The organism is Streptomyces sp. NPDC097981 (genome assembly GCF_040302565.1).
Classification (GTDB): domain Bacteria; phylum Actinomycetota; class Actinomycetes; order Streptomycetales; family Streptomycetaceae; genus Streptomyces.
Genome location: NZ_JBEORW010000032.1, coordinates 57,672 through 99,649, shown reverse-complemented (window position 1 = coordinate 99,649; position 41,978 = coordinate 57,672). Strand labels below are relative to the sequence as shown.

The window sequence follows — 41,978 nt, the reverse complement described above, 5'->3', positions numbered from 1 at the left end:
GGTAGGCTGCACGCAGAAAGTGCCTTCCTGCTGTGATGACAGAGACCTTCGACAAGCCTCATCTTCCCAGCTCAGAAGGCACTTTCGCTTTTCCGATCACGACTCGGACACCGCCGCAAGTGAAACGCGCAGGTTAGGCCGTAGGGCTACACTGCGGCTTCGCCGACGAGGGTGCCTGCCGTGATGGCGCCACGGAGGACGTGGGCGATTTCCTCGGGCTTGAGGTCGATGCGGTCGAGCCCCTCCGCAGTCAGCGGGATCTCTTCCAGCGCGTATTCGCCGCGGCCCTCTGCGCTGAACTCGGGTCCGGTGCGATCCTCGAAGAACCAGGTCGCGATGCGGGCGAGGTAGAAGAGCTGGCGCTCGTCATCGGACTCCATGGTGTGGAGGAGGCGCACGATGTCGGCCTTCCCGGCGATCTCCTCGTGGATCTCACGGTGGAGAGCGGCCTCCCGGGACTCGTCACTGGGTTCGACACCACCGCCGGGGAGTACCCAGTACTCGGGGATGTCGGGCTTGGTACGGCGGATGACCAGCATCGTGTCGTCAGTGGTGACGAGGACGGCGCGGACTCGTTCCTTCATTTCGGTCTGTCTCCTTGCTTGTTGGCGGTCTCAGTGCAGCAGCCAGCCGCCGTCGACGTGGACGGATTGCCCAGTGATGAACGAGGCGGAGGGGCCCACGAGGAACGCCACCAGGGCCGCGAGGTCTTCGGGCCGTCCACGGCGAGGGACGCACTGGCGCTTGATCTGGTCTTCCGGGCGGGCACGGTGCTGGGTGGGGATGGTGTTCTCGGCCTCGACCTGGATGGCGCCGGGCATGACCGTGTTGACGCAGATTCCGTAGCGCCCCAGTTCGCGGGCGAGGGAGCGGGTCAGGCCCAGCAGCCCGGCCTTCGCGGTGCTGTACGCGACGAGGTTCGCGCGGCCGGCGCGGGCGTTGACGCTGCCGATGTTCACGATCCGTCCCCAGCGGCGTTCGATCATGCCGGGCGTCACCGCGTGGCAGGTGCGGTAGTGGGCGGTGAGGTTCACATCGAGGGAGTAGGTCCAGGCGGCCTCGTCGGTTTCCTGCCAGGCGACTCGGGGGTAGGAGCCGGCGTTGTTGACCAGGATGTCGATGGGGCCGATCTCGGCGCGGACGAGGTCGACCATGGTCTGGACGGCGCCGGGGTCGGTGAGGTCGGCGTTCGCCGCGATGCCGGGACCGCCGTCGCGCTCGAAGGCGGCGAGGAGCGCGTGGGCGTCGTGGTCCTGGCCGAGGTGGTTGACCGCGACGGTCGCGCCGGCGGCGGCGAGCGCGCGTCCGATCTCGGCGCCAATGCCGGTGGCCCCGCCGGTGACGAGGGCGGTGCGGCCTTGGAGCGGGCGTGCTTGGAGAGGGGTCTCAAGCAGGGGCAGGGACATGGCTGCTCCGTTCGCCAGGGTGAGGGTGAGGGACCGGTGTGGTGGTGAAGAAGGTGTCGATCGACGTGAGCGGGTCCTGGCTCTCGGCGAGCTTGATCAGTACGAGCAGGAAGCCGTGCCCGGTCAGCCGGGCAGCCGGGATGACTCCCAGGATCCGCAAGGCGAGGAAGGCGTGCACCTCTTCCAGGCCCCTCCCGTCATCGCCACGAAGGCCCTCCAGGGCCCGGGTGATGGCCGCACTACGACCGACGCCGGAGTCCCAGGAGTAGCGGACGTCGATGTGCCGGCTGCTCTCGTGCAGCTCCAGGTGCTCGATACGCGGGCGGGTCAGTGGAGGCAGGGCGAGGCGGAGGGTGCGGGCGTAGACGTCGGGCTGGTACCGGGGGACGAGCCAGCCTCCCAGGGCCATCAGGTACCAGAGCAGGTTGGCAGCCTCGCCCACGGCGGTGTTGCGGCCGGCGAACTCGAAGTCGAGCCAGCAGAGCGGGTCGGCGATGTTGGGTTCCGTGGGGTCGCCTTGCGTCAGGCCGGCCAGCCAGCGTCGGTCGGGGGCCAGGGCGTTGCGGAGGCTGTCGATGATGTCGGCGACGTTCGCCGTCAGTTGCCTGCCGTTGGCCGTGAGGGTGAAGTCGGCCAGCTCCCGGAGAGTGAGGGTCGTACTGATGTGGGGCAGGGTGATCGGCAGGTCGCGGCGGAGGTACCAGCGGTCAAGCCGGCCGCCGGGGCGGATCCGGTCGAGGTAGAGGTCGGGGACGCACTCGGCCAGCGGCACGTGCTTGCCGGTCTCCTCGGCCGCCGCCCGCAGGTCGACGCAGACGCTGTCCACGAGGCGGTCCAGGCGGGGCTGCACGGCCAGGTCGCGGTCGGCGAGGGCGATCACGTCACCCAGCAGCAGCCCGCACCGACCGGTTGCGAAGACGTCCTCGTAGGCGAGGAGCTGCCCGTCCAGTAACGCGATCTGCTCGCGAAGGCACGGGACCGTGATGCGGGAGGCGAGTTGGGTCCAACCCTTCACCTCGGCCTCGGCCTGCTTTCGGGTCGCCACCGGCTTGTGGAACGTGCTCGCTGTCCCCGGGGTCCGCTGCGTGCTCGCGGTCATCGCCTCTCCCCTGGAAGAGTATCCAGCCAGCTTCGGAGAACGAGGGTCGCGAGCGTCTCGGCGACGGGCCGCTCGGTGCGGGCGGTGGTGACCGCACTGGTGTCCTGCCGCTTCGCGTCGAGGAGGACGGTGAGGGCGTCTCCGTCGGAGGGGCACTCGATCCCCCTGAACCGGAGCTGGATCTTCGCGAGTAGCGCGGTGACCTTGTAGAGACCGCGGAGGTCGGGTGCCCCCTTGAGGAGCTGCCGACGGATCTCGATGGCGGCCTGGATGCCATCGTGCAGGCTCACCTCGATGTCCGTGGCGACGTCCGGGGCCGGCAAGGACAGGCCGGGGGCCGACCAAAGCGGGACCAGCGCCCCGCTGCCGATGAGGGCGAGGACGTGGAGGAGCCGGGAGGTCACAGCCCCTGCCCGGCACTCTGCTCGAGTCAGCACGGTGATGCCGAGTTTGACCCCGCCGAGTTCGGCCTCCAGTTCCGCGAGGACCTGGCGGATCCCGTCGAGGGAGGAGACTTCGGCGACGACGAACACGTCGAGGTCGCTCCAGCCGTGCTGGTACTTGCCGCGGGCGCCGCTGCCGGTTACGGCCAGCAGGTCGATCAGCGGGTTCGGGCCGGTGGTGCGGTCGAGGAACTCGGCCAGGTAGGACTCCAGGTGAACCGGGAGTCCGAGCGCGTTGACCGGCATGGTGCTGGGCTGGTGCCCCGGCCAGCGTCGGTCGAGGGCGAGGCGATCTCGACATACCGCCCGGCGCGGTGACGTGTACTCCTGCCAAGGCCCTGCTGGGCACGCTCGGGTGCAGGGGCGCCAGGAGTCGGCGGACCTCGTCCTGAATGGTGACGGTCGGGCGGTCGCCGATGCGGATCGACATCGGGAAGCGGCCGTCGGCGACGAGCCGGTTGATCTGTTCGTGGAGGTGGCGCTGGTACGCCGCGTAGGTGTCGGTGACGGTTACCTCGTGGGCCAGACCCCGGCGGGTGCCTTCCTCGGGGTCGTCGCAGTGCAGGAGGACGAGGGCGTATTCGTCCTCCTCGGCGGCCCGCAGGTTGGTCTCGTACGGGGACAGGAGGACCCGGGCCCGCTCTGCGGCCTGGGTGGTGCCCAGGTTCTCCCGTACGGCGACCGTCGCGGCGACGGACGCTTCCAGCATGGGGATGCCCCGGTCCAGCAGGCGCACCGGCGCGGAGAAGGGGTGACGGGAGCGTTCGAGGTAGGAGGTGGCGAGGACATCGGCGACCTCCTCGACCGAGCCGGTCTCGAACCACCAGCGGGCCATACCGTCGGCCTTGATGGCGGCCCAGCGCGGGTCGTAGTGGTCGAGCGGGCCCGCGGAGGTCGCGGCCGGGCCTATACGCCGGGCGAGGATTCCGATCTGCTTGGTCTTCCCGGTGTTGTCGGAACCGCTGAACGCGACCGACATGGGGAGCGGGTACATGTCGCTGCGGTGATGGCTGGACATCGGCTTCCCTTCACTGGTGATGCGGAGCGTGCACTCCGGGGCAGCGCTGTGGAGGATCCCTGCGGCAAGCGGGGATGTGGGCTGCGGCCCCGCCCCGGACAAGGAGTCCGTGAGCGGCCTGGATCAGGGGCTGAGCAAACGCCCGAGGGTGCCGGCTTCGTCGGCATAGCTGATCGGCCGAGCAACGATCTCGGCCTGGGCCATGGTGTACGGGGCGTGGGCGTCGAAGTGCAGGACCCGGCTGCTGCCATGGCCCGGCACCATCTGCTTGACGGGGTGCCAGGCGGCGTCGAACTGGAAGAGGTCGCCGACCTTGACCTCGTGAGGGAGCCAGCACACTTCCGATCTCATTGCCACCGTGCGTCACATCGATGAGCTCTGGCTCGAGTGGCGCCGACAGCTGCAGACCGGCGCCGAGATGCGGCAGAAGAAGTCTCTACCGGTCTACGCCAAGACACAGCTCTTCCGGATCTGGCAGCCCAACGCCATATGGGGGACGTTCCAAACCGCCGACCACGCTGCGGCGATCTTTCAGCAGGCTGTGCGCTTCTATGAAATGCCCAACGACACCGAGGCCGCAGTCGCGAAGCGGATGGAACGGCAGAGGTACCTCTACGAAGGAAGCCGGAGATACCACGTCATCCTCGGCGAACAGGCGCTCTACTCCAACGTCGGCGGTCCGGACGTGATGAAGTCGCAGCTCGACCGCCTGGTGGCGCTCATGGGCCTGGCGCGGGTCAGCGTGGGAATCGTCCCCATGGCAGCCCGGACCGACATCTGGCTCGGGCATTCCTTCTCGATGTTCGACAACAGAATCGTACTCATCGAGACGTTTTCGGCGGAAATGACAGTCAGCCAGCCCAGGGAGATCGAGCTCTACGCCAAGGCATTCGCCCTTCTCAAGCAGTCAGCCGTCTACGGCGAACCCGCGATGTCGCTCATCAGAGCAGCAATCAATCATTTCAGCCATCAGGAGAGGTAATGCTTGAAGGCGGCCCCAACTGGCGGACCAGCTCGTACACCGGAACCGAAACGTGCGTCGAGGTCGCAAGCCACGGGCCTGGTTGCATCATGGTGCGCGACACCAAGCGCCGACACGGCGGCACCATCACGGTGGGGCCCTCGCGTGGTGTTCATTCGTGGAGTACAGCAAGGCCTGCCCAGCGCCAGGCCCATGCCTGACGAGCCAGCAGTCGACCGGCGGCGCCGGCTGAGGACTTGCCCACGCCAGAAGACTCCAAGCCGATGTCCTCCATGCTCGCAAGTCGCTCGTCAATGCCCCCGACTGCGGCCGCTGGAAACCACTGATTAACAGCGCTACTCGTAAGTCTTCTTGCGCAGGGCCCGGTGGCGGCGGTCGCCCTGGCCGGCTCCGTTCACCGCTGTGAGGGACGGAAGCGCCGCTCCGTTGTTCCACAGACCGAGGTGATCACGATGGACGGCTACGACACCGTTCTGCACGGCGCAGCGTTCGGCAGGGCCGCTGAAGTACGAAGTGGTGACGAAGAGGGCTACCTCGGCTTTGAAGTGCACCTGCGAGCCAAGAAGGTTACGGACCTCACCGTTGGAGATCTTCCGCTTCGGGTTGTAGCGCTTGCACTGGATCACCATGATGCGGCCGTCGGGCAGCCGTCCGCGTACGTCAGCACCGTCGTCACCAGTGCGGCCGACGCGGCGCACCTCCGTACATCCGTCCCGCCTGCACAGGTCGGCCACGAAGTCCTCGAACTGCGTGCCGTCCATCAGGTCCACCTCGGCAAGGGTTCGATGGCCGACGCTGAACGCGTTCTCGTGACGCCACTGCCGGTCGCTGCCCCGAATGAGACGGTCAGTCCTCCACAGCCACCAAACGCCAACGCCGACGACACCGAGGAGCAAGAGTCCGACCAAGTAAGGCCACAAGGCCGACCAGAACAGGCCCGCCAGGACATGTGGTCGGCGAGGATCGCGGTCAAGGGTGCGAAGACGGTCGAGGCGAGTCCGCCGGCGAGGGTGACGATCGTGAGTGCGCGGACATGGTCGGGGGCCCACCAACGAGTGAGGGCGGCGAAGGCGGGCTGGTAGAAGACGGCTGCCATCGCGGCTCCGGCGAGCAGCCATCCTGCGAAGAAGACGGCCAGGCTGGGGGCCGCAGCGATCACCAGCAGGCTCAGGGCGCCGACGACGGAGCCTGCGGTCATGACCAGACGCGGACCGCGGTGATCCAGGACGCGGCCGACGTAGATCCCCGCAATGGCGGAGACGACGAGAGCGGCGGAGAACGCGGCCGTGGTCGCGCCTGGGCTCCAGCCGGTGTCCGCGGTGATGGCGGGGTTGAGGACGGGGAAGGCGTAGTAGACGATGCCCCAGCTGGTGATCTGGGTGAGGCAGAGGGCGGGCAGGACGGCGCGTGGCCGCGACCGGTCCCCTGTTCCGGTCGCGGCCACGCCGGCCTTGGTGTCAGGCACGATTCAGCAGCCGCCAGAGGAGGCGGGCGCCGCGCCGACGGTGAGGGTGGCCGGGGCTGCGCAGCAGCCGCCACCGCTCTGCTCGGCGGCCTCCGGCTCGTCGAAGAGGCCCGCTCCGCCGCACACACCGGTTTCGGGGAGGGTGAGTTCGACGCGCTCGGCGGCATCGCGGTCCCCGGCGAGGGCGGCGGCGATGGAGCGGACCTGCTCGTAACCGGTCATGGCGAGGAAGGTGGGGGCACGGCCGTAGGACTTCATGCCGACGAGGTAGACGTCCTTCTCCGGGTGGGAGAGCTCGTTCACGCCGTGCGGGTAGACGGTGCCGCAGGAGTGCTGGTTGGGGTCGATCAGCGAGGCGAGCTCGGTGGGGGCCTGGAGGCTTTCGTCGAGGCCGAGACGGAGCTCGTTCAGGAAGGTGAGGTCGGGGCGGAGGCCGGTCAGGACGATGACCTCGTCCACCGGGTCCAGGCGGCGGCCGTCCTCGCCGGCGAGCACAACCCGGCCCGCGTCGTCCTTCTCGATGGTGTCGGTACGGAATCCGGTGACCGCGTCGGCGTATCCGTCGTCGACGGCGGCCTTCGCGGCGAGGCCGAGGGCTCCGCGGGCGGGCAGCTGGTCGGCTTCGCCGCCGCCGAAGGTGGAGCCGGAGATGCCGCGGCGCAGGATCCATGTGGTGTGGGTGCCTTCGCCGTCCCCGGACTTGGCGAGGTCGGCGAGGTAGGCGAGGGCGGTGAAGGCGGAGGCGCCGGAGCCGATCACCGCGATCCGCTTGCCCGCGTACCTGGCGCGGACGGCGGGGTCCTTCAGGTCCGGGACCCGGTAGGTGATCCGGTCGGCGGCGGCCTTCTCGCCGAGCGCGGCAAGGCCGCTGCCGCCTGCCGGGCTCGGGGTGGTCCAGGTTCCGGAGGCGTCGATGACGGCGCGGGCCAGGACCCGCTGCTCACGGCCGTCGGCACTCTGGAAGTGGACGACGAAGGGCTGGGCCTCGCGCTCGGCGTCGACGACGCGGTCGCGGCCGGTGCGTGAGACCCCGGTAACGGTCGCGTCGTAGCGGACCTGCTCGCCGAGGACATCGGCGAGGGGCTGGAGGTAGAGGTCGGCCCAGTCGCCGCCGGAGGGGTAGGTGTCCGCGGCGGGCTTGGTCCAGCCGGTCGGGGCCAGGAGCTTCTCGGCGGCCGGGTCGACGACCTCGCCCCATCGGGAGAACAGCCGCACGTGTGCCCACTCGCGCACCGCGGCTCCGGCGACCGGGCCGGCTTCCAGAACCAGGGGTTCCAGGCCGCGGTCGACGAGGTGTGCGGCGGCCGCGAGACCGGCAGGGCCAGCCCCGATGACGACGACGGGCAGATCGGTGGTGGCTGGCGCGTTCACTGTCGACTCCCTGACTGTTTCGATGTCTGTCGATGTCCTACGCCGCCAGCATGGCACCTGCTTCGATGGCCGTCAACATAGACATTCATCGAAACCGTGGTGCGTGGATCATGCGGGGATGCCGCCCCGCCGCCCACCCGACCCCCCGAACCTTGGTTCGACATGTGTCAACATAGACGTATGTCGAATGTGAAGGTGCTGCCGCTGCTGGAGCCGGACGTCGTCGCGGCCTGCTGCCCCCCACTGAATGAGCGCCCGATGTCGGCCGAGGAGGCCGAGGTCGCGGCGAAGATGTTCAAGGCCCTCGGTGACCCCGTGCGCCTGCGCCTGTTCTCCGCAGTGGCCTCCCACGAGGGCGGGGAAGCGTGCGTGTGCGACATCTCCGATGTCGGCGTTTCCCAGCCCACGGTCTCCCACCACCTCAAGAAGCTGAAGGAGGCCGGGCTGCTGTCTTCGGAGCGTCGCGGCACGTGGGTGTACTACCGGGTCGAGCCGTCCGTACTCGCCGCCATGGGTGCACTGCTGGCCGGCGCCGCGAAGACGGCGTGACCGGCATGCGGATCGATTCCATGCTGCCCGAGCACGCCGAGCAGGTGTTGGGCATCTACCAGGCCGGGATCGACGAGGGCAACGCCACCTTCGAGACGCAGGCGCCCGAGTGGGCAGCGTTCGACAAGGCCAAGCTGCCCGGCCACCGCTTCGTCGCCCTCGACAACGGGCGGGTGCTGGGCTGGGTAGCGGCGAGCGCGGTCTCCGACCGGTGCGCGTACGCGGGCGTGGTCGAGCATTCCGTCTACGTTCACCCCGACGCCCGCGGCCGAGGCGCCGCTCGCGCCCTCCTGGACGCCCTGATCACCTCTGCGGAGGCGGTCGGGATCTGGACGATCCAGTCCGGGATCTTTCCCGAGAACACCGCGAGCCTCGCCCTCCACCAGCGGGCCGGGTTCCGGATCATCGGCACCCGGGAGCGCATCGGCCGGCACCACGGAGCATGGCGGGATGTCATCCTGCTGGAGCGTCGCAGCACCGCGGTGTCGTAAGACCCCGGTGCCAGCGACCTGGGCAGCTGAATGCGGTCTCGGAGGTCCCGACAAGCCCTGACCCGGCCTGCGGTGGCATTCCCCGAAGGTGAGGCTGGAATGTGGCGGCTCGGGTCTGTGACCAGCGACGATGCCGGTCGTGAGTACTGACCAGAACCTCGTCCCCCTCCGTTCGGCACGATCGTTGCCCGTGGTGTCCTACTGCTCGGCGTGTTTCCGGACGTGGTCCTCATCCCCGCACTGGCCGTGATCCTGCTGGTCTCCGCAGCCAGACTCGCCCGTCACGACTGACGCCGTACGCCGTGCACTTGCTGCCTGGCCGAGAGGGTCAACGGAGCAGGTATCGGATGTCGCGGGCTGCTTCGCGAGCCGTGCGGCCCACTCCGATCAGGGTGGCGGAGGCGGGGCCGGTCCAGTCGCCGTAGCCGAGCAGGTGCAGGCGCGGATCGTCGGCGGCACGAGTGCCTTCCATGGCGATCCGGCCTCGGGTGCCGCGCAGCCGCAGGGCTGCGAAGGGGGCCAGTGCGGGGCGAAAGCCCGTGCACCAGATGACCGCGTCCGCTGCGGCCCGGGTGCCGTCGGCCCATTCGGCCCCGGTCGGGGTGAGGCCGGTGAACATCGGCGTGGGGGTGAGGAGTCCGGCGTCGCGGGCGGCGCGTACGGGTGGGACGGCGACGATGTCGCCGAGGGAGGCAACGCCTCCGGTATCGGCGCGGCCGGCGTCGAGGGCGTGACGGCGAGCGGTCGCCGCGTCGAAGAGGGCGCGGCCGTCGATGTCGTCGGCGAGGTAGCGCGGCGGACGTTGGGTGACCCAGGTCAGGTCGATCCCGGCGACGGCGAGGTCGGCCGCGATCTGAGCGCCGGAGTTGCCGCCCCCGACCACGATCACGCGCTGCCCGGCGAACTGGGACGGGCTGCGGTACTGGACGGTGTGGAGCTGGCGCCCCTGGTAGCCGTGGCGGCCGGGGACGGCGGGCAGGAACGAACGGGTCCAGGTCCCGGTGGCGCTGACGACGGCACGGGTCCGCCAGTCGCCGGAGTCGGTCGCGACCCGGAGGAAGACGCCGTCGCGGTGGACCGCGGAGACCCGCACACCGTGCTGGACGGGTAGTTCGTAGCGCTTCTCGTAGTCGGCCAGGTAGGCGACGACGTGGGCGGCGTCGGGGTAGAGATCGCCCTCCTGGACGGGCATGAGGCGCCCGGGGAGGGAGGAGTACTGGGCCGGGGAGAACAGGCGCAGGGAGTCCCAAGTGTGCAGCCAAGCCCCGCCGGGTGCCGTCTGGGCGTCGAGGATGACGTGCTCGATGCCCAGACGACGCAGGTGGTAGCCGGCGGCGAGCCCGGCCTGGCCGCCGCCGATCACCACCACATCCGTGCGCCGCGTCATGCGGAAGTCGACCCGCTGTCCGTCTTGCCGCGCATGAAGATGACCGCCACCAGGGCCAGGCCCACCACGGCGCCGACGAGCTGCATGCCGACGAAGCCCGGCACCGAGCCGGGGGCGATGCCCGCGAACGTGTCGGTGAAGGCGCGGCCGATGGTGACCGCCGGGTTGGCGAAGGAGGTGGAGGAGGTGAACCAGTACGCGGCGCCGATGTACGAGGCCACCGCGACGGGGGCGAAGCGGAGACGGTCGGTGCGGGCCAGGCCGAAGATCAACAGGATCAGGCCCGCGGTGGCCACGACCTCGCCCAGGAGGAGGTTCCCGGCGGAGCGGTCGTGGGTGGACCACTTCACCAGGGGCTCGCCGAACATCGCGTCCGCCAGGATCGCGCCCGCGATGGCGCCGATGATCTGCGAGGGCACGTACACGGCCAGCTCGCGCGCTTTGACGCCGACGCCGCCGCGGCGGGCGGTCCACCACTCGGCCAGCGTGACGGCGGGGTTGAAGTGCGCCCCGGACACCGGGCCGAGGAGGGCGATGAGGACGCCGAGGCCGAAGACCGTGGCGGTGGAGTTGGCCAGCAGCTGCAGGGCCACGTCCTGGGTGAGCTTCGTGGCCTGGATGCCCGACCCGACGACGATGGCGACCAGTGCTGCGGTGCCGGTCAGTTCGGCGGCGGCGCGGGCGATCAGCGGGGTGCGGGGCGGGGTCGCGCCGGGGCCGGACTGCGGCACGTCGGCAGGTATGGGGGTGCCGACGGGCTGGGTGGCGGTCAAGGCTGGTTCTCCTCGGGCAGGTGAGGCAAAGCGCGGAAGGCTAGGGGCAGGACCGCTTGAGGTTCGCTTCCGAGGTGGCCCGCGCGGTCTGGGCGAGGTCGGCGAACTGCCCGGCGAGGGCTTCGATGACTTCCGGGCGCAGGCGGTAGTAGGTGTACCTCCCGCATGGCTCGGTCTCCACGACCCCGGCCTCCCGCAGCACCTTCATGTGGTTGGAGAGGTTGGTCTGCTTCGCGCCCGTCTCCTCCACGAGGTGGGTGGTGCAGAGCGTCTCGCGGGCGAGGAGGGTCACGATCTGGAGCCTGAGAGGGTCGGCCAGAACCCGGATCAGATCAGTGTCGACTGACGTCATCATGGGCTGATACTTTCACATCGGCGGTTGCTGACACCAGCCTGTATTGATGCGACAGTCGCCGCCCTGCACTCCTCCCTGCCCGAGAAGAGGGTCCCCATGACCGCCGTCAAGACGTCCGTGCTGTTCGTCTGCATCCACAACGCGGGCCGCTCCCAGATGGCGGCCGGGTTCCTGCGCCACCTCGCCGGCGACCGCATCGAGGTCCGTTCCGCCGGCTCCGTGCCCGGCAAGCAGATCAATCCCTCCGCGGTGGCTGCCATGGCCGAGCTGGGCATCGACATCTCCGACCAGAAGCCCAAGGTCCTCACTCCCAAGGCCGCCCAGGCGTCCGACTACATCATCACGATGGGCTGCGGCGACGCCTGCCCGTACTTCCCCGGCAAGACCTATCTCGACTGGCAGCTCGAGGACCCGGCCGGCCAGGGCGTCGAGGCCGTCCGTCCCATCCGCGACGAGATCAAGGGTCTGATCGAGGGCCTCATCGCCGAGATCGACGCCAAGTCGAAGGCCTGACGCCTACAGCGTGGCCGAGACGACCGCCAAGCCATCCCCGCAGCCGGCTCGGGCCACCCAGCGGCCCCGGACGCCGAGCGCTACCTCAACGCCTTGAGAGACAGCAGCGCGGACGCCGACACGACGCAGGTCAACGGCTGACTGGCCGACCCCTACCTCGGGTGGGGGCCGACGCTGACGATGTGCGCGCTTACGCCCTTCATGCGCCCCTGCTCCCCCACGTAACTTGCGACGTCGGCCTGTAACACCCGTACGAACGTAGGGGGAAGCAGCTTGAAGCGAGCAGACGGAGCAGACGTGCTGAGCGATCTCGCGCAGCCGTGGAACGTCGCCGTTCACTCGACATCGGACCTCGCGGGCAGCGTCGCCAAGGCTGCGACCGCGGACGACAAGGCCAAGCGGGAGAAGAACCAAGCTGCTCTGCGCCGCAAACCAGAGCTTCGACCGCTCCCTCTGAAGTTACTCGGTCTGTCGCTCCAGCTGACCCCCTGGGAGGTACTCCACTCTCTGGGCCGGGCCAACGTCCTGGCGCGCCAAGGCGTGGGGCGAGGGCTTGCCGAGCACTGGGCCAGCCTGAAGTACTGCCAGGCCCTCACCTGCAACGACGGTCACTACATGGCTCTGTCCACCGAGGGCCGTAACCCCAGGCGCCATTACGCGGCCACACAGTCGGGCGAACTCGGCATCGGCTTCGCCCTGGCCCTCGCCCGGCGCGTACTCGCCGCCCAGTACCCGGACCACTCCGTCTCGGTCATCGACGCCGAGATGGCCATGCGGGCCGGCTGGGAGCTGACCGGCAGGGAAGCGGGACGCAGCAGCGCCCCGCGCCGGCCGGGCTTCTTCCTGGAGGTGTGGAAGCCGGGCGAGCCGTCCCGGTCACCTGCAAGGGCACTCGACCTGCTCCACCGGGCGACCCCGGCACCGGCCGCGGCCCCCGTACGCACGGAGACGGCCCCCGCCCCTCAGCCGGTGACGCATCCGGCCGCGGCCGCCCGGCCCGGGACGCCGGTCGCGCCCACGGTGCTCGCGGCCGACCGGCTCCTGGGCCGCAACGGAGAACTGGCCCTGCTCGCCGCCGCGGCGGACCGGGCGCACACCGGCCGGGCCCAGGTGGTCCTGGTCTCCGGTGAGGCCGGCATCGGCAAGTCCAGCCTCCTGGACGCCGCCCTGCGCCAACTGCCCGGACAGGGCTGGCTGGTCGGCTCGGGGCAGTGCCCGGAGTCCGAGGGCGCCCCGCCCGGCCGGGCCTGGTTCGACATGCTCCCGGATCTCGCACGCACCGCCCCACCGGGAACGTACGCCGACGAGCTCGCCCCGCTCCTGGCCCCCGGCACGACGGACGCCCCGGGACGGACGGACGGCAGCCCGGCACAGCGCTTCCGCCTGCACAGGGCCCTGCTCGGCTGGCTCCGGAACACAGCCCTGCGGCAGCCGCTGGCGATCGTCCTGGACGACCTGCACCGGGGCGACCGGGAAAGCATCGAGCTGTTCCTGCTCTGCGCCGAGCAGCTGCGCGACGTACCGCTGCTGCTGGTCGGCTCGTACCGCACAGGCGAGGGGGATCTGACCGAGGCACTGGCACGCCTGGCCGCCTGCTCTCCGGTGCGACTGGCCCTCGGCGGGCTCTCGGACGCCCAGGCGAAGGCACTGCTGCGCCGCGTCGCGGCCGGCATGACCGACCGGGCGGCGACGGTCCTGGCCGAACGGGCCGGGGGCAACCCCTTCTACCTGCGTGAGAGTTCCCTGCTCCTGGCCGGCGAGGGCGAACAGCAGGCGCTGGCCCGCATCCCGCAAGGGGTCCAGGACGTCCTGCGGCGACGGCTGGCCCTGCTCGCGCCGACCGTGACGGCCGGACTGCGCCTGGCCGCCGTGGCGGGCCGCGAGGCACCGGTCGCGCTCCTGGTCCATGCCGCGGACAGCGATGCCGATCAGCTCCTCGACGCCCTGGAGGCCGGTGTCACCGCCGGACTGCTCACCGAGCCGCGTCCCGGCACGGTCCGCTTCAGCCACGCCCTCGTACGGGACGCCCTGGAAGCCGACCTCACGCGGCTGCGGCTGGCCCGGATGCATTCCCGGCTCGGCAGGAGCCTGATCGCCCTCGGCTCCGACGACGTCGCCGCCACCGCTCACCACCTGCTGCGGGCGGCCGCGGTCGTGTCCGCCGACGCGGCGCCCGCCGTCCACCACGCCCGGCTCGCATGCGAACAGGCCGTACGCCGCTACGCGCCGCAGAACGCCGAGGACCTCCTGAACGCGGCCCTCGGACTCCTGGCCGACCATCCGGCGGCCTTCGCGGACCAGGACGCCGCTCTGCTGCGCGTGACGCTGCTGGGCCAGCTGGTGGACTGCCGGATCCGGATGGGCGCCGTGGTACCCGCCCGCGAGGCACAGGAGCAGGCCGTGGCAGTGGCCCGCGAGGAGGGCCGGGCCGACCTGCTGACCGCCGCCTACACGACCTGGACCGAGCCGACGCCCTGGCGCGTGCGCCCCTACGCGGCGTCCGACCCGGAGGCCGTCGCCGAACTGGAGGTCCTGCTGGAGGACCGGGAACTGACCGACCGGCAGCGGTGTCTGCTCCTCGACCAGCTGGCCGACGCGCTCGACGACACCGATCCGCGTGCCGTGGCCGAGGCGCGCCGGGCCGTGGAGCTCGCCCGGGCCGCCGGCGAGCCCCGGCTGCGCGGACTGACCCTCACGTCCCTGCTGCGCAAGGTCGACGGCGAACTCGAACCGGCCGCCTACGGGGAGCTCCACCGCGAGCTCACCGAGGTGGCCGAGGCCCAGGACGGCCCCGAGTACGCGTGGATGAGCGCCTACGTCGCCGCCGGATCGCCGCCGCCCGCAACGACCCTGCGGAGATGGAGCGGTGTCTCGCACGATCGGACGAGATCGCCCGCACGTACGGGCTCCAGGGCGCGTTCGCCGTGGCCCGGCTGCGCCGTCCCATGCTCGCCATGGCCCAGGGCCGTTTCGAGGAGGCGGAGCACGCCATGGGGACGGCGGTCGCGGAGCTGCGGGCCCGCGGAGCGGTGGACCTCAGCGGGCTCGCCGCCCTGGGTATCGGATGCATGCGGGTGCAGCAGGGCCGGCTCGCCGAGATGCTGCCCGTGCTCCTCGCGGTGTGGGAGCAGTACAAGCCCCACAACGAAGCCCTCGCCGCACTCGCGCTGCAGGCCGCGGGACGCCCCGAGGAGGCCCGGGAGGTCTTCGGCCTGCGCGTGCCGCTCCGGCGCGACTTCGCCTACTCCATCCTGGCCGGGCTGCGCGGCGCCGCCGCCATCGCCTTCGGCGACCGGACGGCGGCCGACGAGGTCTACCGGGACCTGCTGCCGCTGCACGCACTGGCGGGCGGCGCGAGCAGCCTCAGCCTCGTCTTCCGCCCCGTCGCGCAGACCCTGGGAGACCTCGCCCGGTTCCTCGGGCGCCCCGAAGACGCCCGGCGGCACTACCTCGAAGCCGCGGAGGTGGCGGCCGCCTGGGAGTCCCCCCTCTGGGCGGAGGCCGCCCACAGCGCCCTCGACGGGCTGGGGCCTGTCGTCAAACTCCCGTCGTAGTTCTGAGGGCGGCCCCGCGGAGCAGACGGGAGTTTGACGGCAGGCCTTAGGGCCGGGGCGAGCCGGAAGGCCGTGACGGAGCGGGCTCGCCCAGCTCGGCGAGGAACTGCGCGGCCAGGTCGAGGAAGTGCTCGGGCGAGTCGGTCGTCAGCTGGAGGTCCACGAGCACCTCGTCGGTCTCCGCCCCGCACATCACCCTGAGGTGGTCGCAGATCTGGCGCACCGTCCCGCGCTGATGGGCCTCCCCGGGCGCGGCCTCCGTCGCGGTGACCTCGGGGTTCACGCGGAACACCCGGCGCAGTGCCGCCGGGTCGCGTCCCGCCCGCTCGGCGGCCTCGACGGCCACCGCCCACAGACCGTGGAAGAAGGGCAGTGGCATGGACGCCCCGAGCCAGCCGTCCGCACGCCGGCCGACCCGCTCCAGAGCGGCCGCGGTGAAGCCGCCCAGCAGGATGGGCGGCCTCGGCCTCTGACACGGTTTGGGCAGCACGGTCGATTCGGTGATCCTCCACAGGGCGCCGGAGTGCACGACCGTCCCGGGCCTCCACACGGCCTCCAGGACGTCGAGGGTCTCCTCCAGCCGGGCGCCGCGCCCCCGCCACGGCACCCCGGCGGCCTCGTACTCCTCCTGCATCCAGCCCAGGCCGAGACCCACGTCCAGACGGCCACGGCTGATCAGATCGAGGGTCGTCAGGGCCCGGGCGAGCACGGGGGGAGGCTGCCACAGGGCATTGAGCGTGCTACTGCCCAGGCGTACCCGCCCGGTCGCCGAAGCCGCCACGCCCAGCGCGAGCAGCGGGTCGAGATGGGTGCCGTACCGCACGGGCATCGGCTTCCCTCCCGCGTACCCGTCGGGCGGGACGACCGGGGCCAAGAGCCGGTCGGCCACCCAGAGGCTGTCGCAGCCGAGCGCTTCCATGGCCGCACACATTCCGGCCGAGCGATGGGGGTCTGCGAACGGGCCGAACTGAGGGACGGAGAATCCGATGCGCATCGGTGAGAACTCCTCGATCGGTACGGGAGGGGCGAGGCGGCCGGGGCGCCCGCCCGGGCGGACGGGCCGCACCTCATTCGCCGGCGCGCCGGCCACGGATCCGCCGGGTCTCACGGCGGTACTGGCGCTGCCCGAGCAGCTTCCACAGCACCCGCGCCGGTACCGGCAGCCGGGTGAGGAACTCCCGGCGCTCCTCCGGCGAACTGTCCTCCAGGATGGCGCCCAGGGCGATCATCAGCCGGTCGCGGGGCGTCTCGGCGAGCCCCCGCTCCCCGACCGCGCGCCACTGCTCCTCGGTCACGTGGAGCGAGACCAGCGGCATGACCTCCCGCTCCTCCTCGTCGAGATGGGCGCACAGCTGCCGGTGGTGCCTGCGCAAGGCCTCGGCCAGCTCGTCCCGGTCCTCGGCCAGAGCCCGTGCCTGCCACCGGTCCATCAGCACCCGGACCTCACCGATCCCGTCGGTGAGCTCGCGATGCTGCGCCTCCATCGCCAGCACGTGCTCGGCATCGAGATCCAGGTGGGGCAGGACCGCGGGCCAGAGCATCTTGTCCTCACCGGTGTGGTGGGTGTGCAGCCCGATGGTGTAGAGCCGCCAGTGCTCGGCGAGGATCCGGGCGCGCGCCGTGTCGGCGGGCTGGACCTCCTGGACGAGTTCGGCCAGCAGCCGCGACTCGCGGCGGAACACCTGGTGGATCATCGCCATCTCGCGGGTGTAAGCGTGGGCAGGGGAGTCTGAAACATTGTTCGTGGTCATGTGTCCCAGTCTTCGGAGGCCGATTGCAGGGCACTTGCACCTGACTTGCCGCTTTCCGGCCCCCGTGGCCCCGAAGGTGGCCTGAGACGAGTACGTACGCCCGAGGCGCGCCGGCGGCTCCGCGTCGACGACGACGTCACGGTGCTGCTCCGCTTCCAGGGCAGAAACCCCCAGGTCAGCCCGATATGGGTCGAGTCGACATAGCTGACGGCCGGAGTGTGTGCGCACCGCCCACCACGGCACCCGGCGGGTGGGCCGGCGGTCCTCAGCGGTATCTGCGGTCCGCGCCCCCGGTCACGGACCGCCACGACCGGTACGTCGTCACCGACCGCCCCGCGGGCGTCGACGGGGACAGCCGTCAACGGGGGTTCGCAGTCGTCACTTGAACAGGGGAACCGTGAGGGCCTGTCGTTGACCGTCGTTGCACGGCTCTCGGCCGGTGTCGCGACGGGCGCCTGCCCTGTCGCACCCCTCCGGCCGGCGCGTCCGGTCCCTCGCGATCCGGCCGATGACGAGAGCACATGTCCGGACCGGACCCTGCGCCGATGGGCCCAAGGCGTGGACGCCCCGCAGAAAGAGGCGGCGGATGTCGGGGGCGGGGAGCCGTAGCCGCCAGGCTGCCAGACGTGGTCGATTCCATGCGTTTGCAGTGTGCATCACGACAAGAATCAATCAATTGCGGGTCCATGTCGGTCAACGGGGAGGCTCCCGTTCCTCCAAGGTCACATGGTGTACCCGAACTGACTATTCTCCCCTGCGTGTTGCGCTGCACTCACAGCGAGTAACCGAATGCTGTGTCCGTGCGCGGATGGAGACCTGGCCGCAGGGAGACGTGACCACCGATGCGATCTCGAACCGACCTGTCGGGAGCACCCATGACATCACTCGCGCTCGGCCGGGCGACGTCCCGACCGCTCCCGCCGCCGCACCGCACCACCCCCAGTCCACTCATTCCAGACTGTTTAGGGACCCCTCGATGGTTCGTACCGGTTCAACCCCTGGAGGCCTGCCACGTGCAATGCCTCCGGCATGGCTCATCCCTCCCGGCCTTCTGGCCGGGGCCTGCGGCATAGCGCTGATCTTCGGCCCCGCGCAGATACGTACGCCGGTTGCCTGGTGCGGTCTCGTCGCGGTCGTCCTGACGGCCGTCACCTCGGCCGAGACGGCGCGCCGGGCGCGCGCGGCGGAGCAGGCCCGGCACGCGCAGGTGACTGCCGACGTACAGCAGTACTACGCGCAACGCGAAGCAGCACTGTTCGGGCGCCTGTCCGATCAGCGGGCCACCACCGTATGGCTCGCCGAAGAGCTGCTCCCCGCGGCCGTCGCCCGTATGAAGAAGGGTGACCCCGCAGCGGAGATCCTGCAGGCCGTCACGTTCGGGGAACATCTCGACAGCGACTTCGCCGAAGCCCTCCGGGCGGCTCTGCGGACGCTCCTGGAAGCGGTGGAGGCCGAGGAGCAGACGCGGGACTCCTCCCAGCGGGCCCTGGTGGCGATCGCGCGCCGGGTCCAGGCGATCGTGCATCAGCTCGCCAAGGACCTCCGTGACATGCAGATCCTGCACGGTACGGATCTCGTCGTCTCCCACGGACTGCAGGCAATCGACCATCGCAACGCCCTGATCGGGCGCCTTGCGGCCAGCGTCGCGGTCCTGGGCGACGCCCGGCCCGGCCGTCAGTGGTCGAAGGCGATCCCGCTCTATGACGTCGTACGGGGCGCCATGTCACGCATCGTGGACTATCCCCGCGTGAAGCTGCAGTCGGTGACGGAGGTTGCCGTCATCGGTCCGGGAGCCGAGCCATTGATCCACCTGCTCGCCGAATTGCTCGACAACGCCACGACCTTCTCGCCGCCGCACACCCCGGTCGAGGTGAGCGCGAGCGAGGTGCCGTCCGGCATCGCCATCGAGATCGAGGACCGCGGGGTCGGGCTCACCGAAGAGGTCCGGCAGCGCATTGACCGCGTCATGGCACAGGGGTCCTCCAGCCTGGACCTGGCAGACCTGGGCGAGGCGACGCAGCTCGGCCTGCCCGTCGTCAGCAGGCTGGCCCGCGAGAACGGCCTTGAGGTCGATCTGCGCCCCTCCGCCTACGGAGGAGTACGGGCCGTGGTGCTCGTCCCGCGGCGCCTGATCACCACGGTCGAGCAACAGCCCCGGAAAGTCCAGCCGTTCGCGCCGAAGCGAACGGGCACTCCGATCGTGCCGAAGCCGACGATGACGCGCGATTCCGTCGAGGTCAGGCAGACCGCGAACGGGCTGCCCCAGCGGCGACGGGAGTCACCCGTCCCGACACCGGTCGTCCGCACGACCCCCCCTCCCCCCGCTGCCCCGAAAGCCTCTCCCCGATCGGCCGGCGCGGCTCGGCAACCGGGCCTGATGTGGGAGGCGTTCAGTGGTGAGAAGAGATCGGGTGCCGACCCTTCCAGTCAGTCCAGCGAGCCATCAGATGAGGATATGTAACCGTGACGCCACTGCCCAACATGGACTGGATGCTCAAGGAGCTCGCGTCCAGCGTCCCTTACGTGCGACACGTGGTAGTGCTCTCGTCGGACGGTCTGTGTATCGGTCAAGCGAACACGGAGACCGACACCGCTGACGCGATCGCCGCCGCCTGCTCGGGGATGCAGAGCCTGGCGAAGGCCATCGCGCAGAAGTTCCCGCACGGAGACGGCTCGACGCGCATGGTCGGGATCGAGGTCGACGGCGGGTACTTCTCCCTGATGGCGGCCGGACCCGGGGCCTACCTCGCGGTACTGGCCGATGAGGAGGTGGACGCGGGGCTGCTGGGCGACCGCATGCGTACGCTCGTGCTCAGGATCGGCCAGCACATGACAAGCCCCCCTCGTGATGACGTCGGGCAGGCGATGTGACGTCAGAGCACCACGGCGCATGGGACGAAGGCAGTCCCGTACCGCTTTATGTCATCTCCGGTGGCCCCGGTTCCCCGGCCAAGGCCTTCAATCTGGTCACCCTCATCACATCGAGGTCCGCACCCCAGCCCGCGATGCAGCCCGAGCAGGCGGCGATCCTCGCCATGTGCCAGTACCCGCTGTCGGTGGCCGAGATATCCGCGTATCTCAGTCTGCCGTTCAGCGTCCTCACGGCACTGCTCTCCCAGCTCGTCGAGGACGAGCGGGTCGAGGCGATCGCCCCGGTTCCTGTCGCTGCGGTCCCCGAACTCGGCCTTCTGGAGGCGGTGATCCATGGACTACGCAATCTCTGACGTACCCGCCGTCGGCCCCCGCAGCACCGACGTGCTGCTGCCGCACGGCGCCAGGGGAGTCAAGGTCGTGATTGTCGGCGGTTTCGGGGTCGGCAAGACGACGATGGTCGGGGCGGTGAGCGAGATATCGCCCCTGACCACCGAAGAGACCATGACGCAGGCCGGCGTCGGGATCGACCACAATCCCGGTGCCGAGGGAAAGAACACCACCACCGTCGCCATGGACTTCGGCCGCATCAGCATCAACGAGGAGCTGATCCTCTATCTCTTCGGGACGCCGGGACAGGAGCGCTTCTGGTTCCTGTGGAACGGCATCTTCGAAGGCGCGCTCGGCGCCGTGGTCCTCGTCGACACCCGCATGATCGAAGTCTGCTTCGAGATCATCACCCGCCTGGAAGACCGCCGCGTCCCCTTCGTCGTGGCCGTCAACTCCTTCCCCGAGGCCCCGCAGCACCCGATAGCAGCTCTGCGGACTGCTCTGGACCTCAACGAATCCGTGCCCATCGTCACCTGTGACGCGCGCGACCGGTCGTCCTGCCGTGACGCCCTGCTCTCGCTGATGGGGTACCTGTGCACCCTCGCCGCCGCCCAGGAGTCCGAATGACTGTCCCGCCCGCCGACCGCGCCACGACCGAACCGGGGCTCGTCCCGCCCCCGGGTTGCCCGGCCCACTCCGCCACGGGCGCCGGGGGAGTGACCCGGCTCCATGGCGCCGCTGCCGAGACGGATCCCATGGGCCTGTACGAGAAGCTGAGGGCCGACCACGGTCCGGTGGCGCCCGTCCTGCTCGAAGGGGACGTACGAGCCTGGCTCGTTCTGGGGTACCTGGAGAACCGTGATGTGGCCACCCGCTCCACCCAGTTCTCCCGTGACCCCCGCACCTGGCACGGCTGGAGGAGTGGCGAGATCGACCCGGAGACCTCGCCGCTCGTGCCGATGATCGGCTGGCGTCCCGACTGCGTTTGCGCGGACGGCGAGGAGCACCAGCGCCTGCGTGGCGCCGTCACTGCCGCACTCAACCAGTTCGACCAGCGCGGGATCCGCCGCCACATCACCCGGTTCGCACACCAGTTGATCGACGAGTTCAGCGAGAGCGGCAGGATGGAGCTGGTCGGCGAGTTCGCCGAGCCTCTTCCGATGCTCGTCCTCACCCACCTGCTCGGCATGTCGGACGAGGACGGTCCCAAGCTCGTCCATGCCGCCCGGGACCTTTTCAAGGCCACGGAGACGTCGCTCGCCAGCAACGCCTATGTGCTGGAGACCCTCAAGGAGCTCGTCGCCGCCAAGCGTGTCCTGCCCGGGCAGGACATCGCATCCGTGCTGATGGCCCACCCGGCCGGTCTCAGCGACGAGGAGGTGCAGCACCACCTGCGCCTCATCCTGCTCGCCGGCTATGAGACCACCGCCAATCTCATGGCCAACGTGCTACGGATGTCGGTCACCGACCCGCGGTTCCGCGGATCGTTGGCCGGTGGCCAGATGACCCTGCCCGAAGCGGTGGAGCAGGTGCTGTGGGACGAACCGCCGTTGATGGTGTGCCCGGGCCGCTGGGCCACCGGTGACACCACGCTCGGAGGGCAGGAGATCAAGGCGGGGGACATGCTGCTGCTCGGCCTGGCCGCCGGCAATGTCGATCAGGCGGTCCGCCAGGATCCCTCGACCCGCGTGCACCACAACCGCGCGCACCTGTCCTTCAGTGCGGGCGCCCACGAGTGCCCCGGCCAGGACATCGGCCGTGTCATCGCCGACACCGGCATCGACATCCTGCTCACCCGGCTGCCCGACATCAGCCTGGCCGTCCCCGAGTCCCAGCTCACCTGGCGTTCCTCGACCTGGGCCCGGCACCTGACGGCGCTGCCCGTGAAGTTCGCCGCCCGTCCTCGTGAAACCCGTGAGCTGCTGGTGACGCCCCTGCCGGCGCCGCCGCCGCCGGCCACCGGGATGCCCATGGCACCGCGACTGCCGGATTCCGTACCCCGCGTCCCGTGGCGGGCGCGGCTGAGGCGGTTCCTGCGGATGCGATAGGCCCGGTACGGCGCACTGGCGCCGAGCCCACGGCCGAGGGGCTGCCGGACAACATGGTTCGGCAGCCCCTCAGTTCGTCCCGGGCCCGCGCCCCGGCGCCTTACGGCGTCGAGCGATACCGCCCACGGGCGGGCACCGTGGCGCCGGCCGTCCGTTGCTCCGGGACGGAACCGCCCACGGGGGCGTATCGGGGTGCCCCGGTGTACCAGGCGTGGAGCCCGGACAGGAAACTCCTGGCACCGCGGAGCCAGGCCTCCAGCTCGATCTGTTCGCCCCGGTCCAGTCCGGCTCGCTGGACGAGCGGGGGCAGTTCGCTCTGTATGAGGTGTTCGAAGTGGCGCAGCCGGGCGGTGACCAGATCCGCGGCGGCCTGCATCGCCTCCTGGACGGTGCTGCCCCGAGACGTCCCGAGGACGACGACGAGGTTGTTGACGTCGTACTCTTCGTGAACCTCCCGCTGGTAGGAGGCGATGTCGTTCGCCAGGCCCATGTAGTCCATGAAGGCGTCGAGGAGAGCGCAGACGGTCCGGCTGTGCCGGATCCGCTCGGGGATCCTTGCCCCGGTGGCGAGTTCGACGGAGTAGGGGGCGGTGTACGCGGCGAAGCTCTCACGGCGGAACTGGGCGTACTCGATGAGGTCGGGGACGCGGCCGGCGCGGCTGTTGACCAGTTCCTGGACTCCGGCGTCGATGTAACGTGCCAGCGCCCGGTTGAGCCCTTGCCGCCAGTGCGCGAGCCTCGGCGGGAACAGGCGTTGCTGGAGGTCGGCCATTCCCTTCTCGACCGCGTTGGCCGGCTCCGGCACCCGGGCGTCCGGCTCCGGAGGGAGGAAGGCATGGAGACGGGCGGTGAAGGCCTGCGCGCCCGCGAGGTCGCCCGTCTGCTTGAAGGCGGAGGCGAAGTAGTCGTCCCAGGCCAGAGCCCAGAGGTTGAACCGGTGATTGAGCCGGAGGCCGACGAGCGAGGCGTCAGGAAGAGTCCATGCGGTCAGCTGGTCGACAGCCATGGCATGGAACTGGGACCGGGTCCAGATCAGCCGGGCCGACGGCGCTTCGTAGCCGGCCAGCATGCCCATCTCGCGCGCCCACGTCTCGGTCTCCTCGCGCAGGACCGGCAGGTACGGATTCAGCCGCACCGGGTATGGCATCCGCAGTATGGGAAGTTCGATGTCCTGCACTGTCATGGGATCCCTACCTCCCTTTCGGCGCACACCGGTGTGCGGACCACAAGCGCGATCGGGCTGCCCTTCGAAGGAAGCCCCAGGTCACGGGTGTGAACGGCCTGTCGGAGACTCGCTGCGTCATGCAAGGACGTGAACGCGCTGCACATTCGAGAAGGGTCGGGCCGACCGGCTCGGTGCCGGAGTGTGACGATCCTCTACTGCCACAGGGGCGGACGTCGAGCAGTTCCGGCCATTTGGCGCACCAAACCTTCCCGCAGTGACCGATCTGCAACCCGTGCGGTTGTCTTCGGCCACGATCAGAGCAGGATTGTGCGAAGGAAACGATCACTCTGGTCGTGTTTGGCTCAAATTCGATCTCAGAGGGTCAGGGGGAGGGTGGTCAGGCCGCGGGTGAGGCGGGTTCGGCGCCAGGCCAGGGATTCTGCGGGGATGGCCAGGCGGGTGTTCGGGAAGCGGGTCACCAGGGTGCGGAGGGCGATTTCCGCCTCGGCGCGGGCCAGGGGGGCGCCCGGGCAGCGGTGGATGCCGTGGCCGAAGGAGAGGTGGCGGCCGGCGTCGCGGTCGAGATCAAGGAGGTGCGGGTCGGGGAACGTCGCCGGGTCGCGGTTCGCGGCCCCGGGGGCGATGAGTACCGGGAAGCCCGCCGGGATGTCGACCCCGCCGACACGCAGGTCCTCGGTGCTGTGACGGAAGGTGGCCACGCTCACCGGGGAGTCGAAGCGGAGCAGTTCGTCGAGGGCATCGGGGATCAGGTCCGGGTCCCGGCGCAGGCGGTCGAACGCCTCAGGGTGCCGGAGCAGGGCCAGGACGGCGTTGCCGATGAAGTGGGTGGTGGTCTCGTGCCCGGCGACCAGGAGGAGGGCGGCCAGGGAGACGGCCTCGTCCCGGTCGAGGCCGCCCTCGTCGCAGTCGCGCAGGAGGGAGTGGAGCGGGCCGTCGCCGGGGGTGGCGCCGGCCGTGTCGACGAGGTGGGTCAGGTACTCGCCGATCCGGTGCGACGCGGCGTCGACGCGGTCGGTGTCGGTCGCGTCGAAGAGGTCGTGGGACCAGCCGGCGAGCGTGGCGCGGTCGGATTCCGGCACCCCCAGCAGCTCGCAGACGACGGTGACCGGCAGGGGTACCGCCAGGTCCGCCACCAGGTCGACCTCCGTGCCCGGTCGCCACGCGGCCATGAGGTCGTCGACGACCCGGGTGATGTACGGGCGCAGTTCCCGGACACGTCCGGTGGTGAACAGGGGCGTCGCCACCCGCCGGTGGCGGGTGTGCGCGGGTGGGTCGCTCGCCAGCATGTTGCGGGAGATCGCCGGGTGCAGGTCGCGGTTCGAGGGCCGGTCGGCGAAGAAGCGGGCCGTGTCCTTGGACAGACGGGGGTCGGTGAACGCCTCGCGGGCCTCGGGGTGGCCGGTGATCAGGTACGCGTGGTGCCCGCCGGAGCCGGTGGGGATCCGCTGGACCGGGCAGCCTTCGCGCAGCCGGTCGTAGGTGGGGTAGGGGTCGGCGAAGAAGCGCGGGTCGCGCAGGGGGTCCTGCCGCGGGGCGCTCATGAGGCCGCGCCCGCGTGCTCGGGTGCCGCGTGCCGGGCGTGGGCGTCCGCCACGAGCAGCAGCCACGCGGTCTCCGCCGGGAGGTCGCCCTTGCGGGAGCGGGTGCCGGCGGCGGGCGGGGCCTCGTCCCCGTCGAGGGGGAGCCCGGTGCGCTTCGCGTGGACGGCCGCGGCGATGACCGCCGCCTCCACCTCGGCGTCGCCCTCGGGGGTGCCGGCCGTGCCCCGGCGGGCGACCTCGGCGGCCGCCGCGTCCCGTACGGACGTCTGACGGTACCTGCGCAGGGCCAGTACGCAGTCGTTGATCTCGATGACCCGGCGGTGGAGGTGGAAGTCGAGGTCGTGGGTGTCGGCTTCGGTGTTCCCCGGGTCGAGCACGACCTCGGGGACCGCGGAGGTGACCTCCCGCCACAGGGGTTCCAGCGCGGTGAACGAGTTCCGTTCCCAGCGGTGGCGGCGCAGTTGGCTGAGCGGCCACAGCAGGGCGGGGAGGGTGAGTCCGGCGGTGATGAGGAGGACTGCGACGGCGGGCGCGGTCACGCTGAACGCGCAGCGGACGGGGGTCAGCGGGGTCGAGCACCGGGCGCCTTCGGGCACGAGCCCGAGACCGAGGCCGATGGAGACCAGGGTGAAGAGCTTGTACGCGGCGTAGACGAGGGCGAAGCCACAGCCCACCGAGGTGGTGCGCAGGCCCCAGCGCTGACTGCGGCGGGTCGAGCGCTTGGACTGGGCCCAGGTCTGGAGGAGGAAGTCCTTGGCCGTGTACCCGAGGTAGGAGATGTAGATGAGCACGTAGCACGCGTACAACACCGGGTTGCGGCCGGTGAGTTGTTCGGCGGTGAAGAAGGCGGTCATGCCGGTGACGGAGAGCGCGAGGGCGATGACGCGCAGCCGGATCTGCCGGTCGGCCCGTTCGCGGTCCAGGTTGAGCTGGAAGAGGAAGGCGAGGACCGAGGTGGCCGCCGTCAGGGTGAAGGTGTTGCTGAGGAGCCGTGCGACGTGCGGGACCACCGATTCGACCGCGTGCTCCACGGCGGGGGCGTAGGAGGCGAAGGCGAGGGCGAACGAGGTCAGCAGCGCCGCCATCGCCCAGGTGCCCGTGGGGCGGTGGCCGCCGCGCCCCCGCACCCAGTAGGCGGCGAAGCACAGCAGCACGACGGCCGTGCCCGTGAAGAGGATGCTGATCATTTCCGGTGGCGTTTCTTCCTGTGTGGTGTTGCGAACAGCGCGTCCCAGCTCTCGGCGCCGCTGGCGGGCCGGCTCGACGGGCCTTCGCGTCCCCGGTACATGAGTTGTCGGATCACGCTCGCCATCACCTCGGCCTCGCGTTCGTCCTCGCTGGTGTAGCTGGTCCGGCCGGACATGCGCTGCACGAGGGTGGGGTTGAACCCGATGGCGCGCAGGGTGTCCTGGTCCAGTTCCAGGCTGCCGGGGTGGTCGCAGATGATGTGGCTGATCTCGTGGGCGAGGATGTGGTTCTGGTGGAGGGGGGAGGTGGCCTCCTCGTAGAACAACAGGTCGGCGTCCGGGGTCTCCAGGCGGATCCCGCACGGAGCGTCCATGGCGCCCAGGGTGCTCAGGGGGCGCAGGATGATGGGGCGTCGGCGTTGTTCGGCCACGGCGTCGCGGAGGTCGCGGGTGCTGAAGCGGTGCGGGAGTCCAAGCGCCTGGACGCGCGCCTCACACGTGGCGCGAAGCTGCTCAAGTTCCATTTGCTCACTCTGGTGACGCCGGTCGGGGGTGGTCGGCGGGGACGAACCTCTCCCTGGAAGCCCGGTACGCGCCCCCAATGTTGACATGTTCGCGACTCCGCTTCGAGGGCGGGGTGCCGCCGCGGTCGGGCCGTGCGGCTCGGGATGCCGGGCTTGTGCCGGGAAACACCTGATGCCCCCCTGTCGATGAGCGACCACAGGGGGGTGTCGTGTCGGGGCGGGGACCGTGCGATCGCCGCCCGGCGCGCGGTTCAGTCGTCCAGGCTGAGGTCCTGCGCGGGGTCGTCGGTGGTGAGTCCTTCGAGCTTCCGTGCCTGTTCGATCACGGTGGACAGCATCTTCAGGCTGTCGACGCTCAGGCCGTTGGCGCGCAGGGCCACCTTGCGGACGTCCAGGTCGCGCATGGCGGCGAGGAGGTCGATCTCCGCCTTGGTGCGTTCGGCTGCCGCGCTGTCCACGAAGTAGCCGGCCGGTACGCCGAAGAAGTCGGCGAGGGCCTTGATGGTGTGTCGCGTCGGGTTCCGCTTGGCGCCGGTGCGCAGTTGCTGGATGGCACTGGCCGTCACCCCGCGCCCCTCTCCGGTCGCGGCCTTGCGGATTCCCTCGGCGACCTCCGCGTAGGTGTAGGGCCCCCGGGAAGGGGGGTGCACCTCGCGGAAGAGATGGTCCAGGAGTTGGGCGAAGGTGGGCGACTGGTCATCCTCCATGTACAGGACCTCCTTGGCGTGATGCCGAGTCTTTGCCCACCACAGTGTTCCTCGAAGCCCAACGGGCCGGCACCGGCAACACTTTGGTTGACGCCGGACGGTTACTCTGGTGTACGTTACCAATGCTTCGTCGCCACTGAAGTGTCGAGGGGGGAGTGGTGGCGGTGCCGGACGGGTCGAGGTCGAGCTTCACGGGGGTGAGCTCGGCCGACGGCCCGGAGCGCCGTGGCCGCGCCGGACGGGTTCGCCCCGGCCGGCGCGCGGCGACTCGGGGGAGGTGCGGGCCGGTCTCGCACCACCCGCACCCCGGCCCGGGTCAGGGCGGAGATCGTGGCCTGTGTCGGACCCCGGACGGCCGGAAACGACCGGCACATGTGGCGGTGTGCGGCGCCCGCCCGGCGCCGTGGCGTAAAAATGATCACCGATCTGCCCGTCGGGCGCGTGATCCCTATGCTGACGGCATGCTCGACATACCTCTTTCAGCGCTGGAAGTCGCGATGGTCCAGGTGGACACCCGCGCCGTGGACACCCTGCGGGACACCGCGGCCTTCGCACAGGGACTGGAACGGCTGGGTTACCACCGGATTTGGTACGCCGAGCATCACCACTCGCCCGCTATCGGTGCGTTCCCGCCGGTCGTGCTGATCGCGCACTCCGCCGCCTCGACCTCGGCCATCCGTCTCGGCTCGGGCGGCGTGCTGGCCCCCAACCATGCCCCCATCATGCTGGCGGAGCAGTTCGGAACGCTGGCCGCCCTGCACGAGGACCGCATCGACCTGGGCGTCGGCCGAGGCCCCGGGACCTTCGACGAGGCCATTGCACGGGCGCTTCGCCGTGGTGCAGGACCGACGACCGACGCGGAGTACGAGAGCGACGTGGCCTCGATCCTGTCCTTCCTGGTGGACGAAGTCGCCCTCGGCCCACTGCCGGAGCCGTGGCTGCTGGCCTCCAGCACCGCGGGCGCCGCTCTCGCCGCGAAACTCGGTCTGCCGATCGCCGTGGCACACCACATCCGGCCCGACAACACCCGTGCGGTCCTGGAGCGTTACCGGGCGGGGTTCACTCCGTCCCGTTGGTGCGAGCGGCCTCGGGTGCTGCTGTGCGTCGAGGCGGTGTGCGCGGATACGGAAGAACAAGCCGCGTGGCGAGTGGGACCGATGAACGTCGTCAAGGCCGGACTCCTCAAGGGGGTGAGTGACATGCCCTTCCCCACACCGGCACAGGCCGCCGCCCACCCCTTCACGGAGGAGGAGCGAGGGGCGCTGGCCCATTTCCGGTCACAGCAGGCCGTCGGGACGGCGGAGACCGTCGTGCACCGGCTCGCCGAACTGGCGCGTGAGACCGGCGCGGACGAACTGATGCTGACCACGCCCGTCTACGACCTAGGCGACCGCCTTCGCTCCTACGAGCTCATCAAGAAGTACTCCGAAGCCACGACCGCTTCGTAGGAACCGGCTTCAGGAGGGTTTCGTCGGGGAGAAGGCGGTGACGGTCACCTTGTTGTCGCACTCCGCGAAGACGCCCTCATCCATGGCGATCTGGTGTGAGGCGGCGCCGGGAACGCCCAGGACGAGCGTGGGGAAGCCGGCGGGCGTGGCGCCGGATACGCAGTAGCCGTGGGTCTCGGCTTCCGGCTCCGCTACGCCGGCGACGCCCAGGTTCCGGCTCCTGCGTACCGCCAGGGGCATGATGGCAGGGTGAACGTTCCGTCGGCGGCCGATGCCGGAACCGGTGTCCCGGCACGCCTCCAGGTCGCTCCCACACCTCGGACCGCCGTCGTGTGGCTGCCTCCGGCTGCTCTGTGGCCTCCCATCCAGAGCATCCGTGCCGAGCACGACCCCCAGATCCGCCGCTGGCCTCCGCACGTCAACCTGATCTTCGGCTTCGTCCCGGAGACCGACTTCGCGGCGGCCGCCCCGCTGCTGGCCGCGGCAGCCGCACAGAACGAGCCTTTCGGCATCCGCCTCAGCGGCGTACGTACCTTCCGCCACCGTGCGTACGCCACGGTATGGCTGGACCCCGCCGCAGCCGGACCGGCCCCCTGGGCAGCGCTCCAGGACGCCCTGGCGGAGATGTTTCCCCTGTGCCGTGGCCGATTCCCGCGCTTCACCCCCCACCTGTCACTCGGGCGTACTCATGACCCGCGCGGCCTGGCTGCGGAATGCGCCGCACGCCTCGGCAGCATGTCGGCGCGGGTCGAGGACATCGTGCTGCTCTCGCGCCGGGGAGAGGGGCCCATGCAACCCCGCGCCACGATCACCCTGGGCACGGGCGCACTTCATTGGCGCCACGACTTCGACGCGGGGCGGCCCCGTCGTACGGATTGAGTCCGCCGCCCTGTGCTTGCCGAAGGGCTGTGCACCGGCCTCCCCGGCCTGCGCCCTCCTCGCAGAGCGGGCCGGTGGAAGCCGGAGGAGAATTGAGGAGCAGCTCACGGAGAGTCATGTTTCTCCTCACCCGATTGTGCAGGGACCTTTGACGCTCAGCTCTCCGTACCGCCGGATTCCGACGGAGCCCGGCACACGGTACGAGGCCGGTGCGCTACGCAGCCGGACGTGGCCGCCGATGCCGTATTGACGGTGACCGGCACCGCCCCGGTCCCGACCACCCCGCCGAACCCGACCCTGCCGAACCCGACCCCGTCGAACCCGGCACCCATACCGAACCCGACCGCCACCTCGCCCATCCCCGGCCCGGGTCCCGACGACGCGGTCCCGGTCGGCCTGGTCGTCGGGTCGAGCTTGCTCGGCGTGGCCCTGCTGGCCGGCCTCGGGGGCGCGTTCCTCACTCATCGCCACCGAGGTCCGCGCTGGGTCCACGGCCACATCAGCTCCCGCTTGCGCCCGACCGCCGCCGCCACTGAGGTGGCCGAGCCGTCGGACTCCGGACCACCGACCCACTCCGTACGGCTGGAACCCCATCCGGACCCGGGCGACCAGACCGTGGAGGAGGACTCATGACCACGGCACCCGCTGCCGAGCCCCTCACCGTTCGGGCTCTGCTGCTCGGCTCCGGGGAGCAGGCCCCTGACGCACTCGCCGAGACCCTGCACGCCCACCGTGCGGCGGCAGGCGTCCTCCCGGGCGGGCGCGGCCTGACCCCCGCGGCCGAGGGGGCCGTCGAGCGGGAACTGGCCACCGTCGTGAACGGCTTCCTCGACCTCGATCTCGTCTCCCTGGTGGCTTCGGGCTGGTCCAGGTACCAGGCCCTCAAGGAGGCCGCTCGCCGGACGCGCCGGTACCCCGGCAGCGAGGAGGTCTTCGCGCCGGCCGGCTACAGCATCACCTCCGCCGCCCGCGGCACCGCCCGCCTGACCCCCACCACCGGCATCGGCCTCTCCGCCACCGCCGGTTCCGCCGGTTCGCCGGGGGCGCGGACAGACCCCCACCTCGTGAGGATTCGGCCGCTGATCGTCACACGGGCATGACGGGACCGCAGGCATGGATCACCCGATCGGCGCGGGGCGTACGAACTCCGTGTGCGGGTGGACCCGAACCAGACCCAACTCCCGTTTTCGCGCACGAACATGCGTCGCGAGGGACACAATCGTGCGCATGTTGAATCAAGGTGATCTGGAACAGGACATCCGCACGCTCGCCGATGACGAGGCCGTCCGCGCGCTGACGGTTCTGGCGGAGGAGCACGGGTTGCTCCCCGCCGCGCGGCAGCTGTCCGCGGGCGGCGATGAGCTGCGGGCGGAGGTGGCCGCCGTGGAGCTGGAGCGGTACGTGGGGGCGGAGCAAAGCGAGTTATCCGACGGGGAGTTGGCGCGCCGCGTACTGGAGTACGCGGCGGCGGCGCGCGAGGACCTGGCGGACACGGTCGGCGAGGCCGTCGCCTACGCACGCTCGCCCATGGAACGGCTCGACCCCGTCACACTGCCGGTCGCGGCGCTCGTCGTCACGCTCCTGCAGACCGAGGTGGTCCTGAAACGGGATCCGCGCGGGAGGTGGAGCCTGACCATCCACAAGCGGGCCCTGCGGGATTCCTCCCTCGGCCGGGTCCTGACGGCCCTGCTCTCGCAGATCACCAGCGGCAAGTAGCCGGCGGACCGGGAGGAGAGGGTTCGCGATGACGGTCTCGGTGAGAGCGCCCTACGCGTGGCACTGCGAGCAATGTGGCCAGGAGCGGGGGGCTCCGGTCTGGCGCGTCATCGACGCACGGGAGCGGGCCGACGTGCTGGCGGCACCCGTCCCCGGCGTCCCGGGCGTCTCCTGGGCCGACTGCCCCGTCTGCGGGACCAGGACGCACATCGAGGCGCCGCTGCTGGTCCTGCGCCCGGGCGCGGCAGCGCCCCTGCTGCTCGCGGTCTCCGTCGCGGAGCTCGGGGGCGGTCCGCCGCCCTCCGGGGAGCCCCTGCTCGCGGAGGCCGCGCGGGCCGGGGCCTTCCTCGGCGGCGTCTTCCCCGGGGAGGCGATCCCGCTGCCGCGCAGGCTCCTCCCCCACGTCCTGGCCCGCGACCTCGAACGGGACCTGGCGGACCCGGAGTCGGCATGCCGCGAGCTGGAGCCCGAGGGGGCGCCGACGGTCGCGAACTACCGGATCTTCCTGGAGTACCTGGGGGAGGCACGCGCCGACTCCCTGGTCGGGGAGCTGCTGACCGCGATGCTGCGCGGCCTGCCGGACACCCTCGCGGAACTCGTCCGTACGCACCCGGAGCTGACGGACGGCACCCGGGTGCGCGACGCGGGCCGCGAGGAGCTGCGCAGGGCGGCCGATACCCCCCTCAAAGAGGTGCTGCGCATGCGGCAGCGGCTCCTGGACGAACTGTGCGACGGCCGGACCACTCCGGACACCGCCATGCGCCGCTACTTCGAGTCCCTGGGACGCTTCGACGCCGGTCTGCGGACCCGGCTGCACGCGATGTACCTGGAGGCCCGCGACACCGACGGGCCCGAAGGCATCCCGCTCGCCCGCGAGGCGCTGGAGCTCGCCGCCGGCCTGGGCGAGGAGGGCATGGAGACCGAGCTGGCCGCGCGGCTCGGCGAACGTCTGGTGCTCGCCGTGCACGCCGGGCTCGACGCCGATCCGTCCGAGGCCGTCCGGGTCCTCGAACGCGCCCTGAGCCGGCTGCGCGAGGGAACTCTCCAGTGGGTGGAGGTGGCGAACAACCTGGCCAGCGCCCACCACCTGCGGGACGACGGCGACCGGTCGGAGATCTGGGAAGCCGCCCGCGACCTGCTGGCGCGCGCGACCGCGCTGGACCGGGGCGAGTATCCCGAGTACTGGGCGCGGGTCCAGACCAACTACGGCCTGCTCCTCTCGGAGCGGCCCGGCGGTGGCCCCGAGGACCTCACCCTCGGCATCGAGCACATCAGGGCGGGGCTGGAGGAGCGGGCCCCCGAGCGGGACAGGGTCGCCTGGGCCTACTCGATGGTCAACCTCGGCCTGCTGCTGTACCGGCGCGCCGCGGTGGATGACCTCAGGGAGGCGGAGCAGTGCTACCGGGACGCCCTGAGCCACCTCGGCGCCGGTGACGACCCGGCGCTGTGGTCCCGGATCCAGTGCAATCTGGGCGACCTGCTGCTGTCCCGGGATCCCGTCGACGCGCGGGGCGCGCGGGAGGCGGCGACGGCCGCGCTCGCCCTGTCCACCGCGCGCCCCGGCCTCCTGGACACGGGCCGCATCGCCTGGCTGCTGGCCCGGGCCCTGGACCACCTCGACGGCCCGGGCAGCGCCGACGGCCTCCGGCTGCGCCACGCGGCCCTGGCGGCCACACCGGCCACGGTGTCGCCGTCCCTGCACCTCAACATCGCCCGGGAACTGCTCCGCGCGCACGCCTCGGCGGAACGCTGGAGCGAGGCGGCCGATGTCGCGTCCGGCATGCTGACCGCCGTGACCGCGCTCTACGACGCCCAGGTCACCGGGACCGGCCGCCGGAGCGTCCTCGCCCAGGTGAACCGGATCGCCCGCTGGGCCGCCTTCCTGCTGGCCCGGGCGGGACGTCCGGAGCGTGCGGTCGAGGCGATCGAGGGCGGAGTGGCCTGTGAGCTCTCGGTGGTGGCCGGGCGGGGGACGGCCGACCTGGAGGCCCTGGAACGGATCGACCCCGCCGCCGCCCACCGCTACCGGCTGGCGCAGGCCCGGTACCGGTCCTCGGTCGGCGAGGCGTCCGCGGCGGCGTCCGGCGGCCCCGCCGTCGCCGGCTCCACGGTGAGTGGGGAGGCCGCTGCCGAACGCGGCGTGCGTGCGGCGATCGCGGAGATCCGCGCGATCCCGGGCTTCGAGCGCTTCCTGCGCACCGACGGGCTGGCGGACACCGTCCGCGCGGCGGGCGGGCGTCCGCTCGTCTACCTGGTGAACGCGCCTTGGGGCAGCTACGCCCTCGTGCTCCCCCGCAGTCCGGGAGAGTCGCCCGCCGTACGGGCCGTTCACATTCCGGGGGTGAGCAGCGAGACCGTCACCGGCCTCCTGGTGCTGGACCCGGCCGACGGCGCCCCGGGCCTGCTCCTCGCCCAGGAGGCCGGAGCGCTCCGGCGCAGGCGTCTGCTCCCGCAGGCCCTGGACCGGCTCGCCGCCCTCGGACCGCTGCTGCGCCCGGTCGCGAGTCTCCTCGCGGAGGACCCGGAGCAGGAGGCCGTCGTCGTACCGACCGGTCTGCTGGGCCTGGTCCCCCTGCACGCCGTGCCGCTCGGGCCAGGAGCGGGCGAAGTCCTCGACGACATCGGCACCGTGATCCTCTCCCCGTCCGCGGCCGTGTACGCGTCCTCCCGCCTCGCAGCCGCCCGGCCGCCGGATCCGGTGCCGCGCCTGGTGGCGGTCACCGACCCCGACGGTTCGCTCCCCGGCGGACGTGGTGAACTCGCCCAGATCCGGGAGCTGTTCGAGCCGCACGGCGAGGCCCGTTGCGCGGTGGGGCCCGAAGCCACCGTGGACTGGCTGCTCGCCCGGCTCGCCGAGGCCTCGTACCTCCACATCATCTGCCACGGCAGCGGCGAGTTCGACGGCCGGGGCGCCTCCCTGGCCCTGGCCGACGGCCGCCTGGACATGGACACCCTGGGCGCCTACCGGCTCCCCGCCTGCCGGCTCGCGGTGGCCAGTGCCTGCCAGTCCGGCCACTACGAGGTGGTCCGGGCTCCGGACGAGTTCCGCGGGCTCGCGGCGGGCTTCCTCCAGGCCGGGGCCGCGTGTGCGGTGGCCGGGCTGTGGCTGGTGGACGACATGGTGACCGCGGTGCTGATGGCGCGGTTCTACGAGCTGCTCGCCCCCGCTCAGGGGCCCGGCGGGCTCCCCCCGGTGGCCGCCCTGCGCCGGGCCCGTACGTGGTTGCGCCGGCTCACCTGGGAGGAGCTCGCCCGGTACACGGCCTCCCGGCCCCACTTGGCGGCCCAGACCGAGCGGTACACCGCCCGGGCGACGACCGGCGGGCGCCCCTTCGCCTCGCCGGTCCACTGGGCCGCGTTCACAGCGTGGGGGGTGTGAGAGCGGCCTGCCTCGGGCCCCGTCAGTCCGTCTGCACCGGCCCTTGCGAGTCGAGCCGGTACCGGGAGACGGGGCCGTAGGGCGACTGCGGGGCCCTGATCTGCATCGCCGTGTAGCGCCCTCCGACGAGGCCCGTGAGGGTCACGGTGGCCGGGTAGTGGACCTCGCTGCCGTTCGCGCAGCTGGGCCGGCAGATCACGTCCCACTCCTGCCCGTTGGCGTGGGCGGTGGACAGTCCCCAGTCCGACCAGGTCAGGCCCTTGAGCATGCCGTTGCCGTCTCCGCAGTGGAGCAGGAGCGACTCGGGTTCCTCCAGGTAGTCCCCGAAGCAGCTCACGATCGAGGCGGGCCGCGTGCTCGACCGCGTGGTGACCGTCGTCGGCGCCCGCTCGGAAGGCTCCGGCGAGGCGGAGGGCTCGGGCTCGGGCGGGGTCGGCTCGACGGCCGGCGTGCGGGGCGCCTCGGTGGTGGGGCCGGGGGTCGGCTGCGCGGGCGCCGGGGCGGTCGTCGGGTCACCGGTCGGCTGCCCCGACGCCGTGACGGTCGCCTTGGGGTCGGCGACGGTTCCGGTGCCGCCGTCGCGGCCGGGCACCAGGGCGAGCACGGTCGCGGCGATCGCGAGGCCGGCGGCGATGCCCGCGCCGACGGCGAAGCCGCGCCGGCCCGAAGCGGGCGGGGACCCCGGGTACGGCGGCGCGGGCTTGTCGAGGACCGGCGCCGCGGACTCCGTGACGATGGGCCGTTTCCCCAGCTCGACCCGGAGCCGCGCGATCTCGGCCTGCTGCTCCGCGATCAACTCGTGGATCTCCTGCGGCCAGGGACGCGGCGAGGGCGCCAGGCTCCCGAGGGACTCCCGCAGTTGGGCCGCGCTCGGCCGGGCGGCGGGGTCCTTGGCGAGGCAGCGGGCCGCGATCGGGCGGATCTTCGCCGGCAGCCCGCTGAGATCGGGTTCGGTGTGCACGACGTTGTACAGGGTCTGCGGCAGGGAGGGCCCGGTGAACGGGCACGCACCGGTGCACGCCATGACCAGCACGGTCCCGAGGGAGAAGATGTCGCTGGCCGAGTCGAGCGGCGCGCCCTGGGCCTGCTCCGGGGACATGAACCCGGGTGAGCCGACCAGCCAGCCCGTGGTCGTCAGCTCGCTGCCGTCCTCGCTGTCGGCGGCCCGGGCGATGCCGAAGTCGATCACTCGGGGCCCGTCGTCGGCGAGGAGCACGTTCGACGGTTTCAGGTCCCGGTGCACCAGCCCGACCCGGTGGATGTCGCTCAGGGCCGAGGCCAGTCCAGCGGTCATGCGCAGCACCGACTCCTCGGGCAGCGCCCCGACGGTCGCCACCGCGTGCTGGAGCGACGGTCCGGGGACGAACTCCGAGGTCAGCCAGGGCTCGGGGGCATCGGCGTCCGCGTCGATGATCGCGGACGTATACGCTCCGGAGACCTTGCGGGAGGCCTCCACCTCCCGGCGGAACCGGGCCCGGAACCCGTCGTCCTCGACGAACTGCGAGCGCACCTGCTTCAGCGCGACCAACCGGCCGTCCGGGGCGCTGCTCAGCAGGACCCGGCCCATCCCGCCGCGGCCGAGTTCCGCGATGGTCCGGTACTTGCCGACCGTCACCGGGTCGGCGCCCTCTAATCGTTTCATCCTGTCCCCCTACAGCGGACGATCCGTCAGGACCGAGTCTCCGCGCCCCACTCGCCCCGGGCAAGACGATCGGGCCTCCACCCGGACCGAGAGGTCCGTCCCCTCGTGCCACCGCTACGACAGGCGGCCGGTCCGGTGGCCGCGGTCCCCGACGACCGTGTCCAGGCCGTCCGCCGCAGGCCATTGCCGATGCCGTGCACGTCCTGCTCGACTCGCCGGCCCCGGCGTCCGCCCACCGGGACGACAGCACCTGGCCGAAGGCGGCTGCCGGGTACCACCGGCTCGCCGTCGGTCCCACCGCCGCTCCGGGCCGCAGGACCGCTTGAACGACTGCCGGACTCGGTCGGCGTCCTCGGCGCCATGACGGTGCGGTGCCGACTCCCGTGCCGACTCGGTACTCCGGTGCGCGGGTTGCGACCACACGAGTGACGGCTGCTCTTGTCCGGATTTCCCGGGGCAAGGCCTGTGCGGGAGCGGTGGCAGGCCGGGGCGAGGCCGTCCACCGGTCAGGTGTCGGCGAGCCGGGCCTCTTCCAGGTCGAGGGAGCGCTGGAGGTGGCGGCGCGTCGTGTCGCTGATGCGGTCGTCGTCGTAGAGGCGCTGGAGTTCGGCGGTCTCCTCCAGGATGAGGTCGCGGCGCAGCTGCCGGTAGACGTGGTCGGCGGACTCGGCCGGGTCGTCGGTGTCGGCGAGCCGGTCGAGGGCGTGTTCCTTGCGGGCGGTGAGGGCCCGCCGCAGCCGGTCGAGGACCACGTCGGGTGCGGCATCGAGTGCGGACAGCTCGTCCAGGCGGCGCAGGCCCGCTTCGGCGAGGCTGAGGCGGGCGCCGGTCTCCTCGCGTTCGGTGTGGTCGGGTTCGAGCGCGATACCGGAGCGCCGTACGACGGGGGCGAGTGAGAAGCCCTGCACGACCAGGGTCACGACCACCACCGACGAGGTCAGGACGAGTACCAGCGGCCGTTCGTGGAGCGGGGTGCCGTCGGCTGCCGCGACGGGTATGGACAGTGCGGCGGCCAGGGGCATCACCCCTCGGGTGCCGGCCCACGAGAGGACCGCGGGCACCCGCCAGTCGGTCTTGCGCCGGCCGCCCTGGCGTTGGAGGAGGGCGGACAGCGGGAAGATCCACAGCATGCGGACGGCGATGAGCGTGCCGGCCAGCGCGAGGGCGTACAGCGGCCAGAGCCGGCTCCCGTCGCCGAGTTCTCGTATGAGGCCCGGCAGGGAGAGCCCGATCAGGCTGAAGACGACGCTCTCCAGGATGAAGACGACCGTGCCGTAGACGGCGTGCAGCTGGAGGCGGATACGGGCGCTGGTGAGCCGGTCGGAGCGGCCGCCGAGCACTACCCCGGCCACCACCACGGAGGTCACACCGGAGGTGTGGGCGGCCTCGGCCAGGACGTAGGCCGCGTACGGAGTGACGAGCGCGACGACGGTTTCCAGGACCGGGTCCTCGGTACGGCGCCGGATGAGCACCACCACGCCCGCGACCGCTCCGCCGATCAGGGTGCCGCCGCCGGCGAGCAGCGCGAACTCGCTGCCCGCATCGCCCCAGGAGACCGCCGATGCGGCGATGGCGATGCTCACGGCGACCCGGAACAGGACCAGCGAGGTCGCGTCGTTGAACAGGCTCTCGGCCTGGACCGTCGTCTGGACCTTCGGCGGCAGCGCGAGCCGTCTGCCGAGGGCGGTGACGGCCACCGGGTCGGTGCTCGCGAGGATGGCGCCGAGGACGAGTGCCATCCGCCAGGAGAGCGGGGTGAGGACGGAGGCGACGAAGCCCACCACGGCGGCCGAGGCCAGCACCAGACCCACGGCCAGCACGCTCACCGGTTTCCAGACCGCGCGCAGTTCGCGCCAGGAGACGTCCTCGGCGCTGGCGTAGAGCAGGGGCGGCAGCACGACGAGCCCGATGATCTCGGGGGTGATGTGTATCGCCGGGGTCCCGGGCAGCATGGCCACGGCCAGTCCGGCCACGACGAGGAGCGACGGGGCGGGGATACGCCAGCGCCGGGCACCGGTGGCCACCAGGGTCGCCAGTACCACGAGAAACAGAACCGTACCGACGCTGCGCATGCCGCCCCCGAAGCCCGATCAGAACGGGCCGGCCGGCCCGCACGCCGACCAGACTTCCCGGCACACCCCCTTCACCCTATAGGGACGGCTCGGCCGACTCCGCCCCTGCGGCGCAGGGTCCGGACCTCGGCCCGCAGCGGCGGCAGGCGTGCTGTCAGCGGGGGCAGCCCACTGCCTTCGACGCGGCGGGGAGGTAGGCGGCCATGAAACGGGTCAGGGCCTCCCGAGTGGCGGACATGTCGTCCTTCAGTTTGCCCTCCATGTTGGCCTGCGCCGCGAACCTGCGCTTCTCGCCGTGGTAGGTGCACGAGGTGAACGCGATGACGGTGCCGTCGGCCACCCGGCCGTCATCCCCCACCGCGATCTTCTCGGGATGGCCCCAGCGCTCTAGCTCCTCCCGCGTGCTCTGGATGGGGTCTTCGTCCAGTGAGACCACATCGCCTCTCACATAGAGGACCCGCCGGTGGTCCACCACCGCCTGGCAGCGGGGTGCATCCGGCGCGTGGTCCGAGCTCTCCACCTTGAGCTGTTTCCCGGGGGCCAGAACAGGTCTGAGCAGGTCGGCGCCCACCCGCACACCGCACAGGTCATCGGGCACGGCGTAACCTCCCGAGCTCATGCACGCCGATGCCCCAAGCAGCAGGGCCACCGCCGCAAGGGCACGGTAGCGGCGCCTCACTTGGCGCCTGCCAGACCCTTGGCCCGGTCGTTCCCGGTCAGCGCCGCCGAGTTGATTTCCTGCTCCAGGGTCCTGGGGGTGTAGGAGTTTCCGGGGTTGGCCTTGGCCCACTCCTCGGAAAGCGCCTTCAACTGGTTCTCCCTGTACTTGAACGTCTCACGGCTCTGGTTCTGGAGCCCCTCGTCGATACGAGCCTGCTCGTCCAGCTGCCAGTTGTAGGCGAGTGCGTCGACACCGCGCTGGGCAACGTCTCCCACGACGGGGATGAAGTTCGCTGCCGTCCCGAAGCCGTGGTAAAGCCACTTCGCGTCCCAGCTGGGGTCGTCCTTGTCGGTCTTGAGCGCCTGGTAGCGGGCTTCCTCAAGGAAGCCGATCGTCCGGCCGCCGTTCTGCAGGGTCTCGTTGGGGTCTTTCGGGTGGTCCGCGTAGATGTCCTTGATGATCTCGCGGTTCATGGCCTCGTTGAGCATGCCGTAGGCGTTCTGGTCGCGGGAGATCTGCTTGCTGACCTCCAGCAACTGGCCCCGGTCGAGGAGTCTGGGGTCGTTCGGGTCGTCGGACATGGCGCTCGCGGTGTTGTGGACCACGTCGCTGTGGCTGGACAGCACCTTGGCCATGTCGTCGCGCATCTCGGAGGGGAAGTCGTTGCCCGCCTCGGAGAGGTACTTCAGCGAGCGGTCGAGGACCTGGCGGTGTCCGGGGGTGTGGTCGACCGGCTGCGCCGTCGGATCGAGGGGGTTCACCCCTGTCGCGGCGGCGACCAGGGCGTTGCCGGTCGCTTCGCGGGAGGAGTTGCCGTCCTTGCCGTTCAGTGGGGTGTCGTCGAAGGAGTGGCGGTCCTTGAGGACGTACTGGGCGTGGTCGTCGTCGAAGAACTCGGTCGCCGCGTTGGGGCTGTTGGCGAGGGCGGTCATGAAGCCGGTCATCGGGTCGCGGCCGAAGTCCTCGCCGACGAAGTTCATTTTCGGCATGGCCGGGACGCCGCCGTTCCAGTAGTTCTGGGGGAGCTTCATCTTCTTCTCGGTGGCGACGAGCGCGTTTCCGTAGTCGCCGAGGAAACGGTTGTCCCAGTCGCCGGTCCGCATCAGGTTGCTCATCAGCTGGTACCCGTACACCTGCGTGCCGCGCGTCTGGATGCGCTCCTCGCCCAGCTTGACCATGTCGTTCTCCCACGTTCGCATGGCCGGGCTGTCGGACTGGGTGGCACCGGACAGGACGAGGGAGAGGTTGTTCTGGAAGTCGCCGAGCTCCTTCAGGCGTGCGCGTTGCAGCGCGCCGCCGTCGGAGGGGTCGGAGAGGTCGGCCCAGAAGTCCAGCAGGCCGCGCGGTCCGAGCGTGGTGGCCAGCTTCTCCTGGAAGAGCCGGTCGTCCTTGTGCGCGGCCAGGTCCTTGTTCAGCCGGTCGAACTCCTCCGGGGACATGCCGTCCCCCTTGGTCTTGAGGAGGTTCGCGATCCGCTCCGCGTCCTTGAGGCCGTCCGCGGCTCGGTCGCGGTCGTAGTAGACGGCGTCGGAGAACCCGAACGGGGTCTGGCTGACCAGCATCGTCAGGGCCTGAGCGGCGGTGTTGTCGCTCTCGGTGGCGCGTTCCAGGATGCCCTGGACCTCGTCGCGGAACGCGGTGGCGTCGGCCGCGGTGTGCTCGGGCACGGTGTGGCCCTTGGCGGCGCGGTCCGGGTGGATGTTCATGGTGACGGTGAAGCCGCCGTTGCCGGTCCCCACGACGGTCAGGTTCTTGGCCAGCGCCCGCTCGATGGCCTCGTTCAGCTTTGCCTTGCAGTCGACGAGCTCGCCGTGCGTATCGCGCAGTATGTTGCAGATGCTGCCCGCCTCGGTGGCCGCGTCGGCGAACTCCTTGGCGGTCTTCGCTATGAACTCGCGTGTGACGGTGGCGTTCACGCCGGCCCAGTCCGCTTTGGCGGCCTTCCCGCCCATGTCGGCGCGGGCGTCCGCCTCCAGCTCCCACAGCTTCGCCACCATCGCGGACCAGTCGTTCACGGTGGTGGACAGCTTCGAGAAGTCCCCGTACCGCAGGGCGTCCAGGTCCATCAGTGCTGTGCCCTCTCCTCGAAGCCCTTGTCCAGCTGCTCGTACGTGAACTGCGTCGCGATCCAGTACTCGCCGTCCGCGTGCGCGTTCTTCGTGTAGTCGAGGTGGTTGGAGATGTGCGCGCAGGCTGCCAGAAGCGTGTTCACCTGCTCGTTCCACTTCTCGGCGACGGTCGACAGGGCCGCGCCGAGCGCGAAGTCCTTCTTCATCGCGGCGGCGGCGTCGGTGGTGCTGGTCTTCGCATGGTCCCCGTCGGTGTCAAGCCGCTGGTACAGCTTGAACGCGGCGTTGCCGACGGCCGCCAGGTCCTGCTGGTCGACGACGAGGTCCCCCTGCGGCGTGGGACCGCCACCGCCGCCGGGATCGACGTGGTTGAGCCGCATGGCCGTCTGCCGGTCGGTGACGGCCGCCTTCATTCCGGCCCATTCCTGATCGAAGGACATCGGTCTTCCTTGCTGTGGGAGCGGTCGGGCGCGCTTGAGGACGGCCCTGCGCGCCCAGCGAACTTCAGTCACCGACGCCGCGGAAGGCCCCTTGGCGTGATCTTTACGAGTTGACGACGCC

General features: G+C 71.0%; 40 protein-coding genes and 2 pseudogenes. 18 read left to right on the top strand and 24 right to left on the bottom strand.

From position 1 onward, the window contains the following. Positions 1-146: 146 nt before the first annotated feature. The 5 genes from ABTY04_RS27660 to ABTY04_RS27640 all read right to left on the bottom strand — a co-directional run bounded on the left by ABTY04_RS27660 (position 147) and on the right by ABTY04_RS27640 (position 4,305). The gene (locus tag ABTY04_RS27660) at positions 147-584 is read right to left on the bottom strand and encodes an NUDIX hydrolase (RefSeq protein WP_352216107.1); all 438 of its coding nucleotides are present in this window, start codon (positions 582-584) and stop codon (positions 147-149) included. Positions 585-614: 30 nt separating this feature from the next. Further along, positions 615-1,406, bottom strand: coding sequence for an SDR family NAD(P)-dependent oxidoreductase (locus ABTY04_RS27655; RefSeq protein WP_352216106.1), 792 nt, complete (start codon positions 1,404-1,406; stop codon positions 615-617). After that, a complete protein-coding gene (locus ABTY04_RS27650; RefSeq protein ID WP_352216105.1) occupies positions 1,387-2,505 on the bottom strand; it encodes a hypothetical protein in 1,119 nt (372 codons plus the stop codon). The genes ABTY04_RS27655 and ABTY04_RS27650 overlap by 20 nt, the downstream gene beginning before the upstream one ends. Continuing rightward, positions 2,502-3,194, bottom strand: a complete 693-nt coding sequence (locus ABTY04_RS27645) for a nucleotidyltransferase domain-containing protein (protein ID WP_352216104.1) — start codon at positions 3,192-3,194, stop codon at positions 2,502-2,504. Before ABTY04_RS27645 ends, ABTY04_RS27650 begins: the two co-directional genes overlap by 4 nt. Positions 3,195-4,089: 895 nt before the next feature. Then, a complete protein-coding gene (locus tag ABTY04_RS27640) occupies positions 4,090-4,305 on the bottom strand; it encodes a hypothetical protein (RefSeq protein WP_352216103.1) in 216 nt (71 codons plus the stop codon). Between the two features lie 19 nt (positions 4,306-4,324). Between ABTY04_RS27640 and ABTY04_RS27635 the strand changes: the two genes are divergently transcribed. Both ABTY04_RS27635 and ABTY04_RS27630 read left to right on the top strand, forming a co-directional pair. Continuing rightward, on the top strand, positions 4,325-4,948 hold the full coding sequence (locus tag ABTY04_RS27635) for a DUF5753 domain-containing protein (RefSeq protein ID WP_352216102.1): 624 nt from the start codon (positions 4,325-4,327) through the stop codon (positions 4,946-4,948). Then, positions 4,948-5,148, top strand: a complete 201-nt coding sequence (locus tag ABTY04_RS27630) for a DUF397 domain-containing protein (RefSeq protein WP_352216101.1) — start codon at positions 4,948-4,950, stop codon at positions 5,146-5,148. Before ABTY04_RS27635 ends, ABTY04_RS27630 begins: the two co-directional genes overlap by 1 nt. Before the next feature lie 135 nt (positions 5,149-5,283). Here ABTY04_RS27630 and ABTY04_RS27625 read toward each other — a convergent pair whose 3' ends face one another. The 3 genes and pseudogenes from ABTY04_RS27625 to ABTY04_RS27615 form a co-directional block, all read right to left on the bottom strand. Further along, on the bottom strand, positions 5,284-5,709 hold the full coding sequence (locus tag ABTY04_RS27625) for a restriction endonuclease (protein ID WP_352216100.1): 426 nt from the start codon (positions 5,707-5,709) through the stop codon (positions 5,284-5,286). 176 nt (positions 5,710-5,885) lie between these two features. Further along, a pseudogene (locus ABTY04_RS27620) lies at positions 5,886-6,413 on the bottom strand (MFS transporter); the annotation flags it as partial. Positions 6,414-6,416: 3 nt separating this feature from the next. After that, positions 6,417-7,784, bottom strand: coding sequence for an NAD(P)-binding domain-containing protein (locus ABTY04_RS27615; RefSeq protein ID WP_352216099.1), 1,368 nt, complete (start codon positions 7,782-7,784; stop codon positions 6,417-6,419). Positions 7,785-7,964: 180 nt separating this feature from the next. Here ABTY04_RS27615 and ABTY04_RS27610 point away from each other — a divergent pair, with 180 nt between their 5' ends. Beyond that, positions 7,965-8,333: an ArsR/SmtB family transcription factor gene (locus ABTY04_RS27610; protein WP_030724816.1), complete on the top strand. Its 369-nt coding sequence runs from the start codon at positions 7,965-7,967 to the stop codon at positions 8,331-8,333. Positions 8,334-8,338: 5 nt separating this feature from the next. Beyond that, positions 8,339-8,824: a GNAT family N-acetyltransferase gene (locus tag ABTY04_RS27605; protein ID WP_352216098.1), complete on the top strand. Its 486-nt coding sequence runs from the start codon at positions 8,339-8,341 to the stop codon at positions 8,822-8,824. Between the two features lie 328 nt (positions 8,825-9,152). Here ABTY04_RS27605 and ABTY04_RS27600 read toward each other — a convergent pair whose 3' ends face one another. Genes ABTY04_RS27600 through ABTY04_RS27590 form a run of 3 tightly spaced genes read right to left on the bottom strand, consistent with a single transcriptional unit; the run spans position 9,153 to position 11,339 of the window. Then, complete coding sequence (locus tag ABTY04_RS27600; protein ID WP_352216097.1) at positions 9,153-10,211, bottom strand: ArsO family NAD(P)H-dependent flavin-containing monooxygenase; 1,059 nt, start codon at positions 10,209-10,211, stop codon at positions 9,153-9,155. Then, a complete protein-coding gene (locus ABTY04_RS27595) occupies positions 10,208-10,984 on the bottom strand; it encodes an aquaporin (RefSeq protein ID WP_352216096.1) in 777 nt (258 codons plus the stop codon). Before ABTY04_RS27595 ends, ABTY04_RS27600 begins: the two co-directional genes overlap by 4 nt. Before the next feature lie 40 nt (positions 10,985-11,024). Next, entirely contained in the window at positions 11,025-11,339 is a 315-nt protein-coding gene (locus ABTY04_RS27590; protein ID WP_352216095.1) for an ArsR/SmtB family transcription factor, read from the bottom strand. A 96-nt stretch (positions 11,340-11,435) separates the two neighbouring features. On the opposite strand from ABTY04_RS27590, the gene ABTY04_RS27585 reads away from it, so the two are divergent. The 3 genes and pseudogenes from ABTY04_RS27585 to ABTY04_RS27580 all read left to right on the top strand — a co-directional run bounded on the left by ABTY04_RS27585 (position 11,436) and on the right by ABTY04_RS27580 (position 15,443). Further along, positions 11,436-11,852, top strand: coding sequence for an arsenate reductase ArsC (locus ABTY04_RS27585; RefSeq protein WP_352216094.1), 417 nt, complete (start codon positions 11,436-11,438; stop codon positions 11,850-11,852). 24 nt (positions 11,853-11,876) lie between these two features. Next, positions 11,877-11,993 (top strand): annotated as a pseudogene (locus tag ABTY04_RS41220) (thioredoxin-disulfide reductase); the annotation flags it as partial. Positions 11,994-12,149: 156 nt separating this feature from the next. Further along, complete coding sequence (locus ABTY04_RS27580) at positions 12,150-15,443, top strand: ATP-binding protein (RefSeq protein WP_352216093.1); 3,294 nt, start codon at positions 12,150-12,152, stop codon at positions 15,441-15,443. A 9-nt stretch (positions 15,444-15,452) separates the two neighbouring features. Here ABTY04_RS27580 and ABTY04_RS27575 read toward each other — a convergent pair whose 3' ends face one another. Then, positions 15,453-16,400: a TIGR03619 family F420-dependent LLM class oxidoreductase gene (locus tag ABTY04_RS27575; RefSeq protein WP_352216092.1), complete on the bottom strand. Its 948-nt coding sequence runs from the start codon at positions 16,398-16,400 to the stop codon at positions 15,453-15,455. Between the two features lie 73 nt (positions 16,401-16,473). After that, positions 16,474-17,157: a hemerythrin domain-containing protein gene (locus ABTY04_RS27570; protein ID WP_352216091.1), complete on the bottom strand. Its 684-nt coding sequence runs from the start codon at positions 17,155-17,157 to the stop codon at positions 16,474-16,476. Positions 17,158-17,989: 832 nt separating this feature from the next. Here ABTY04_RS27570 and ABTY04_RS27565 point away from each other — a divergent pair. The 5 genes from ABTY04_RS27565 to ABTY04_RS27545 are packed head-to-tail and all read left to right on the top strand — an operon-like array spanning position 17,990 to position 22,406. Then, on the top strand, positions 17,990-19,618 hold the full coding sequence (locus ABTY04_RS27565; protein ID WP_352216090.1) for a sensor histidine kinase: 1,629 nt from the start codon (positions 17,990-17,992) through the stop codon (positions 19,616-19,618). A gap of 20 nt (positions 19,619-19,638) precedes the next feature. Continuing rightward, positions 19,639-20,028 carry a roadblock/LC7 domain-containing protein gene (locus tag ABTY04_RS27560; protein WP_352216110.1) on the top strand — a complete coding sequence of 130 codons (390 nt, stop codon included), beginning with the start codon at positions 19,639-19,641 and terminating at the stop codon, positions 20,026-20,028. Then, positions 20,025-20,381, top strand: a complete 357-nt coding sequence (locus ABTY04_RS27555; RefSeq protein ID WP_352216089.1) for a DUF742 domain-containing protein — start codon at positions 20,025-20,027, stop codon at positions 20,379-20,381. Before ABTY04_RS27560 ends, ABTY04_RS27555 begins: the two co-directional genes overlap by 4 nt. Continuing rightward, positions 20,362-20,985, top strand: a complete 624-nt coding sequence (locus tag ABTY04_RS27550; RefSeq protein WP_352216088.1) for a GTP-binding protein — start codon at positions 20,362-20,364, stop codon at positions 20,983-20,985. The genes ABTY04_RS27555 and ABTY04_RS27550 overlap by 20 nt, the downstream gene beginning before the upstream one ends. Continuing rightward, on the top strand, positions 20,982-22,406 hold the full coding sequence (locus tag ABTY04_RS27545; RefSeq protein WP_352216087.1) for a cytochrome P450: 1,425 nt from the start codon (positions 20,982-20,984) through the stop codon (positions 22,404-22,406). Before ABTY04_RS27550 ends, ABTY04_RS27545 begins: the two co-directional genes overlap by 4 nt. 100 nt (positions 22,407-22,506) lie before the next feature. On the opposite strand, the gene ABTY04_RS27540 is transcribed toward ABTY04_RS27545, so the two are convergent. The 5 genes from ABTY04_RS27540 to ABTY04_RS27520 form a co-directional block, all read right to left on the bottom strand. Further along, the gene (locus tag ABTY04_RS27540; protein ID WP_352216086.1) at positions 22,507-23,553 is read right to left on the bottom strand and encodes a terpene synthase family protein; all 1,047 of its coding nucleotides are present in this window, start codon (positions 23,551-23,553) and stop codon (positions 22,507-22,509) included. A 392-nt stretch (positions 23,554-23,945) separates the two neighbouring features. Then, entirely contained in the window at positions 23,946-25,133 is a 1,188-nt protein-coding gene (locus ABTY04_RS27535; protein ID WP_352216085.1) for a cytochrome P450 family protein, read from the bottom strand. Then, positions 25,130-26,320, bottom strand: coding sequence for an MAB_1171c family putative transporter (locus ABTY04_RS27530; protein WP_352216084.1), 1,191 nt, complete (start codon positions 26,318-26,320; stop codon positions 25,130-25,132). Before ABTY04_RS27530 ends, ABTY04_RS27535 begins: the two co-directional genes overlap by 4 nt. After that, a complete protein-coding gene (locus tag ABTY04_RS27525; protein ID WP_352216083.1) occupies positions 26,317-26,844 on the bottom strand; it encodes a M48 family metalloprotease in 528 nt (175 codons plus the stop codon). The genes ABTY04_RS27530 and ABTY04_RS27525 overlap by 4 nt, the downstream gene beginning before the upstream one ends. A gap of 251 nt (positions 26,845-27,095) precedes the next feature. Next, positions 27,096-27,551 carry a helix-turn-helix domain-containing protein gene (locus ABTY04_RS27520; RefSeq protein WP_352216082.1) on the bottom strand — a complete coding sequence of 152 codons (456 nt, stop codon included), beginning with the start codon at positions 27,549-27,551 and terminating at the stop codon, positions 27,096-27,098. Between the two features lie 461 nt (positions 27,552-28,012). Between ABTY04_RS27520 and ABTY04_RS27515 the strand changes: the two genes are divergently transcribed. Further along, on the top strand, positions 28,013-28,999 hold the full coding sequence (locus tag ABTY04_RS27515) for an MsnO8 family LLM class oxidoreductase (RefSeq protein ID WP_352216081.1): 987 nt from the start codon (positions 28,013-28,015) through the stop codon (positions 28,997-28,999). A gap of 9 nt (positions 29,000-29,008) precedes the next feature. On the opposite strand, the gene ABTY04_RS27510 is transcribed toward ABTY04_RS27515, so the two are convergent. After that, on the bottom strand, positions 29,009-29,239 hold the full coding sequence (locus tag ABTY04_RS27510; RefSeq protein ID WP_352216080.1) for a hypothetical protein: 231 nt from the start codon (positions 29,237-29,239) through the stop codon (positions 29,009-29,011). A 9-nt stretch (positions 29,240-29,248) separates the two neighbouring features. On the opposite strand from ABTY04_RS27510, the gene ABTY04_RS27505 reads away from it, so the two are divergent. From ABTY04_RS27505 to ABTY04_RS27485, 5 genes are all read left to right on the top strand, one after another. Next, entirely contained in the window at positions 29,249-29,878 is a 630-nt protein-coding gene (locus ABTY04_RS27505) for a 2'-5' RNA ligase family protein (protein WP_352216079.1), read from the top strand. A gap of 228 nt (positions 29,879-30,106) precedes the next feature. Beyond that, positions 30,107-30,511: a hypothetical protein gene (locus tag ABTY04_RS27500; protein WP_352216078.1), complete on the top strand. Its 405-nt coding sequence runs from the start codon at positions 30,107-30,109 to the stop codon at positions 30,509-30,511. Then, complete coding sequence (locus ABTY04_RS27495) at positions 30,508-30,978, top strand: hypothetical protein (protein ID WP_352216077.1); 471 nt, start codon at positions 30,508-30,510, stop codon at positions 30,976-30,978. The genes ABTY04_RS27500 and ABTY04_RS27495 overlap by 4 nt, the downstream gene beginning before the upstream one ends. Positions 30,979-31,105: 127 nt before the next feature. Further along, complete coding sequence (locus ABTY04_RS27490) at positions 31,106-31,594, top strand: hypothetical protein (protein ID WP_352216076.1); 489 nt, start codon at positions 31,106-31,108, stop codon at positions 31,592-31,594. A 28-nt stretch (positions 31,595-31,622) separates the two neighbouring features. Next, positions 31,623-34,973, top strand: a complete 3,351-nt coding sequence (locus ABTY04_RS27485; protein WP_352216075.1) for a CHAT domain-containing protein — start codon at positions 31,623-31,625, stop codon at positions 34,971-34,973. Between the two features lie 22 nt (positions 34,974-34,995). Here ABTY04_RS27485 and ABTY04_RS27480 read toward each other — a convergent pair whose 3' ends face one another. The 5 genes from ABTY04_RS27480 to ABTY04_RS27460 form a co-directional block, all read right to left on the bottom strand. Then, positions 34,996-36,615 carry a serine/threonine-protein kinase gene (locus ABTY04_RS27480; RefSeq protein WP_352216074.1) on the bottom strand — a complete coding sequence of 540 codons (1,620 nt, stop codon included), beginning with the start codon at positions 36,613-36,615 and terminating at the stop codon, positions 34,996-34,998. 506 nt (positions 36,616-37,121) lie between these two features. Further along, entirely contained in the window at positions 37,122-38,687 is a 1,566-nt protein-coding gene (locus ABTY04_RS27475; RefSeq protein WP_352216073.1) for a Na+/H+ antiporter, read from the bottom strand. Positions 38,688-38,841: 154 nt separating this feature from the next. Beyond that, on the bottom strand, positions 38,842-39,285 hold the full coding sequence (locus tag ABTY04_RS27470; RefSeq protein ID WP_352216072.1) for a hypothetical protein: 444 nt from the start codon (positions 39,283-39,285) through the stop codon (positions 38,842-38,844). A gap of 77 nt (positions 39,286-39,362) precedes the next feature. Continuing rightward, complete coding sequence (locus ABTY04_RS27465) at positions 39,363-41,414, bottom strand: DUF6571 family protein (RefSeq protein WP_352216071.1); 2,052 nt, start codon at positions 41,412-41,414, stop codon at positions 39,363-39,365. Next, the gene (locus tag ABTY04_RS27460; protein ID WP_352216070.1) at positions 41,414-41,857 is read right to left on the bottom strand and encodes a hypothetical protein; all 444 of its coding nucleotides are present in this window, start codon (positions 41,855-41,857) and stop codon (positions 41,414-41,416) included. Before ABTY04_RS27460 ends, ABTY04_RS27465 begins: the two co-directional genes overlap by 1 nt. Positions 41,858-41,978 lie beyond the last annotated feature (121 nt).

Excerpts from the sequence above, each read along its gene's own strand:
- ABTY04_RS27530 (WP_352216084.1), bottom strand. The coding sequence starts at position 26,320 with ATGATCAGCATCCTCTTCACGGGCACGGCCGTCGTGCTGCTGTGCTTC.
- ABTY04_RS27460 (WP_352216070.1), bottom strand. The coding sequence starts at position 41,857 with ATGTCCTTCGATCAGGAATGGGCCGGAATGAAGGCGGCCGTCACCGAC.
- ABTY04_RS27540 (WP_352216086.1), bottom strand. The coding sequence starts at position 23,553 with ATGCCATACCCGGTGCGGCTGAATCCGTACCTGCCGGTCCTGCGCGAG.
- ABTY04_RS27660 (WP_352216107.1), bottom strand. The coding sequence starts at position 584 with ATGAAGGAACGAGTCCGCGCCGTCCTCGTCACCACTGACGACACGATG.
- ABTY04_RS27610 (WP_030724816.1), top strand. The coding sequence starts at position 7,965 with ATGTCGAATGTGAAGGTGCTGCCGCTGCTGGAGCCGGACGTCGTCGCG.
- ABTY04_RS27545 (WP_352216087.1), top strand. The coding sequence starts at position 20,982 with ATGACTGTCCCGCCCGCCGACCGCGCCACGACCGAACCGGGGCTCGTC.
- ABTY04_RS27625 (WP_352216100.1), bottom strand. The coding sequence starts at position 5,709 with ATGGACGGCACGCAGTTCGAGGACTTCGTGGCCGACCTGTGCAGGCGG.
- ABTY04_RS27570 (WP_352216091.1), bottom strand. The coding sequence starts at position 17,157 with ATGACCACGAACAATGTTTCAGACTCCCCTGCCCACGCTTACACCCGC.
- ABTY04_RS27585 (WP_352216094.1), top strand. The coding sequence starts at position 11,436 with ATGACCGCCGTCAAGACGTCCGTGCTGTTCGTCTGCATCCACAACGCG.
- ABTY04_RS27590 (WP_352216095.1), bottom strand. The coding sequence starts at position 11,339 with ATGATGACGTCAGTCGACACTGATCTGATCCGGGTTCTGGCCGACCCT.
- ABTY04_RS27525 (WP_352216083.1), bottom strand. The coding sequence starts at position 26,844 with ATGGAACTTGAGCAGCTTCGCGCCACGTGTGAGGCGCGCGTCCAGGCG.
- ABTY04_RS27465 (WP_352216071.1), bottom strand. The coding sequence starts at position 41,414 with ATGGACCTGGACGCCCTGCGGTACGGGGACTTCTCGAAGCTGTCCACC.
- ABTY04_RS27655 (WP_352216106.1), bottom strand. The coding sequence starts at position 1,406 with ATGTCCCTGCCCCTGCTTGAGACCCCTCTCCAAGCACGCCCGCTCCAA.
- ABTY04_RS27550 (WP_352216088.1), top strand. The coding sequence starts at position 20,362 with ATGGACTACGCAATCTCTGACGTACCCGCCGTCGGCCCCCGCAGCACC.
- ABTY04_RS27515 (WP_352216081.1), top strand. The coding sequence starts at position 28,013 with ATGCTCGACATACCTCTTTCAGCGCTGGAAGTCGCGATGGTCCAGGTG.
- ABTY04_RS27480 (WP_352216074.1), bottom strand. The coding sequence starts at position 36,615 with ATGAAACGATTAGAGGGCGCCGACCCGGTGACGGTCGGCAAGTACCGG.
- ABTY04_RS27520 (WP_352216082.1), bottom strand. The coding sequence starts at position 27,551 with ATGGAGGATGACCAGTCGCCCACCTTCGCCCAACTCCTGGACCATCTC.
- ABTY04_RS27475 (WP_352216073.1), bottom strand. The coding sequence starts at position 38,687 with ATGCGCAGCGTCGGTACGGTTCTGTTTCTCGTGGTACTGGCGACCCTG.
- ABTY04_RS27605 (WP_352216098.1), top strand. The coding sequence starts at position 8,339 with ATGCGGATCGATTCCATGCTGCCCGAGCACGCCGAGCAGGTGTTGGGC.
- ABTY04_RS27575 (WP_352216092.1), bottom strand. The coding sequence starts at position 16,400 with ATGCGCATCGGATTCTCCGTCCCTCAGTTCGGCCCGTTCGCAGACCCC.
- ABTY04_RS27490 (WP_352216076.1), top strand. The coding sequence starts at position 31,106 with ATGTTGAATCAAGGTGATCTGGAACAGGACATCCGCACGCTCGCCGAT.
- ABTY04_RS27630 (WP_352216101.1), top strand. The coding sequence starts at position 4,948 with ATGCTTGAAGGCGGCCCCAACTGGCGGACCAGCTCGTACACCGGAACC.
- ABTY04_RS27485 (WP_352216075.1), top strand. The coding sequence starts at position 31,623 with ATGACGGTCTCGGTGAGAGCGCCCTACGCGTGGCACTGCGAGCAATGT.
- ABTY04_RS27495 (WP_352216077.1), top strand. The coding sequence starts at position 30,508 with ATGACCACGGCACCCGCTGCCGAGCCCCTCACCGTTCGGGCTCTGCTG.
- ABTY04_RS27645 (WP_352216104.1), bottom strand. The coding sequence starts at position 3,194 with ATGCCGGTCAACGCGCTCGGACTCCCGGTTCACCTGGAGTCCTACCTG.
- ABTY04_RS27650 (WP_352216105.1), bottom strand. The coding sequence starts at position 2,505 with ATGACCGCGAGCACGCAGCGGACCCCGGGGACAGCGAGCACGTTCCAC.
- ABTY04_RS27560 (WP_352216110.1), top strand. The coding sequence starts at position 19,639 with ATGGACTGGATGCTCAAGGAGCTCGCGTCCAGCGTCCCTTACGTGCGA.
- ABTY04_RS27535 (WP_352216085.1), bottom strand. The coding sequence starts at position 25,133 with ATGAGCGCCCCGCGGCAGGACCCCCTGCGCGACCCGCGCTTCTTCGCC.
- ABTY04_RS27510 (WP_352216080.1), bottom strand. The coding sequence starts at position 29,239 with ATGCCCCTGGCGGTACGCAGGAGCCGGAACCTGGGCGTCGCCGGCGTA.
- ABTY04_RS27600 (WP_352216097.1), bottom strand. The coding sequence starts at position 10,211 with ATGACGCGGCGCACGGATGTGGTGGTGATCGGCGGCGGCCAGGCCGGG.